At 65.3% G+C, this 56,021-nt stretch carries 54 protein-coding genes and 2 tRNA genes (1 of these 56 running past the window's edge); 37 read left to right on the forward strand and 19 right to left on the reverse strand.

The window, feature by feature from the left end:
* A partial coding sequence (locus tag B447_RS12385) for a hypothetical protein (RefSeq protein ID WP_002940476.1) occupies positions 1 to 1,493 on the reverse strand: 1,493 nt, incomplete at its 3' end.
* Between the two features lie 80 nt (positions 1,494 to 1,573).
* Between B447_RS12385 and B447_RS12390 the strand changes: the two genes are divergently transcribed.
* Positions 1,574 to 2,383 (forward strand): creatininase family protein, encoded by an 810-nt coding sequence (locus tag B447_RS12390; RefSeq protein ID WP_002940478.1) that lies wholly within the window; start codon positions 1,574 to 1,576, stop codon positions 2,381 to 2,383.
* 76 nt (positions 2,384 to 2,459) lie between these two features.
* Here B447_RS12390 and ribA read toward each other — a convergent pair whose 3' ends face one another.
* On the reverse strand, positions 2,460 to 3,617 hold the full coding sequence (gene ribA, locus B447_RS12395; RefSeq protein WP_002930102.1) for a GTP cyclohydrolase II: 1,158 nt from the start codon (positions 3,615 to 3,617) through the stop codon (positions 2,460 to 2,462).
* 98 nt (positions 3,618 to 3,715) lie between these two features.
* Here ribA and B447_RS12400 point away from each other — a divergent pair, with 98 nt between their 5' ends.
* A complete protein-coding gene (locus B447_RS12400) occupies positions 3,716 to 4,570 on the forward strand; it encodes a RibD family protein (RefSeq protein WP_157384672.1) in 855 nt (284 codons plus the stop codon).
* Here the strand turns inward: B447_RS12400 and B447_RS12405 are convergent.
* The 5 genes from B447_RS12405 to B447_RS12425 are packed head-to-tail and all read right to left on the reverse strand — an operon-like array spanning position 4,567 to position 9,081.
* Positions 4,567 to 5,598 carry a lysylphosphatidylglycerol synthase transmembrane domain-containing protein gene (locus B447_RS12405; protein ID WP_002940483.1) on the reverse strand — a complete coding sequence of 344 codons (1,032 nt, stop codon included), beginning with the start codon at positions 5,596 to 5,598 and terminating at the stop codon, positions 4,567 to 4,569. The genes B447_RS12400 and B447_RS12405 overlap by 4 nt on opposite strands.
* A 14-nt stretch (positions 5,599 to 5,612) precedes the next feature.
* Entirely contained in the window at positions 5,613 to 6,524 is a 912-nt protein-coding gene (locus tag B447_RS12410) for a class I SAM-dependent methyltransferase (protein ID WP_002940491.1), read from the reverse strand.
* Between the two features lie 40 nt (positions 6,525 to 6,564).
* Positions 6,565 to 7,644 carry a glycosyltransferase family 4 protein gene (locus B447_RS12415; protein WP_002940493.1) on the reverse strand — a complete coding sequence of 360 codons (1,080 nt, stop codon included), beginning with the start codon at positions 7,642 to 7,644 and terminating at the stop codon, positions 6,565 to 6,567.
* Positions 7,645 to 7,678: 34 nt separating this feature from the next.
* On the reverse strand, positions 7,679 to 8,077 hold the full coding sequence (locus tag B447_RS12420; RefSeq protein ID WP_002940494.1) for a 6-pyruvoyl trahydropterin synthase family protein: 399 nt from the start codon (positions 8,075 to 8,077) through the stop codon (positions 7,679 to 7,681).
* Between the two features lie 17 nt (positions 8,078 to 8,094).
* Complete coding sequence (locus tag B447_RS12425) at positions 8,095 to 9,081, reverse strand: zinc-dependent alcohol dehydrogenase (RefSeq protein ID WP_002940495.1); 987 nt, start codon at positions 9,079 to 9,081, stop codon at positions 8,095 to 8,097.
* Positions 9,082 to 9,269: 188 nt separating this feature from the next.
* Here B447_RS12425 and B447_RS12430 point away from each other — a divergent pair, with 188 nt between their 5' ends.
* Both B447_RS12430 and B447_RS12435 read left to right on the forward strand, forming a co-directional pair.
* Positions 9,270 to 9,995, forward strand: a complete 726-nt coding sequence (locus B447_RS12430; protein ID WP_037982775.1) for a CDP-alcohol phosphatidyltransferase family protein — start codon at positions 9,270 to 9,272, stop codon at positions 9,993 to 9,995.
* The gene (locus B447_RS12435; RefSeq protein WP_002940500.1) at positions 9,992 to 10,603 is read left to right on the forward strand and encodes a YceI family protein; all 612 of its coding nucleotides are present in this window, start codon (positions 9,992 to 9,994) and stop codon (positions 10,601 to 10,603) included. Before B447_RS12430 ends, B447_RS12435 begins: the two co-directional genes overlap by 4 nt.
* Before the next feature lie 28 nt (positions 10,604 to 10,631).
* On the opposite strand, the gene moaA is transcribed toward B447_RS12435, so the two are convergent.
* Positions 10,632 to 11,723 (reverse strand): GTP 3',8-cyclase MoaA, encoded by a 1,092-nt coding sequence (gene moaA / locus B447_RS12440; protein ID WP_002940502.1) that lies wholly within the window; start codon positions 11,721 to 11,723, stop codon positions 10,632 to 10,634.
* Positions 11,724 to 11,904: 181 nt separating this feature from the next.
* On the opposite strand from moaA, the gene B447_RS12445 reads away from it, so the two are divergent.
* Complete coding sequence (locus B447_RS12445; RefSeq protein ID WP_002930076.1) at positions 11,905 to 14,334, forward strand: Lon protease family protein; 2,430 nt, start codon at positions 11,905 to 11,907, stop codon at positions 14,332 to 14,334.
* Between the two features lie 185 nt (positions 14,335 to 14,519).
* On the opposite strand, the gene B447_RS12450 is transcribed toward B447_RS12445, so the two are convergent.
* The 3 genes from B447_RS12450 to B447_RS12460 form a co-directional block, all read right to left on the reverse strand.
* Positions 14,520 to 14,595: transfer RNA gene (locus tag B447_RS12450), tRNA-Asn, on the reverse strand.
* A 64-nt stretch (positions 14,596 to 14,659) separates the two neighbouring features.
* Positions 14,660 to 14,735: transfer RNA gene (locus B447_RS12455), tRNA-Asn, on the reverse strand.
* An 89-nt stretch (positions 14,736 to 14,824) separates the two neighbouring features.
* Entirely contained in the window at positions 14,825 to 16,033 is a 1,209-nt protein-coding gene (locus B447_RS12460) for an amino acid aminotransferase (RefSeq protein WP_002930075.1), read from the reverse strand.
* Between the two features lie 150 nt (positions 16,034 to 16,183).
* Between B447_RS12460 and uvrB the strand changes: the two genes are divergently transcribed.
* Both uvrB and B447_RS12470 read left to right on the forward strand, forming a co-directional pair.
* Positions 16,184 to 18,271, forward strand: a complete 2,088-nt coding sequence (gene uvrB / locus B447_RS12465) for an excinuclease ABC subunit UvrB (RefSeq protein ID WP_002930074.1) — start codon at positions 16,184 to 16,186, stop codon at positions 18,269 to 18,271.
* Between the two features lie 27 nt (positions 18,272 to 18,298).
* A complete protein-coding gene (locus B447_RS12470) occupies positions 18,299 to 18,772 on the forward strand; it encodes a low molecular weight protein-tyrosine-phosphatase (protein WP_002930073.1) in 474 nt (157 codons plus the stop codon).
* Positions 18,773 to 18,854: 82 nt separating this feature from the next.
* Here the strand turns inward: B447_RS12470 and B447_RS12475 are convergent, their stop codons facing one another.
* Positions 18,855 to 21,917 (reverse strand): Rne/Rng family ribonuclease, encoded by a 3,063-nt coding sequence (locus B447_RS12475; protein ID WP_002940504.1) that lies wholly within the window; start codon positions 21,915 to 21,917, stop codon positions 18,855 to 18,857.
* Positions 21,918 to 22,363: 446 nt separating this feature from the next.
* Between B447_RS12475 and B447_RS12485 the strand changes: the two genes are divergently transcribed.
* Positions 22,364 to 23,323, forward strand: coding sequence for an RluA family pseudouridine synthase (locus B447_RS12485; RefSeq protein ID WP_002940509.1), 960 nt, complete (start codon positions 22,364 to 22,366; stop codon positions 23,321 to 23,323).
* Positions 23,316 to 23,972, forward strand: coding sequence for an HAD-IA family hydrolase (locus B447_RS12490; RefSeq protein ID WP_002940511.1), 657 nt, complete (start codon positions 23,316 to 23,318; stop codon positions 23,970 to 23,972). The genes B447_RS12485 and B447_RS12490 overlap by 8 nt, the downstream gene beginning before the upstream one ends.
* Before the next feature lie 45 nt (positions 23,973 to 24,017).
* On the opposite strand, the gene B447_RS12495 is transcribed toward B447_RS12490, so the two are convergent.
* Positions 24,018 to 24,758: an SAM-dependent methyltransferase gene (locus B447_RS12495; protein ID WP_002940513.1), complete on the reverse strand. Its 741-nt coding sequence runs from the start codon at positions 24,756 to 24,758 to the stop codon at positions 24,018 to 24,020.
* Positions 24,755 to 25,330 carry a Maf family nucleotide pyrophosphatase gene (locus B447_RS12500; RefSeq protein WP_002940516.1) on the reverse strand — a complete coding sequence of 192 codons (576 nt, stop codon included), beginning with the start codon at positions 25,328 to 25,330 and terminating at the stop codon, positions 24,755 to 24,757. The genes B447_RS12495 and B447_RS12500 overlap by 4 nt, the downstream gene beginning before the upstream one ends.
* A gap of 46 nt (positions 25,331 to 25,376) precedes the next feature.
* Here B447_RS12500 and B447_RS12505 point away from each other — a divergent pair, with 46 nt between their 5' ends.
* From B447_RS12505 to B447_RS12545, 9 genes are all read left to right on the forward strand, one after another.
* Positions 25,377 to 25,901 carry a YceD family protein gene (locus tag B447_RS12505; RefSeq protein WP_002940518.1) on the forward strand — a complete coding sequence of 175 codons (525 nt, stop codon included), beginning with the start codon at positions 25,377 to 25,379 and terminating at the stop codon, positions 25,899 to 25,901.
* 30 nt (positions 25,902 to 25,931) lie between these two features.
* Entirely contained in the window at positions 25,932 to 26,111 is a 180-nt protein-coding gene (rpmF, locus tag B447_RS12510; RefSeq protein WP_002930052.1) for a 50S ribosomal protein L32, read from the forward strand.
* 101 nt (positions 26,112 to 26,212) lie between these two features.
* Complete coding sequence (plsX, locus tag B447_RS12515) at positions 26,213 to 27,229, forward strand: phosphate acyltransferase PlsX (protein WP_002930049.1); 1,017 nt, start codon at positions 26,213 to 26,215, stop codon at positions 27,227 to 27,229.
* Positions 27,226 to 28,191 (forward strand): beta-ketoacyl-ACP synthase III, encoded by a 966-nt coding sequence (locus B447_RS12520; protein ID WP_002930047.1) that lies wholly within the window; start codon positions 27,226 to 27,228, stop codon positions 28,189 to 28,191. Before plsX ends, B447_RS12520 begins: the two co-directional genes overlap by 4 nt.
* Positions 28,192 to 28,234: 43 nt before the next feature.
* On the forward strand, positions 28,235 to 29,164 hold the full coding sequence (gene fabD, locus B447_RS12525; protein WP_002930046.1) for an ACP S-malonyltransferase: 930 nt from the start codon (positions 28,235 to 28,237) through the stop codon (positions 29,162 to 29,164).
* Positions 29,165 to 29,167: 3 nt separating this feature from the next.
* Positions 29,168 to 29,917: a 3-oxoacyl-ACP reductase FabG gene (fabG, locus tag B447_RS12530; protein ID WP_002930043.1), complete on the forward strand. Its 750-nt coding sequence runs from the start codon at positions 29,168 to 29,170 to the stop codon at positions 29,915 to 29,917.
* Positions 29,918 to 30,008: 91 nt separating this feature from the next.
* Complete coding sequence (acpP, locus tag B447_RS12535; protein ID WP_002930040.1) at positions 30,009 to 30,248, forward strand: acyl carrier protein; 240 nt, start codon at positions 30,009 to 30,011, stop codon at positions 30,246 to 30,248.
* A gap of 105 nt (positions 30,249 to 30,353) precedes the next feature.
* Positions 30,354 to 31,589 carry a beta-ketoacyl-ACP synthase II gene (gene fabF, locus B447_RS12540; RefSeq protein ID WP_002930038.1) on the forward strand — a complete coding sequence of 412 codons (1,236 nt, stop codon included), beginning with the start codon at positions 30,354 to 30,356 and terminating at the stop codon, positions 31,587 to 31,589.
* Between the two features lie 21 nt (positions 31,590 to 31,610).
* Complete coding sequence (locus tag B447_RS12545; RefSeq protein ID WP_002940521.1) at positions 31,611 to 32,114, forward strand: hypothetical protein; 504 nt, start codon at positions 31,611 to 31,613, stop codon at positions 32,112 to 32,114.
* Positions 32,115 to 32,140: 26 nt separating this feature from the next.
* Here B447_RS12545 and nadB read toward each other — a convergent pair whose 3' ends face one another.
* Positions 32,141 to 33,742: an L-aspartate oxidase gene (nadB, locus tag B447_RS12550; protein WP_002940523.1), complete on the reverse strand. Its 1,602-nt coding sequence runs from the start codon at positions 33,740 to 33,742 to the stop codon at positions 32,141 to 32,143.
* 243 nt (positions 33,743 to 33,985) lie between these two features.
* Here nadB and rpoE point away from each other — a divergent pair, with 243 nt between their 5' ends.
* From rpoE to B447_RS12635, 17 genes are all read left to right on the forward strand, one after another.
* On the forward strand, positions 33,986 to 34,585 hold the full coding sequence (gene rpoE / locus B447_RS12555) for an RNA polymerase sigma factor RpoE (RefSeq protein WP_002930025.1): 600 nt from the start codon (positions 33,986 to 33,988) through the stop codon (positions 34,583 to 34,585).
* A gap of 9 nt (positions 34,586 to 34,594) precedes the next feature.
* On the forward strand, positions 34,595 to 35,140 hold the full coding sequence (locus tag B447_RS12560; protein ID WP_002930023.1) for a sigma-E factor negative regulatory protein: 546 nt from the start codon (positions 34,595 to 34,597) through the stop codon (positions 35,138 to 35,140).
* Positions 35,137 to 36,105, forward strand: a complete 969-nt coding sequence (locus tag B447_RS12565) for a MucB/RseB C-terminal domain-containing protein (RefSeq protein WP_002930020.1) — start codon at positions 35,137 to 35,139, stop codon at positions 36,103 to 36,105. The genes B447_RS12560 and B447_RS12565 overlap by 4 nt, the downstream gene beginning before the upstream one ends.
* Positions 36,105 to 36,569 (forward strand): SoxR reducing system RseC family protein, encoded by a 465-nt coding sequence (locus B447_RS12570; protein ID WP_083485764.1) that lies wholly within the window; start codon positions 36,105 to 36,107, stop codon positions 36,567 to 36,569. The genes B447_RS12565 and B447_RS12570 overlap by 1 nt, the downstream gene beginning before the upstream one ends.
* Positions 36,569 to 38,020, forward strand: coding sequence for a Do family serine endopeptidase (locus B447_RS12575; protein WP_002940524.1), 1,452 nt, complete (start codon positions 36,569 to 36,571; stop codon positions 38,018 to 38,020). Before B447_RS12570 ends, B447_RS12575 begins: the two co-directional genes overlap by 1 nt.
* Positions 38,021 to 38,025: 5 nt before the next feature.
* A complete protein-coding gene (locus B447_RS12580) occupies positions 38,026 to 38,292 on the forward strand; it encodes a glutaredoxin family protein (protein ID WP_002940525.1) in 267 nt (88 codons plus the stop codon).
* A gap of 52 nt (positions 38,293 to 38,344) precedes the next feature.
* A complete protein-coding gene (gene lepA / locus B447_RS12585; protein WP_002940526.1) occupies positions 38,345 to 40,141 on the forward strand; it encodes a translation elongation factor 4 in 1,797 nt (598 codons plus the stop codon).
* A 10-nt stretch (positions 40,142 to 40,151) separates the two neighbouring features.
* Positions 40,152 to 40,940 carry a signal peptidase I gene (gene lepB, locus B447_RS12590; protein ID WP_002940527.1) on the forward strand — a complete coding sequence of 263 codons (789 nt, stop codon included), beginning with the start codon at positions 40,152 to 40,154 and terminating at the stop codon, positions 40,938 to 40,940.
* A gap of 15 nt (positions 40,941 to 40,955) precedes the next feature.
* Entirely contained in the window at positions 40,956 to 41,318 is a 363-nt protein-coding gene (locus B447_RS12595) for a DUF4845 domain-containing protein (RefSeq protein ID WP_002930007.1), read from the forward strand.
* A gap of 4 nt (positions 41,319 to 41,322) precedes the next feature.
* Positions 41,323 to 41,994, forward strand: a complete 672-nt coding sequence (rnc, locus tag B447_RS12600) for a ribonuclease III (protein WP_002930005.1) — start codon at positions 41,323 to 41,325, stop codon at positions 41,992 to 41,994.
* Positions 41,991 to 42,917 (forward strand): GTPase Era, encoded by a 927-nt coding sequence (era, locus tag B447_RS12605; RefSeq protein WP_002930001.1) that lies wholly within the window; start codon positions 41,991 to 41,993, stop codon positions 42,915 to 42,917. The genes rnc and era overlap by 4 nt, the downstream gene beginning before the upstream one ends.
* Positions 42,918 to 42,932: 15 nt before the next feature.
* Complete coding sequence (recO, locus tag B447_RS12610; protein ID WP_002940528.1) at positions 42,933 to 43,685, forward strand: DNA repair protein RecO; 753 nt, start codon at positions 42,933 to 42,935, stop codon at positions 43,683 to 43,685.
* Entirely contained in the window at positions 43,685 to 44,437 is a 753-nt protein-coding gene (locus B447_RS12615) for a pyridoxine 5'-phosphate synthase (RefSeq protein ID WP_002940529.1), read from the forward strand. Before recO ends, B447_RS12615 begins: the two co-directional genes overlap by 1 nt.
* A 22-nt stretch (positions 44,438 to 44,459) precedes the next feature.
* Positions 44,460 to 44,837 carry a holo-ACP synthase gene (gene acpS / locus B447_RS12620; RefSeq protein WP_002940531.1) on the forward strand — a complete coding sequence of 126 codons (378 nt, stop codon included), beginning with the start codon at positions 44,460 to 44,462 and terminating at the stop codon, positions 44,835 to 44,837.
* 19 nt (positions 44,838 to 44,856) lie between these two features.
* Positions 44,857 to 46,002 (forward strand): beta-N-acetylhexosaminidase, encoded by a 1,146-nt coding sequence (nagZ, locus tag B447_RS12625; RefSeq protein ID WP_002940539.1) that lies wholly within the window; start codon positions 44,857 to 44,859, stop codon positions 46,000 to 46,002.
* 60 nt (positions 46,003 to 46,062) lie between these two features.
* Positions 46,063 to 47,889 (forward strand): excinuclease ABC subunit UvrC, encoded by a 1,827-nt coding sequence (gene uvrC, locus B447_RS12630; RefSeq protein ID WP_002940540.1) that lies wholly within the window; start codon positions 46,063 to 46,065, stop codon positions 47,887 to 47,889.
* Between the two features lie 92 nt (positions 47,890 to 47,981).
* Positions 47,982 to 48,956, forward strand: coding sequence for a TIGR01212 family radical SAM protein (locus tag B447_RS12635; protein WP_002940541.1), 975 nt, complete (start codon positions 47,982 to 47,984; stop codon positions 48,954 to 48,956).
* A gap of 43 nt (positions 48,957 to 48,999) precedes the next feature.
* Here the strand turns inward: B447_RS12635 and B447_RS12640 are convergent, their stop codons facing one another.
* The 3 genes from B447_RS12640 to B447_RS12650 all read right to left on the reverse strand — a co-directional run bounded on the left by B447_RS12640 (position 49,000) and on the right by B447_RS12650 (position 51,265).
* The gene (locus B447_RS12640; protein ID WP_002929989.1) at positions 49,000 to 49,437 is read right to left on the reverse strand and encodes a GatB/YqeY domain-containing protein; all 438 of its coding nucleotides are present in this window, start codon (positions 49,435 to 49,437) and stop codon (positions 49,000 to 49,002) included.
* A gap of 123 nt (positions 49,438 to 49,560) precedes the next feature.
* On the reverse strand, positions 49,561 to 49,899 hold the full coding sequence (locus B447_RS12645) for a hypothetical protein (protein ID WP_002940548.1): 339 nt from the start codon (positions 49,897 to 49,899) through the stop codon (positions 49,561 to 49,563).
* Positions 49,900 to 49,912: 13 nt separating this feature from the next.
* Complete coding sequence (locus B447_RS12650; protein WP_002940550.1) at positions 49,913 to 51,265, reverse strand: NAD(P)/FAD-dependent oxidoreductase; 1,353 nt, start codon at positions 51,263 to 51,265, stop codon at positions 49,913 to 49,915.
* Positions 51,266 to 51,472: 207 nt separating this feature from the next.
* Between B447_RS12650 and B447_RS12655 the strand changes: the two genes are divergently transcribed.
* Entirely contained in the window at positions 51,473 to 52,846 is a 1,374-nt protein-coding gene (locus B447_RS12655; protein ID WP_002940552.1) for a sigma-54 interaction domain-containing protein, read from the forward strand.
* Between the two features lie 315 nt (positions 52,847 to 53,161).
* Here the strand turns inward: B447_RS12655 and B447_RS12660 are convergent, their stop codons facing one another.
* Positions 53,162 to 53,623, reverse strand: coding sequence for a c-type cytochrome (locus tag B447_RS12660; RefSeq protein ID WP_002940555.1), 462 nt, complete (start codon positions 53,621 to 53,623; stop codon positions 53,162 to 53,164).
* A 172-nt stretch (positions 53,624 to 53,795) separates the two neighbouring features.
* Here B447_RS12660 and B447_RS12665 point away from each other — a divergent pair, with 172 nt between their 5' ends.
* A protein-coding gene (locus B447_RS12665) for a PEP/pyruvate-binding domain-containing protein (RefSeq protein WP_002940558.1) crosses the window boundary here: on the forward strand, positions 53,796 to 56,021 show its 5' portion. It continues 369 nt past the right edge of the window; only the first 2,226 of its 2,595 coding nucleotides appear in the window; its start codon is at positions 53,796 to 53,798; its stop codon lies off the right edge, out of view.

Consider the following 56,021-nt stretch of genomic DNA (forward strand, 5'->3'; position numbering starts at 1 on the left):
CGGGGGTAGCCCCCCAGCCAGTCGAACTGGTAGCGCATCGAGGCCAGGTAGGCTGGCGTGGGGTTGGACCATGCCACGGCTACGCCTTCGGCGGCATCGCGCTCGTCGATGGTATAGGCGTCCGCGCCCAGCAGGCGTGACCAGTCAGCGGTGAAGGGCGGCAGTGCGCGGAAGGGCGCGTGCGTGGTCACGGTGGGAAACACCACCAGACGCGGCTGCCGGTGGCGGGGGCCGGCTTCTTGTTGCGACGCCGGGAGCGCCGAGAAATCCTTGCCGAACTCCTGGTGGTGGATGAGCGCCATCGAGGCCTGGTCGGGAATGCGCCAGAAGCCGAAGTGTGGTCCCTCGTAGCCGATGCGCTCGGCGTCGGCATAGCGGTCGAAAGCGTAGAACGCGCCTTCCGGCCAGGCGCGCTGAATGCCAGGCAGCCAGCCTACGCTGCGGTAACCATTGGCGGCGAAGTGGCTCACAAGACTCGGCCGGCTGCTGGCGAGCAACTGTTGGTAGTTGCGCGGATCACGAGTATCCATACCCGCCAGCAGGCTGGCATGGGAAAGCCAGGACGCGCCGCCGAAGGTGGGCGCGACCAGCCGGGCGGACACGACATGGCGGTCGCCGGCGGCGATCGCAGCGGCGAGTTGTGCTCGTGACGGCGCCAGCGCTTCGGCAATGTCCGGCTTGTCGAACGTTATTGCGCCGTAGGCCTCGGCAAACACGATCAGCACGTCCGCTCCACCGAGCGCATCGACAGTGCCCGAGAAAACCGGCCCCGGGCCGAGGCCCCCGCCCTGGGCGTCGGCGGACAGCGCAAGCACAAGCAGGCGCGACTGTTCGGCGAGCAGGGCACTGACCGGTGGAGCGAGCAATGGGCGCAGCCGCTCGGGCTGCCATGGCTGGGCGACCGACAGCGCGCACACCGCGAGCCCGAGAAAGAGCAGCAGGCGCCGGGTGAGGTCGTGTTCCGCTGCGCGGACAAGTGGGAGCATGCACAGCCTCACGATCGCGTATAGCAGTGCCAACGCGAGTCCGGCGACGATCAGTGTGAGAGCAGTGGCGAAGGCCTTGTTCTCGACGCTCATCTTGATGACGGCCCATAGGTGCTGGCTGTCCCAGTAGGCGTTGAGTCGGCGGCCGAAGATCGACGGCACCGTGACGTTGATGTAGTGCATCACCACCCAGTTACTGCCGAGCGCTGCAAGCGCGCCAAGCATGCGCTGCCCGAGTGCGCCGCGCCAGCCGATCCAGATGGCGAGCGCCACCAGCAAGGCGGCAAGCTCGGTGGATAGCCGCCACTCGAGCCGCGGCCACAGGGTGGGCCACTCGTTGCCAAAGGTGAGCAGGAGGTTGAGCACGAACAGCGGCAGCACGACGAGGCCAAGCGCACGTGCACCAGCGGCGAACGCGGTTGCAGCTGCGGTGCGGACCGCGAGGTCTTCGTTGTCCCCCCGCCCGTACTCATCTTGCCGCGGCGCTTCATGCGATTGTCTGGTCATCACCGGTACCTGCTCACCGAGGCCGCCCCGATCCGGCTATGATCGGACGCAGCCGATCTCTTCGCCCCAACTTTGCCGACATGGACAAAATCGCTGCGGTTTCGAACTGGCTCGACCTTACCCCGCAACAGATCCGTTGCCTTGCAGCCGAGGATGCGGTGGCGGTGCTGCCGTTGGCAGCGGTCGAGCAGCATGGCGAGCATCTGCCTCTGTCGACCGATCTCGATATTGCCGAGGGCTTGCTGCGTGCAGCCCTGCCGCAGCTTGACCCGCAGCGGCGGGTCTGCGTACTGCCTGCCCTCGCCGTGGGCTTGAGCCTGGAGCACACTGCATTCGCGGGTACGCTGAGCCTGAGCCCGGAGTGTGCGCTGACCACCGTTTGTGAGCTGGGCGATAGCGTGGCGCGCGCGGGGCTGCGGCGATTGGTGTTGTTCAACACCCACGGCGGCAACAAGGCTGTTGTGGATATGGCTGCGCTCAAGCTGCGAGCTGCGCATGGCATGCTGGTTGTACGCGCAAACTACTTCCGCTTCGCGCCCCCGGAGGACGCGCTGCCAGCGGCCGAGTTGCGCCACGGCCTGCATGGCGGCGCGCTGGAAACCGCGATGATGCTTCACCTTGCACCGCACAAGGTCAGGTGCGAGGTGCTGGCGAACCATGCCTCGCTCGGCCAGGCCATGGACGCCAAAGGCAACCTGCTCGGGCCCGAGGGCGAGGCTGGCTTTGCCTGGATGGCGCAGGATCTCAACCCGCATGGGGTGACCGGCAACGCAGCGCTCGCCGATGCGGCGCTGGGGTCGCGCCTGGTCGAGCACTTTGCCGCTGCGCTCGTACGCGTCATCGAGGACGCCGCGGCCTTTGATCTCGAGTGCCTGAGCCGGGGCGGTTAAGGCCCGCGGCTGCGGCGGATGGGCGGCGTGCAGTCCCCGATTCACCGCGCCGCAACCCGCATACGAAAGATGTGCCTCAGGCGCCGCCAGCCGTGCCGGGCGCGGGCAGACGTTCGGGTTCGGCTGACGCCGGCTCGTCCTGCTCACTGAGCAGGTCGTGCAGCCAGTGACCGTGCCGATCTGCCTTGGTCTGCAGGTAGCGCTCGTTCTGGCGGGTGACGTCGCCGTAGATCGCCTGGCGCTCGACGACGTTGATGCCGGCGCGTTGCAGCGCCTCCACCTTGCTTGGGTTATTGGTCAGCAACATGACCTTGGCAATCCCGAGCTGATCGAGCATCTCGTGCGCGACTCGGAAATCGCGCTCGTCCTTGGAGAAGCCGATGACCTGGTCCGCATCGATCGTGTCCAGGCCCTCGTCCTGCAGGCCGTAGGCGCGCAGCTTGTTGGCGAGCCCGATACCACGCCCCTCCTGGGAGAGATAGAGCAGGACGCCGCCGCCCTGTTCGTTGATCGCGGCCACGCCGCGGCGCAGCTGTTCGCCACAGTCGCAGCGCAGGCTGCCGAAAAGGTCGCCGGTGAGGCAGGATGAATGCAGGCGTACGGGCACGGCCTGCGGCCACCGGCCCGGGTCACCGATGACGATTGCTACATGCTCATGCACCCCGTCGGCTTCGCGGAACAGCACGAAGCGGCTGTTCTCGGCCTCAGCGAGCGGAACGCGGGCTTCGCTGACTCGGGTCAGCAGGCCAGGCCCACTTCTGCACAGGCGCAGCGCCTCGTCGGCCTCTACCGCCAGCAACTGGCCGCCGGCCAGCTCGTGCTCGACCGCACTACGCGCAGCCTCCGGCACGGCAAAGGCCAGTGCGGCAGGGACAAGCTGGGCACGGGCAAGAAGACGCAGTGCCGCAAGATTGGTCTGGTCGGCGTCCACTAGCTGGACGCCGTGGGGCAGTGCCGCCCCGCGCGTCCACGCCAGGGCACGCAGCTCAACGTCCATAGGCTGCTGATCGAAGACGAGGCTCACCGCCTCGGCCGTGACGACATGGCCGAGGGCAGCCATGCGGTGGCGGCTCAGCACGAGTGCGGGTGAGACGCCCGTGAGTGTGCCGGCTGCAGAGAGCGTGGCGTCGCACAGGCCTTCGACCGCGAGCACGAGCGTCTGCGCGCCCTGGTGGCGCAACACGATGGGAAGTCCGCGTCGCAGGTCGAAAATGGCACGCTCGGCTTGGCGCATTCGGTGTTCTCCGTTCGGGTTATCGGGTTCATCATTGCGCAACTGCCGGACATGGCAACAGACTGTAGGCGCGAACCGCTTTGTTCAATGGATTCTGTATGGCGAGCTTACAACGCTCTCAAGATTGGGGCTGGTCCTGCATTCTTCAAGCGTGCACGCACGATTGGTCCGCGCAGCCCGAGACAAGTTTCCAGGCGGGCGGCGCCTGGCTCCGTGTGGTCGCGGGTGGTGGCTGGCGGTGCGACACCGTGGTCGATGCGGTGACGGAGGCCTTGCTCGACACCTTCCTGCCGCTGGTCGCCAGCTGCCGGCCGTGGACGGTCGCCCAGATCGGCCAGAGCCTGGATGGACGCATCGCCACTCAAAGCGGAGCCTCGCACTATATCAACGGAATCGAGGCCCGCACACACCTGCACCGCCTGCGCGCCGTGGCTGATGCGGTGGTGGTCGGTGTGGGCACGCTCAATGCGGATGACCCACTGCTTACGGTGCGCCATGTCAGCGGCCCACAGCCGCTGCGGGTAGTGCTCGATCCCAGCGGCCGCGCCGCGCCGCAGGCGCGCATGTTTGCCGATGGTAGCGGAGCCTGCCTGCTGATTCGGGGCGAAGGCGCGGGTGAGGTGAGGGCAGAGGGTCAAGTCCGTATGCTGCGTTTGCCGACCCGAGAGGGACGCTTTGCCCCGGCTGAAGTGGTGCAGGCGCTCCATGCCGAGGGATGCAGGCGTGTGCTGGTCGAGGGCGGCGGCTTGACGGTATCGGGCTTCCTGGAGGCAGGCGTGCTCGACCGCCTGCATGTGCTGGTGGCGCCGATGCTCATCGGCTCGGGCCGGCCAGGGCTCAGCCTGCCGGTCATCGATACGCTCGAAGGCGCCTTGCGGCCGCGCTGCCGCTACTTTGCCTGCGGCGATGACGTGCTGTTCGACCTCGACTTCGGCGACGAGCGCGGTATTTAGCGGCGCTGCCGGAACAGCACCAGCGCGCCTGGCAGGCTGGACAGCAGCACGACCACGCCATAGGCGATCGCAATCGCGACGCCCTGCGCGGGGTCCAGTCCGGCGGCCGACCATAGCAGGGCCGCAGCACCTTCACGCACGCCCCAGCCGGCAATCGACAGCGGCAGCGCCATCGCCAGCAACACCCAGGGGATCAGCGGCAGGGCCTCGCCGGGGTGGGTGGCTGAGCCAAGCATGAGCAGGCAGCACAGGTACACAGCCACATAGCTGACAACGATCAGGAGCGATGCGAGCAGCTGCTTGAGCAACACCTTGCGTGCAAACAGTGCTTGCCTGAGCGCGGTGGTCAGGCTCGCAAGCACGGCGGGGCGTCGTCGCCACAGCCAGCCGAGTGTGAATGCCATGAGTGCCGCAATGAGTGTCGTCATGGCGAACGTCGTCATCGAGCCCGCCGCGCTGCTGTCCGAGTCAAGCACGCGAGCCAGTGCGGCGCGCAGGCTCGGTGCGGTGAGGAGCGCCAGCAAGGCGACCAGAAGCAGCGCGAACTGACCGGAAACGCGCTCGATCAGCACCGCGTGCCAGGCCGAGGTGCCGCGCCCTGCTGTGCCGGTGGTCGTACGTGCGTGTCGCCACGCGCGGTTGGCATCGCCCATGACGCCTCCGGGCAGCAGCTGGTTGAGGAGGGTGGCCAGGTAGTACTCGGCGAGTGCCATCCTGAAACCGAGCGGCACGCCAAGCTGCTGTGCCGTCAGCTGCCAGCGCCAGGCCGACAGCGCAACCTGGGGCAGGCTCAGCGCCAGCGCCAGCGCCAGCCAGCCGGGGTGAGGGGCGGAAAGTGCAGCCAGCAGGGTAGAGGGCTTCAGCCACAGCACGAGCGCGACCAGGAGGCCGCAACTGAAGGCAACGCGCAGCGCAGGCAACAGGCGGGCGAGGCGGCGGTGCGTGGGCTTGGCAGCGCGTTCGTGTATCGGTAATCCGGGTAGTCCGCCGTCCGCCGCCGCGCCGGCGCCCCTTCGCTGCGTATCCATCGCCCTGGCCTGGCTCAAGTGCTTGACCGCGGCGGGCTTGCAAACAGGTCGACGTGGCCGACGACGAGGCGACCACTGTTTCCGGCACACCAGGCTTGGCGACGCGCATGCCAGCGCCGGATGCGCTCGGCCATGGCCGGCAACTGCGCACATGCGGCCTCACGCCAGCCATCGATGAGGGTGCGGGCCAGCTGTGACTGCCTTGAGTCATCGAGCTGCAGTTGCCAAGGGCTGGCTGCAAGCTCGACGTCAAAGCCGCGCGTGCGCAATGCGGTGGCGAGGCAGGCCGCAGCGTCCGGCCCGAGTGCGGCCCCGATGCCCTTGTTGCCACGCTGGTGCGCATTGAAGGCTTCGTTCACCACGGGGTCGTCCACGTCCGTGTCCGCCTCCCACACCGGCACGCCGGCTGCGCTGGACTCGGGGGCGCACAGGCGCTCGAAGCGCCAGCTGCCATCCACGCTCAGGGTGACGAACACCGCGCTGCCGTGAGCGTCGCAGGCGGCGGCAAGACGCTCGATCCAGGTTGCGTCGACCAGGTCGAGCAGCGCCGAGGCGCACACCAGGTCGGCCTCGCCGATCGTGAGTTCATCCAGCGCAGCGAGGTCCTGCAGCCGGGTGTGTACGCTCACCGGCTTGCCTTCGGCGTCACATAGTGAGGCGCAAGCATGTCGCGCATGTACGAGCAGTGCGTTGTCGCGGTCTACCAAGGTCCAGCGTTGGAGGCCAGGCAGTCGGGGGGCAAGGTGCGCAGGGTTGGCGCCGCTGCCGCTGCCCAGGTCCACGAGATGCAGCGCACGCGGGCTGCCGCCGCGGCGAGCGTCGAGCCAGGCGCGGGCGCGCGCTTCGAGCGCATGTGCGCGGGCGGCGGTATCGGCCGGGCGTCGCAGCGCAAGCCAGTCGATGCTGAAAACCGCATCGGTATGCATGCCCTCTTGTCCGTGGCGATCCCCGGCTTTGCCTTGGTCGCTATGCATGGCGTCCTTGCGCTAGGTGGTTCGTAGCTGCGTGGCGGTCGAGTGCGGTGGCGAACTCGAAGCCTGCACGCGTCCAGTCGCGCAGGCTGGAACGGGCGCGGCGGGCGCCATCGCGAAGTTGCAGCCTGTGCTCGCGGTTGCTCAGCAAGGCACGCAGCGCGCTGGCGAAGGCATCGACGTCATCGACCGGCAGCGCCAGCCCGGCTCCATGCGGCAGGGTTTCGCCCAGAGCGCCACCCGAAGTGGTCAGTACCGGCAGTCCGGCGGCGACTGCCTCGGTGATGACCATGCCGTAGCCCTCGTAACGCGAGGGCAACACGAAAAGGTCGGCTGCGGCGTAGGCTGCGCAGAGCGCATCATCCGTACATTCGCCGCTTAGCCGGACGCGCCCGTCGAGGCCGGCAGCGGCGATCTGAGCGGCGATCGTGCCCGCATGCACGGGGTCGCGTGCGAGGCTGCCGATGCAGTCGCACTGCCAGTCGAGGTCGGCAACACGCGCGAGTGCCGCCACCAGCAGCCCGTGGCCCTTGCGCGGGGTCAGGCTGGCTACGCACAGGAGCTTGGGTATGTCGGCATCAGCCGCGGCGAGGGGCAAGGCGCGTACCCCCGGCTCGACCACCTGCAGGCGATTGGGTCGCACGCCGAAATGCGCAAGCCGCCGTGCGGTGTGGCGGCTGGTAGTGATGACGGTACGGGCTGCGGCCAGGGCTGCGCGCTCCGAGGCCAGAAGGCAGCGTTGCAGCGTGGTGCATAGTCCGCCTTCGTCGGCCAGCGGGTGGTGGATGAGGGCGATGAGGTCCAGGCGACCGGCGTGGGCATGCGCAAGCTCAGGTAGCCCACCCAGAGCAAGTCCGTCGATGACCACCTGGCGGCCCGCAGGCAGCGCCGACAATGTGGCATCGAAGGCTTCGCGCGCTTGGGCATCGGCGTCGGGGAAGCGCCCGGGCAGGCCGTGCACGGTGACCGTCCAGCCCTGTGCGCGCAGCGAGGCGGCGATGTTTGCGTCGTACAGGTAGCCGCCGGTGAGCTGGGCGGGGTCGCCCGGGACGACGAGATCGACGCGGCGGCTCATGGAGATCGGTCCGATGTCAAGGCTGGCGTCTGGTTCAAAGCCCGCCCTCATAGGCTGCCCAGGCGATGTGCGATTCGTGCAGGGTGACCTTCAGCCGCTCGAGCCCGCGCGCGCCCTCGCCAAGGCGGCCGCTGCGGACGGCTGCGGCCATGCGCTCGAAGATCACCCGTGCCATGAACTCGGTGGTGGTGTTGCGGCCGCTGAAGGCCGGCTCATCGTCGAGATTGCGGTAATTGAGTTCGGCGAGCACCGCCTTGAGCGTATCGCTGGCGAGACCGATGTCGACCACCAGGCCATCGGCGTCGAGCTCGGGGCGCTGAAAGCATGCATCAACGACATAGGTGGCACCGTGGACGCGCTGGGCGGGGCCGAAAACCTCGCCCTGGAAACTGTGGGCGATCATGATGTGATCGCGGACGCTGAGGCTGTACATGCAGGTGCTCCGGTTGGTCAGTCATAGCGGATGCGCTCGCACAGGGCGCCAGCCGGCGTGTGCGCCAGGCGTGCCATGAGTGCGGGCAGGGCTGCGAAAGGGTGCTCGCCGCTGATCAGTGCATCGAGCCGATCGTCGACGAGCAGCGCGAGCGCGAGTTCCAGGCGGCGGCGGTAGTCCCAGCGCGGCGCGCGCGGCGCAGTGATATGGCCGACCTGGCTGGCGCGCAGGACGAGCCGGCGCGAATGAAAGGCGGCGCCGAGGGCGAGCGTGGCGTTGCGCTGGCCGTACCAGCTCACCTCGATGATGCTGGCCTCCTGGCCGGCGAGTTCGAGCGCTTGCGCGAGGCCGGCTGGATTGCCGCTGGCGTGAAAGACAAGGTCGCATTCCGGGCGCGCCGCCCCGGGTGCGCGATGGACGAGGCCGAGCGCCGTGGCGAGCGCCGCACGCTCGGCGTCGACATCGATCAGTTCTACCTCGGTGCCGGGGATGCGTGCACACAGCCAGGCGATCAAGGTGCCGACCACGCCGGCGCCGATCACCGCGATACGGTCGCCGACGGCTGGGCTGCCGTCCCAACAGGCGTTGATCGCCGTCTCCATGTTTGCGGCAAGTACCGCACGCGCGGGTGGCACTCCGGGGGGGAGCGCCAGCACGGCGCTGGCAGGGACGATGTAGCGCTGCTGATGGGGGTGCAGGCAGAAAACGGTCTGCCCCCGGAGCGCGGCGGCCTGGGAGCCGATGCCGTCCTCGACGATGCCGACACTGATGTAACCGTACTTGACTGGCCCGGGAAACTCGCCCTCCTGGAAAGGCGCACGCATGCGCTGGTATTCCGAGCGCGGAACCTCGCCACGGAACACCAGGCTTTCGGTGCCGCGGCTGATCGCGCTGTACAGCGCGCGCACCAGAACGTCGCCGTCGGCGAGCGGCGGCAGTGGCGCGGGGCGAAGCTCGCCCCGATCCGGTGGCAGGCTCCAGAACGCGAGGTTGGTAGCGGGCATGCGTAAATTGGTCGCGCGGGCGAACCCGATGCGTAATCTGGTGATCGAAAGCGGTATGTTAGCAGGCGGCTCGCGGGTCCTCGCGGGCCAGCGGGCGACGGTGTCGGGAGCGGTCAGTCGTGGCGACAAGTGGGAGGTGAAGCGTGCAGCGTGGTGGCCTCGGCGAGGTGTCGAGCGGGAGGGGGTACATGCCAAGGCTCTGGCAGGAGTTGGGGCTCGCACTGCTGATGTTGCTGGGCGGAGGCATCGTGGCTTGCGTCTTCGCTGCCATGCCGGTGCAAGCGCTGGTGGGTGCGACGGTGGCGCTCGCAGTCATCGTCCTGCTGCTCGCCCGCTTCTGGGGGGATCCCCAGCGCAGTATGGGGCCCGCCAATCAGGTCACGCTGGTGCGCGCAGTGCTGGTGTGCATGCTGGTCGGGGCGCTGTTCGCGCCTGCCTGGGGGGCACAATGGGCGTGGCTGCTGGCCGCCATCAGTATGCTGGCGCTGGTGCTGGATGGCGTCGACGGCTGGGTGGCACGACGCTGGCGCTGCGCCAGTGCGTACGGGGCACGCTTCGACATGGAACTCGATGCCCTGCTGATCCTCGTCCTTTGTGCGCACCTGTTGCAGATGGGCAAGGCCGGGTCCTGGGTGCTCGCGATCGGACTGATGCGTTACGGCTTCGTCGCCGCCATGCTGCGCTGGCCGTGGTTGGGCGCTCCCTTGCCCGACAGCGACAGGCGCAAGCTGGTGTGCGTCGTGCAGGTCGCGAGCCTGCTGCTATGCCTGCTGCCACTGGTCGACGCCTCGTTGGCGACGACCTTGCTGTTGCCCGCGCTGGCGTTGCTGGCGTGGTCCTTCGCGGTCGATGTGCACTGGCTGCACCGCGCAGTCCGGGGCGGGACCGCTGACAACCGGAGGAGAGAAGGATGAAGACCGAACCGATCCGCTGTGCCCGCAACGCCCTGATCGGCGCCGCGACGCTGCTCGCCGCGGCGTTAGCGAGCCCTGCATGGGCGCAGTCGCACAGTTACCGTATCGACCCCGACCACTTTGCGATCGCCTTCAAGGTCGATCACATCGGCTACGCCAAGGTGATAGGCCTGTTTCAGAAAGCCAGTGGCAACTTCGTCTACGACGAGCAAACCCGTGCGCTGAGTTCGGGGCGTGTCGTGGTGAGCGCCGATAGCGTGTTCAGCAACCACGGCGCACGCGATCGCCATGTTCGCGACAGCGATTTCCTCGACGCCAAGCGCTTCCCCGAGATCGTCTTCGAGGCGACCACGTTCGAGCCCAACGCCGACAACACCGGCAAGCTCAGCGGCAAGCTGACCCTGCTCGGCCAGACCCACCCGGTGACCCTCGAGGTGGCGCTGAACAAGGCGGCGGTGTATCCGTTCGGGCACCGCAAGCATACGTTGGGCATCTCGGCGCGCACCACGCTGCTGCGCAGCCAGTGGGGCATGACCTACGGCATCGAGCGCGGCATGGTCGGCGACGAGGTCGAACTGCTGTTCGAACTGGAGGCGATCCGCGAGTGAGCGGGCTTGGGCGGCGGACGGGGGCGTCTCAGCCGCCTATGTAGGACATCTCGATCTTGCGCAGGGCTGCGGTCTCGGCCGTGCGGATCTCCGAGTAGCGGTCGTCGCGCTGCTGCCACACCTGGGCGATCGCGGCATCGAGGCGGGCGTCGACGCTTGCCGCCTCGTCCGCGCTGCGCAACAGGGCGCGCAGGTCATGCCCCGCCTGCGCGAACAGGCAGGTGTAGAGCTTGCCCTCGGTCGACAGGCGGATGCGCGTACAGGTGGAGCAGAAGGCCTGGGTGACCGAGGAAATCACGCCGATCTCGCCCGCTCCATCCTTGTAGCGCCAGCGCTCGGCAACTTCGCCCTCGTAGTTGGGGTCGATCGGCTCGAGCGGATGGACGCGGTCGATGCGCGCGATCACGTCCCGCGAGGGCAGCACTTCGTCCATCTTCCAGCCGTTCGACGCGCCGACGTCCATGAACTCGATGAAGCGCAGGATGTGCCCACTGTGGCGGAAGTGGGTCGCCATTGCCTCGATGTCGCTGTCGTTGGTGCCGCGCTTGACCACCATGTTGACCTTGATCGGCCCGAGACCGGCCGTACGTGCAGCCTCGATGCCTTCGAGGACCTTCTCTACCGGGTAGTCGGCGTCGTTCATGCGTCGGAACAGCGTGTCGTCCAGTGCATCAAGGCTGACCGTGACCCTGTGCAGACCCGCGTTCCTGAGCCTTTGCGCCAGCTTGGGCAGCAGCACGCCGTTGGTAGTCAGTGTGATCTCGACGCCGTCGAGCCTGGCCAGCATGCCGATCAGACGGTCAATGTCCTTGCGCAGCAGCGGTTCGCCACCGGTGATGCGGATCTTGCGCACGCCACGGGCAACGAACAGCTGCGCCACGCGAACGATCTCCTCGAACGACAGCAAGTCTGCCCGTGGCAGAAAGGGGTAGTCATCACCGAACACCTCGCGCGGCATGCAGTACACGCAGCGGAAGTTGCAGCGATCGGTGACCGAGATGCGCAGATCACGCACATTGCGCCCGCGCCGGTCGAACAGGGCAAGACCGGGAGCGGGCCTGTTTGCAGGGTCGGCAGGCGAGGGCGCCGCCGCTGCGTGCTGGATCGGGATGACTTTCATGGTCGTTGCGCAGTGGTGTGACTGGATTATCGGCACGCTGGCGCGGGGGTGCAAGGCGGGTTGGGAGGGCTGGTGCCACATGCGACCTCCACGGGCAGCGGGCCGCGCTCAATGAGCCGGCAGAGCCAGGGTGTATCATGGCGCGCCGACGCGACTTGCGGCATCTGGAGAATACTCGAACATGGCCGACCTCGTGCCACTGCCGGCAACGGCACTGCGTAAGCACTGCACCCCCGATTCACTTGGTTTCGATACCACCGAGGCGCTCGCCGACCATGCCGGCGACCTTGGCCAGGAGCGCGCCGTGGAGGCGATTCGCTTCGGGCTGGCGATGGGACACACCGGATACCACGTGTTCGTGCTCGGCGAGGCGGGCAGTGGCAAGCATGCAACCACCTTTCGCCTGCTGCGCGAACGTGCGGCGAGCGAGCCGGTACCGCCCGACCTGTGCTATCTGCACAACTTCGACGAATCGCTCAAGCCGCGCCTGCTCACCCTGCCTGCCGGGCGGGGCGCAGCGCTGCGGGCGCACATGCAGACCTTCATTCGCGATCTCGGCCCGGCGCTTGCTGCAGCGCTGGACAGCGATGCGCACAGCGAGCGTGTCGAGGCCCTGCAGAACGCGCACAAGGCACGCGAGGAGGGGGCTCTGCGCGAGCTGGGGCAGGCCTGTGCCGCGGAGCAGATATCGTTGCTGCAGACCCCGGAAGGCTTTGTCTTCGCGCCGATCCGCGACGGCGAGGTGATGTCGCCAGAAGCCTTCGAGGCCTTGCCCGAGGCCGAGCGTGACCAGATCGAAGCGCGCGTGACGGCCTGGAGCGAGAAGCTCGAGGACCTGCTCAACGACTTCCCGGGCTGGCGCAAGGCGGTGCGCGAGTCGATCGAGCGCGCCGAGCACGAGGTCTTGGGGCCTGCCGTGTCCCACCTGCTGCGTGAGGTGCGCGAGGCGCATGCCGACTTGCCCGAGGTGCTGGCCTTCGTCGATGCCGTGCAGCACGATGTGCTCGACAGCGCGATCAAGGGCACCATGCTCGAAGAGGATGAGGACGATGTCTCCGAGCCGGAGGAGAACACGCGTTACCACCGCTACCAGGTCAAGCTGCTGGTCGATCATTCGGCCTCGCAAGGGGCGCCGGTGGTGTTCGAGAACAATCCTGGCTATGGCAACCTGATCGGCCGGATCGAGCATGTAGTGCAGCAGGGCAACCAGGTCAGCCACTTCAACCTGATCCGTGCCGGGGCGCTGCACCGCGCGAATGGCGGTTACCTGGTTCTCGACGCCGAGCGCCTGCTGTCGCAGCCATTCGCATGGGAGGGGCTCAAGCGCTGCCTGCGTGCGGGAGAGATCCGCATCGAGCCGCCTGCCGAGGCGCAAGGCTGGAGTGGTGCGTTGACCTTGGAGCCGCAGGCAGTGCCGAGCGCACTCAAGGTCGTGCTGATCGGCGATCGTGACGTGTATTACCTGCTCATGGAGCACGATCCCGAGTTTGCCGACCTGTTCAAGGTCGCAGCCGATTTCAACGACGACCTCCCGCGTACGCCGGAGAACGAGCGCGAGTATGCGCGCCTGATCGCGTTGCTCGTACGCAGCGCCGGCCTGCTGCCCTTCGACAGCAGCGGTGTCGCCCGCCTTGTCGAGGAGGCCTCTCGCCTCGCCGAAGATTCCGGCCGCCTGTCGCTGAACACCCGCTCGCTGTCGGATCTGATGCGCGAGGCCGACCACCATGCCCGGCTCAAGCGGCGAGACACGAGCACGCGCGTCGAGGTGGAGGATGCACTGGCTGCGCGCGTGCGTCGCTGCAGCCGTTATCCGACCCGGGTGCGCGAATCCATCCTCGACGGTACGACGCTGATTTCCACCGATGGCGAGCGTGCCGGCCAGATCAACGGATTGGTCGTTGTCGAACTCGCCGGCGAACGCTTCGGCCATCCGGTGCGCATCACTGCCACGGTGCGTATGGGCGAGGGCGACGTGGTCGATATTGAACGTGAGACCGAACTCGGCGGTGCCATCCACTCCAAGGGGGTGCTCATCCTGTCCGCCTTTCTCGCCGCACGTTACGCCCGTCACCAACCCTTGTCGCTGTCGGCGAGCCTGGTATTCGAGCAGTCCTACGCGCCGGTCGAGGGCGACTCTGCCTCGCTTGCCGAGTTGTGCGCGCTATTGTCGGCGCTGACGCAGATTCCGATCCAGCAGCGCTTCGCGATCACTGGCTCGGTGAACCAGTTTGGTGAGGTGCAGGTAATTGGTGGCGTCAACGAGAAGATCGAGGGCTTTTTCGACCTGTGCAGCGCCCGCGGCCTGGATGGCTCGCACGGGGTGGTGATCCCCGCGGCCAGCGTACGCCACCTGATGTTGCGCGAGGACGTCGTGCAGGCGGCCGCCGCAGGCCGGTTCCACATCCACGCCGTGTCAACGGTGGACGAGGCGATGACCGTACTGACCGGTGTCGAGGCGGGCGAGCCGGACGCAAAGGGCGTGATCCCCAAGGGTACCCTCAACCACAAGGTTGCGACGGTACTGGCCGAAATGACTGCGGCCCGCCATGCTTATGCAGACGGCGAGGGTTCCGCAGGTTCGCGCCAGCATCGGCGGCGACACGGGGTGTGATTGGAGGGGGGCTCGCTCCCCGACCGGGGCTCGTCGCGAGTCCCGTGAGCCTTACTCGGCTCACCCAGGCCCCGAGGCCCAGGCGTTCAGCTGGTCGGTGTTGTTGCCTCGAAGTCACTGACCTTCGGGGTTGGAAAAGCAAGCAAAAAAGCCAACCCCGAAGGATTGGCTTTTTTGCTTGATGCTGGCTCCCCGACCTGGGCTCGAACCAGGGACCTACGGATTAACAGTCCGGCGCTCTACCGACTGAGCTATCGGGGAATTACCTTTTGCAGCCTACTGCTGCGACCTGCTGTTCCTTGGAGAAACACCAAGTCCTTAAACTTGGCTCCCCGACCTGGGCTCGAACCAGGGACCTACGGATTAACAGTCCGGCGCTCTACCGACTGAGCTATCGGGGAACAGAGGCGCGCATTTTAGGCATAGGGCGCGCCTTCGTCAAGGCGAAGAAGCGTTTTTTTGCTGCTCCGTCGCCTTGGTGCGATTGGGCTCAGCCCTTGACCACCTGTGCGATCGCCTTGGCGACGTAGCCGATGTTCTTCGAGTTGAGCGCGGCCAGGCAGATGCGGCCGGTCGATACGGCGTAGATACCGAAGTCGGCCTTGAGCGTCTCGACCTGCGCTGCAGTCAGGCCAGTGTACGAGAACATGCCGCGCTGCTTGATCACGAACGAGAAGTCCTGCGCCACGCCTTCGGCCTTGAGTTGGTCGACGAGGCCGGTGCGCATCGCGCGGATGCGCTCGCGCATGCCGCCGAGCTCGTCTTCCCACATCTGGCGCAGCTCGGGCGAGGACAGCACCGCGGCGACGATGGCGCCACCATGGATCGGCGGGTTGGAGTAGTTGGTGCGGATCACGCGCTTGACCTGCGACAGCACGCGGCCCGCTTCTTCCTTGCTGGCGGTGACGATGGAGAGCGCGCCAACGCGCTCGCCGTAGAGCGAGAAGCTCTTCGAGAACGAGCTCGACACGAAGAACTGCAGGCCGCTGGACGACAGGGCGCGCACGGCCACGGCGTCGGCGTCGATGCCTTCGGCGAAGCCCTGGTAGGCCATGTCGAGGAAGGGAATCAGGCCGCGCTCACGACATACGGCCACGACTTCGTCCCACTGCGCGTCCGACAGGTCGGCGCCGGTCGGGTTGTGGCAGCAGGCGTGCAGCACGATGACCGAGCCGGGCTGCAGGCTGTCGAGCTTGGCCTTCATGGCGGCGAAGTTCACGCCACGGGAGGCGGCGTCGTAGTAGGGGTAGTTCTCGACCGGGAAGCCGGCGGATTCGAACAGTGCGCGGTGGTTTTCCCAGCTTGGGTCGGAGATATAGACGGTGGCGCCGGGCACCAGACGCTTGAGGTAGTCGGCACCAACCTTGAGGGCGCCAGTGCCGCCCAGGGCTTCGATGGTGACGGTCTGGCCGCTGGTGGCGAGCTGCGAGTCCTTGCCGAACAGCAGGCCTTGCACCGCGTTGTTGTAGGCGGCAGGGCCTTCGATCGGCTGATAGCCGCGCGGCGGCATGGCTTCGAGGCGGGCCTTCTCGGCAGCGCGCACGGCGGCGAGCAGCGGGATCTTGCCGTTGTCGTCGTAGTACACGCCAACGCCGAGGTTGACCTTCTCGGCGCGGGTGTCGGCGGCGAAGGCCTCGTTCAGGCCAAGGATCGGGTCACGGGGCGCCATCTCGACGGCGGCGAAGATCGAAGCGGACATGAGGACTCCAGTCGTTCCAGTAGGGCAGCGGTGGGTGCGCGTGGCGGGAACGGCGCCGGGCCGTGCCTTGTCACGCGATTTGGGAAATAATCGGTGTTTTAGTCCGGTCCCGCCGGGTGGCGATGCACCGGAATGGAGCGGGATTTTAGCATGACGAGTCAAGGCAATAGCGCCGGAAACGATGCGCCGCAGCAAGGCGGCAAGGTGATCGGTTTCGAGGGTAGCCCCTTCCGCCTGCATCAGCCTTTTCCGCCCGCGGGTGACCAGCCCGAGGCGATCCGCCTGTTGTGCGAAGGGGTGGAAGACGGCCTCATGTACCAGACCTTGCTGGGCGTGACCGGCTCGGGCAAGACCTACACCATGGCCAACGTCATTGCCCGCATGGGGCGCCCGGCGCTGGTGCTGGCGCCCAACAAGACGCTGGCGGCGCAGTTGTACGCCGAGTTCAAGGAGTTCCTGCCCGAGAACGCGGTCGAGTACTTCGTGAGCTACTACGATTACTATCAGCCGGAGGCCTATGTGCCTTCGCGCGACCTCTTCATCGAGAAGGATTCGTCGATCAACGAGCACATCGAGCAGATGCGCCTGTCGGCGACGAAGAGCCTGATGGAGCGGCGCGACGTGGTCATCGTCGCTACCGTGTCATGCATTTACGGCATTGGCGACCCGGTCGACTACCACGCCATGATCCTGCATCTGCGCGAGGGTGAGCGCATGGCGCACCGCGACCTCATCCAGCGCCTGGTGGCGATGCAATACACCCGTGCCGATATCGACTTCCGCCGCGGCACCTTCCGCGTGCGTGGCGACGTCATTGATGTGTTCCCGGCAGAGAACGCCGAACTGGCGGTGCGTATCGAGATGTTCGATGACGAGATCGAGCACCTGACCCTGTTCGACCCGCTTACCGGGCACCTCAAGCACAAGCTGGCGCGCTTCACGGTGTATCCGTCGAGCCACTACGTGACGCCACGCGCCACCGTGCTGCAGGCGATCGAGGCGATCAAGGATGAATTGCGCGAGCGTATCGAGACCTTTCAGCGCGAGGGCAAGCTGGTGGAGGCGCAGCGCATCGAGCAGCGCACCCGCTTCGATCTCGAGATGTTGAACGAGATGGGCTTCTGCAAGGGCATCGAGAACTATTCGCGCCACCTCTCCGGCCGAGGCCCCGGCGAGCCGCCGCCCACCCTGATCGACTACCTGCCGCAGGACGCACTGCTCTTCATCGACGAGTCGCACGTTGCCATCGGCCAGGTGGGCGGCATGTACAAGGGCGACCGCTCGCGCAAGGAGAACCTGGTCGGCTACGGCTTTCGCCTGCCCTCGGCGCTGGACAACCGCCCGCTCAAGTTCGACGAGTTCGAGCGCCTGATGCCGCAGACCGTCTTTGTCTCTGCAACGCCGGCGAAGTACGAGGCCGAGCACCAGGGGCAGGTTGTGGAACAGGTGGTGCGCCCGACCGGGCTGGTCGATCCGGTGGTTGAGGTGCGTCCGGCGATGACACAAGTGGACGACCTGCTCGGCGAAATCAAGAAGCGCCTGGCGGTGAATGAGCGGGTGCTGGTCACCGTGCTCACCAAGCGCATGGCCGAGGACCTGACTGACTACCTCGCCGACAACGCGATCCGTGTGCGTTACCTGCACTCGGACATCGACACCGTGGAGCGGGTGGAGATCATCCGTGACCTGCGCCTGGGAGAGTTCGACGTACTGGTGGGCATCAACCTGCTGCGCGAGGGTCTGGACATCCCGGAGGTGTCGCTGGTGACGATCCTCGATGCGGACAAGGAGGGATTCCTGCGCTCGGAGCGCTCGCTGATCCAGACCATTGGCCGCGCGGCGCGCCATCTCCATGGTACGGCCATTCTCTATGCGGACCGCATGACCGATTCGATGAAGGCAGCCATCGGTGAGACCGAGCGCCGTCGCCAGAAGCAGATCGCCTTCAACGAGGCCAACGGCATTGTGCCCAAGTCGGTGAGCAAGCGTATCAAGGACATCATCGATGGGGTCTATGATTCGGATGGCGCCAAGCGCGATGCCGCACGCGTGGCGGAAAAGGACGCAGACTATGCGGTGATGGACGAGAAGGCGCTGGCGCGGGCGATCAAGCGCCTGGAGAAGGAGATGCAGGAGCATGCCCGCAATCTGGAGTTCGAGAAGGCGGCGGCGGCGCGTGACGAGCTGTTCAAGCTTCGCCAGCGCGCGTTCGGTGCCGACCAGCATGGCAGTGTTTGAATAACAAAAATGAGAGGAGGGGATGACATGACCAGGATCCTGTTCGTGTGCACCGGCAACATCTGTCGTTCGCCGACAGCCGAGGGCGTGGCGCGCCATTTCATCGAGACCGCCGGCTTGAGCGAGCTCGTCGAGGTCGATTCGGCTGGGACCCATGGCTATCACGCCGGCGAGGCGCCGGATCCGCGCACTCAGAAGGCAGCGAAGCTGCGCGGCTACGACTTGTCCGCGCTGCGCGCGCGCAAGCTCGAGGCGCGCGATTTCCAGGAGTTCGACCTGCTGCTGGCGATGGACCGTGGCCACCTCGAGATCATGCAGCGTCAGTGTCCCGAGGTGTATCGTCCGCGGCTCGGGTTGTTCATGCCTTACGCAGGTCCCGAACGGCTCGATGATGAGGTGCCTGATCCGTACTACGGTGGGCCGCGTGGCTTCGATGTCGTGCTCGACATGTGCGAACACGGCGTGAGGGGGCTGCTCGAGGCCGTCGTGGCCAGGGCCTGAGCAGTCTTCGGAAACGACAAGGCCATCCCGTGGGATGGCCTTGTCGCTCAAGCCCGCTTTGCTCGGGCGGGTGCGCGTGCGCTTACTTGCGCGTTTCCACCTGCTGCAGCGGCTCCTGTGCGACGAACGCGGCTGCACGAGGCTTGCGGCCCAGGCGAACCGGGGCTTCCACAGCGCCGGTGCCGAACTGGGCGCGCTTGGCCGGATCGGTTTCGATCTTGATCAGGCCGCCTTCAGCCGTGGCTGCAGGTAGCGTGATCGGGGCCGTTTCCGCCGGCGTTGCAGGGGCTTGCGCTTGAGCCGTGGCAGTTTGCACGACTTCCGGCTCAGCGGCTTCGACAGCGGATGCGACTGACTCTGGCTGCCCCTCGACGGCTGCCGCAGGCGCTTCCGCCCGATGCGGCTCGTTGGTCGCAACAGGCTCGGCCTGCTCGCTCACCACCAAGGTCGGTACATCAGGGTCGATCTCAGTCCTTGCTGCGGAGTCGGCCTGAGCTGCAGCCTGCGGTTCGGCCTGAGCTGCAGCCTCAGGGGCCGTCTCGGTGGCCGGCGCGGCTGGTTCGGCGGCTGCGACTTCAGCCTCTGCTTCGGCCTGCATCGCTACCCTGACAGGCAAGGGGGCTGCTGCGTTTTCCGCGAAGCGATCCTGAGCCTGCGGCTCGATGGTCTCCGGTTCGGAAACGGCAACCGGGAGTTCGGCCGGAGTCGCATCCGCAGCGGACGCAGCCGACTCAGCTGCAGCGCTGACGGGCGTCATGGCCTGCGCTTCGGTGGTCTCGCTTGCCACGCTCTCGACGGTCTCCCCCACGGCTGCAGGCGTAGCGGTTGCAGGTTCGTCGGTGGTGCCGGAAGCGAGCTGAGCAGCGTCTGCGCTGGACTCGCCGGCTTCGCTGGTTTCGACTCCGCCCTGCAGGTCGGCGGCTTGGCCTTCGCCCGAGCGGCGGCCGCGACCGCGGCCACGGCGGCGACGCTTCTCGCTGGGGGCGCCGTCCTCGCCGGCAGGCGTGTCTGCGACCACCGTGCCGGCTGCTTCGGCAACCTGTACGCGCTCTTCGCTCACCACTGCAGCGGCAAGGCCAGCCGCGAGCTTCAGCTTGTCGTCGTCGGGTGCGCCCGTGCGCTGATCTACAGCCTTATCAGTACGTTCGGCTGCGTCCTCCGTCCGTTGGCCGCGCCCACGTCCGCGGCCACGGCCACTGTCGCTACGCTCGGACTTCTCTGCGGGCGCCGTGCTGCGCTGCGGCTTGTCGCTTTCGCTGCGTTCGCTGCGGCTGTTGCGGCCGTTCTGGCTTTCGCCGTCACGCTCGCTACGACGGCCGCGACTGCCGTTGCTACGACGGCCGTCACCACCATTGCTGCGCTCGCCGCGCGGGCGCGGCTCGCGCTTCGCAGGTGCTTCAGCTGCAGCCACGGGCTCGGCGGCCGGTGCCGGCTTGCTGCCGGTAAACCAGCCGAGGATGCGGGCGATGAGGCCCTTGCTCTCGACCGCGGCCGGGGCTGTGGGGGCCTCGGCGGCAACCGGTGCCACCGGCGCCGGCTGCGCAGGAGCGATACCCTTCACGGCCGCTTCGGGACGTGCCGGGCGGTCGTTTGCCTTCGAGGGCAGGCGCTCGTCGTCCTCGCTGGGCTTCTGCACCATCTGGTAGCTCGCCAAGGCGATGTCCTCGGCGTTGAGCTGGTCGTGACGCAGGCGGATGATCTCGTGCGCCGGCGTTTCGAGGTGGCGGTTCGGCACGATGATGAGCTGCACCTTGTGGCGCATCTCGATGCGGGCGATATCCACGCGCTTCTCGTTGAGAAGGAAGGTGGCCACGTCGACGGGCACCTGCAGGTGCACCGCGCCGGTGTTTTCCTTCATCGCTTCCTCTTCGAGGATGCGGACGATATGCAGCGCCGACGATTCGGTGCTGCGGATATGGCCAGTGCCGTTACAGCGCGGGCAGGTGATGTAGCTGGTCTCGGCCAGTGCCGGACGCAGGCGCTGGCGCGACAGTTCGAGCAGGCCGAAGCGGCTGATCTTGCCGGTTTGCACGCGCGCGCGGTCGTGGCGCAGGGCGTCACGCAGGCGGTTTTCGACCTCGCGCTGGTTCTTCGCCGACTCCATGTCGATGAAGTCGATGACGATGAGGCCGCCCAGGTCGCGCAGGCGCAGCTGGCGGGCGATCTCGTCGGCGGCCTCGCAGTTGGTACGGAAGGCGGTTTCCTCGATGTCCGAACCCTTGGTGGCACGGCCGGAGTTGACGTCGATCGATACCAGGGCTTCGGTGTGGTCGATGACCACTGCGCCGCCCGAGGGCAGATTGACCTGGCGAGAGTAGGCCGACTCGATCTGATGTTCGATCTGGAAGCGCGAGAACAGCGGCACGTCGTCGCTGTAGCGCTTCACGCGGGCGACATTGCCCGGCATCACATGGGCCATGAACTGCGTGGCCTGTTCGTAGATGTCATCGGTGTCGATCAGGATCTCGCCGATGTCGGGCTGGAAGTAGTCGCGGATGGCGCGGATGACGAGGCTGCCTTCCTGATAGATCAGGAAAGCGCCGGCCTGGCCCTGGGCCGCACCCTCGATGGCGCGCCACAGTTGCAGCAGGTAGTTGAGGTCCCACTGCAGCTCTTCGGCACTACGGCCGATGGCTGCGGTGCGAGCGATCAGGCTCATGCCGCCGGGCACTTCCAGCTGGTCCATGTTCTCGCGCAGTTCGGCTCGCTCGTCGCCCTCGACGCGACGCGACACGCCGCCGCCGCGCGGGTTGTTGGGCATGAGCACCAGATAGCGGCCGGCCAGCGAGATGTAGGTGGTCAGCGCTGCGCCCTTGTTGCCGCGCTCGTCCTTCTCGACCTGGACGATGAGTTCCTGGCCTTCGCGCAGGGCTTCACGGATGGTGGCCTTGCTCGCGTCCACGCCGGGCTGGAAGTAGGCGCGCGAGATTTCCTTGAAGGGCAGGAAGCCATGGCGCTCGGCGCCATAGTCTACGAAGGCCGCCTCGAGGCTAGGCTCGATGCGGGTGATCACCGCCTTGTAGATGTTGCTCTTGCGTTCTTCTTTTGCGGCCGATTCGATATCGAGGTCGATCAGTTTCTGACCGTCTACGATCGCGACGCGCAGTTCTTCGGCCTGCGTCGCATTGAAAAGCATGCGTTTCATTGGGATCGTTCTCCCGCGCAATTCACACGGGCAGGACGAACGGCGCGCACCATCGCGCTTTCCGGGATCAGGAGCGATTCTTGAGGACTGCTGCTTTCATCCGGTGTGTGTTCAGGGCTGTGATGGGTCGGCTGGTCGATATTCTCTTGACCCCGCCCGCCAGGCCGTTGAGGCCAGGCGGGCGGATCATTTGATCCTGCGTGTGCGTCTTGCACGTCAAAATCCAACCCGTGGGCTGGATGGGTATGTCGAAGTGGGTCTGTTGCGTTACCATCGGCGCCTTTTGGGCCTTGGATGGCTTGCAACGGTCAAGCCGGGAGCGCTCTTCAGGGCTCATTGCCAGCAGTCTGCGCGCATCGCCGGTGCAGATGTTTCGACCTGCTTTTGACGTCGACGCGCCGCACTTGGGTGGCAGCGACCGGGTTAACCGTGCAGAAGTATATTTCATGACGATGATTGATGGCAAAGCGATCGCAGTCCGGCACGAACGCATCGACGATGCGGCGGCTGGCCAGCGGATCGATAACTACCTGATGCGGATAGCGAAGGGCGTGCCAAAGAGCCACGTCTATCGGATCTTGCGCAGTGGTGAGGTCAGGGTCAATGGCCGCCGGGTGCAACAGACCTACCGCCTGGCCGAGGGTGACGAGGTGCGCATTCCGCCGCTGCGTGTCGCTCAGGCCGAGCGCAGCGCACCGGCGCCTGCCGGCAAGCCGCTTCCGGTCGTCTACGAGGACGATGCGCTGCTGGTGATCGACAAGCCGTCGGGCAAGGCGGTACATGGCGGCAGCGGGGTGAGCTATGGCGTGATCGAGCAGCTACGCGTGCAGCGTCCGGAGTTGCGTATGCTCGAACTGGCGCACAGGCTGGATCGCGAGACCTCGGGGCTGCTCATCGTTGCGAAGAAGCGCTCTGCACTTACCGCACTGCACGACATGATGCGCGAGGGTAGGGTGGAGAAGCGTTACCTGACGCTGGTGCCCGGGCGCTGGGCTAACGCGTTACAACATGTGAAGGCTCCATTGCACAAGTACCTCACCGCCGAGGGTGAGCGCAGGGTGCGCGTCAGCGAGGACGGCAAGCCGGCGCACAGTGTCATGCGTCTGGTGCGACGCTGGCGTGATTACAGTCTGCTCGAGGTCGAACTCAAGACCGGGCGGACGCATCAGATCCGCGTTCATCTTGCTCATCTCGGTTTCCCGCTGTGTGGAGACGACAAATACGGCGATTTCGCTCTCAACAAGCGTCTCGAGGCCGAAGGGTTGAAGCGCATGTTCCTGCATGCGGCAATGCTGAGCTTCGCGCATCCGCTTACGGGCGAGGTGCTGTCCTTCGAGGCGGCGCTGCCTGCGGAGCTACAGGCGTTTCTGACGCATCTCGACATTCAGGAGAGGGGGCATGGCTGAGCGCTTCGATCTCATTGTCTTTGACTGGGACGGAACCCTGATGGACTCTGCCGGGGCGATCGTGCGCGCAATGCAGGCCGCTGCGCGTGACCTCGGTCTGCCTGAGCCGGCGGAGGATCGGGCGCGCTACGTGATCGGGCTCGGGCTGGTCGATGCGCTACAGCATGCCGTGCCGGAGTTGGCGCCGGAAGACTATGCGCGCATGGTCGAGCGTTACCGTCACCATTACCTGTCGCGGGATCATGAACTGGTACTTTTCGACGGGGTTGGCGACGTTCTGGGGGCGCTTTCTGAGCGCGGACACCTGCTCGGAGTGGCGACCGGCAAGAGCCGCCTGGGTCTCGACCGCGTCCTTGGGCGGACCGGGCTGGGGGCGTATTTCCATAGCACCCGCTGTGCGGACGAGTGTTTCTCCAAGCCGCATCCTGCCATGCTCGAGGAGATCATGAGCGAGCTCGGTGTACTGCCCGAGCGGACCCTGATGGTGGGCGATACCACGCATGATCTGCAGATGGCGAGGAATGCTGGCACGGCGGCGCTCGCCGTGAGTTTCGGTGCGCATCCGCGCGCGGCACTGCAGGCCGAGACGCCGCTGTCGTGCCTTGATTCCCCCCGCGAGCTGGTCGATTGGTTGCTTCGTGAGACGTGAGACGTGAGATTTGAGGCTTGGGGCGTGAGGCTGGCGCCCCGTCATTCAGCCGAGTAGAAGGTAGATCGCAGGCCGGCGGGCGATTGCCGGGCGCGCGGTCTTGCGCCAGTCCCGGATGCTGTGGGTGAGCAGCCAGGCTTCCGGCGTGCCGAGGTCGCAGCCGATGCACAGGCGGGTGTCTGGCTTGAGCAGCTTGAGCAAAGCATCAAAGATGCGCTCATTGCGGTAGGGGGTTTCGATGAAGATCTGCGTGCGCCCGCAGCGGCGGGATTCGTCTTCGAGGTTGCGTAGCGCGCTGTCGCGCTCCTGCTCGCCGACCGGCAGGTAGCCATGGAAGCAGAAACTCTGTCCATTGAGTCCCGAGCCCATGAGTCCGAGCAGGATCGATGAGGGGCCAATCAATGGCATCACCTGAATGCCAAGCGCATGTGCGCGCGCGACCAATCTGGCTCCGGGGTCGGCGACGGCCGGACAGCCGGCGTCGGACATCAGGCCGACATCGTTGCCGGCGAGTGCGGGGGCGAGCAGCGCATCTAGGGTTGCGTTGGTGGTCTGCGGCTCGGTCGGCAGTTCGCGAACGTCGGTGTCCCGTAGCGGGTGCGGGTAGTCGAGCTGCTTCAGGTGCGCTCGTGCGGTGCGAGCCGTTTCGACGACGAAGTGACGTAGCCCGGCGGTGATCCGCTGCGCCTGTTGGGGCAGGAAGTCGGTCCATGGGGTTGTTTCGCCAAGGCTGACCGGGACCAGGTAAAGGGTGCCGTGCCGGGGGTCTGGAGTGGGTGCATTCACGGCAGTTGGAGGCCTTCGGCACGGAGCATGCGGGACAGTGCGATGAGCGGCAGCCCAATCAGTGCGGTGGGATCGTCGCCCGGCATCGCATCGAGCAGGGTGATGCCCAGTCCCTCGGATTTGGCGCTGCCGGCGCAGTCCAGTGGGCGCTCCCTGGCGACATAGCGCTCGATTTCAGCATCGCTCAAATCGCGAAAGCGGACTTGGGTCGGGACGCCTTCGACCTGCAGCGTACCAGTGCGCGTATTGAGGAGCGCGAGGGCGGTGTGAAAGGTGACGATGCGACCGCGCATGCGCTGAAGTTGTGCGATTGCACGCGCCTCCGTGCCCGGTTTGCCGAACACCTCGTCGCCCATGTAAGCGACTTGGTCGCTGCCGATGACGAGTGCGTCCGGCCAGCGCGCGGCCACGGCACGCGCCTTTGCAACTGCAAGGCGCTCTGCAGTAGCGGGCGGCGCTTCGCCCTCGAGTGGCGTCTCGTCCGTTTCCGGGCGGTCGGTCTCGAACGGAATGTGAAGGCGTTCGAGGAGCGTGCGGCGATAGGCCGATGTGGAGGCGAGGACGAGCGTCATGGTGGTCTTTACAGAAGCGTCGAAAAAATAATATCATGCACGGCTTATGTCGCAACAAGGCATCCCTTCCCGGACGATTCCGGATCCCTTCAGGTTTGCTGCAGACGGCCGCTCCTTGGTGGGCGAGGTCGCTGTCGCGGACCTGTTGCGCCTGTCGGATGTGCTTGCGTCGCTCGAGGGCGCGCTCGCATGGCGGCTGGAAGGCTCCATGGTTCAAGGAGTCGTGGGGCTCGAGCCCAGGCTACGGTTGGTTGTCGAGGGGGAGCTTTCCCTCAGCTGCCAGCGCTGCCTCGGTGGGCTGTCGTGGGGCTTGAAGGTCGATAATGTCCTTCAGCCCGTACGGCCGGGGCAGGCGATTCCCGAGGGGGAGCTGGAAGACGACGAAGTGGATGCGATCGAGGTCGCTGCAGAGCTCGATGTCCTGGCATTGGTAGAGGATGAGATCCTGCTGGCCTTGCCGATTGCGCCACGGCATGAAAACTGCGAGTCGCCCCGAAGCATGGCTGGCTCGAACAAAGAATCGCCTTTCGCTGCGCTTGCGTCGCTGCGAGGCAGTCCCAGCGCGGAATAGGCGCGATATTTAGCTTTAGGAGCATTACTCATGGCCGTTCAACAGAACAAGAAGTCCCCCTCGAAGCGTGGCATGCATCGCGCACACGATTTCCTCACCGGCCCGGCGCTCGCCGTCGAGCCGACCTCGGGTGAAGTCCATCTGCGTCACCACATCAGCCCCAACGGCTTCTACCGCGGCAAGAAGGTCGTCAAGGTCAAGGGCGAGTAAGTTCAAGCCCCAGGTATCGAGGGCGGCGCATGGCGCTTGGCGCCTGCGCCGCCTTTTTTCCGACTCCAGTCTTCAAACAATAAATAGCACGCGAGATGCCGATGGGTGTCACCATTGCGATCGACTGCATGGGTGGCGATCATGGTCCGGTCGTGACCGTGCCTGCCGCACTTGCCTTCCTGCGCCGTCACCGGGACGCGAAGGTCATCCTGGTGGGGCTCGAGGAGGCGATCCGGCCCCTGCTCGTCAGCACTGCAAGCGAGTTCGGCGAACGAATCAGGGTACGACATGCCACCGAGGTGGTGGCGATGGACGATCCGCCGGCGATCGCGATGCGCACGAAGAAGGATTCTTCGATGCGCGTTGTCATGGATCTCGTCAAGGCGGGTGAAGCGAACGCCGCGGTTTCCGCCGGCAATACCGGTGCGCTGATGGCGATCTCGCGCTTCGTCCTCAAGACTTTGCCGGGTATCGATCGGCCTGCGATTGCGACTGTCCTGCCGTCAATGCATGGTCACACGTATGTGCTCGACCTCGGCGCCAATGTTGACTGCACGGCGGAGCATCTGCTTCAGTTTGGCGTCATGGGGGCGATGCTCGTAGCAGCGATCGAGCACAAGGAGCGCCCGACCGTGGGCTTGCTCAACATTGGCGAAGAGGTGATCAAGGGCAACGACGTCGTCAAGGAAGCGGGCGAGCTGCTGCGCAACAGCGGCTTGAATTTCCAGGGCAATGTCGAAGGCAACGATATCTACGAAGGTACGGTGGACGTCGTCGTTTGCGATGGCTTTGTTGGCAATGTCGCGCTCAAGACCTCTGAAGGCCTCGCGCAGATGATCGGCGCTTTCCTCAAGCAGGAGTTCAAGCGCTCGCTGCTGACCAAGCTGATGGCAGTTGTGGCGCTTCCCGTTCTGAAGCGGTTCAAGCAGCGTGTCGATCACCGTCTCTACAACGGTGCGCCCTTGCTTGGGTTGCGCGGTGTCGTCCTGAAGAGCCATGGCTCGGCCGATGCGGTTGCCTTCGAGAATGCGTTGGGGCGAGCTGCCGAGGCGGCATCGAACCGGCTGATCGAGCGCATCACGGAGCGCATGGCGAGCATGAACGAGGTAAACGCATGATTTACGCACGCATCGCGGGAACGGGCAGTTACTTGCCGGGCGATCCGGTCACCAATGACGATCTGGTCGCGCGTGGAATCGATACCTCCAATGACTGGATCGTGAGTCGCTCGGGCATCCATAGCCGACACCTCGCCGCCGCCGACGTGGGGGCAAGCGATCTCGCCAAGCTCGCCGCCGAGCGAGCACTCGATGCTGCGGGCTGCGAAGCCGACGACATTGACCTGATCATCGTCGCCACATCCACGCCTGATTTCATCTTCCCGAGTACCGCCGCTCTGGTGCAGTCCAAGCTTGGTATCCGCAACGGCGGCGCTGCGTTTGACGTGCAGGCGGTGTGCAGCGGTTTCGTGTACGCGTTGAGCGTGGCCGAGAAGTTCATTCGTTCCGGTAGTCATACGCGTGCGCTAGTCATCGGTGCCGAGGTCTTCTCCCGCATTCTTGACTGGTCCGATCGGTCAACCTGTGTGTTGTTCGGTGATGGCGCCGGTGCGGTCGTGCTCGAAGCGTCGACGAGTCCCGGCATTCGCATGTCTGCCCTGCATGCCGACGGCAGTCATCATCCCATTCTCTGTGTGCCCGGTGGTGTGGCCTCCGGTCAGGTGATCGGCGATCCTTTTCTGCGCATGGACGGGCAGGCCGTGTTCAAGTTTGCCGTGAAGGTGCTTGGCGACGTCGCGCACGAGGTGCTCGAGCGCGCCGGGGAGTCCGCACAGAGCGTCGATTGGTTGATCCCGCATCAAGCCAATATCCGCATCATCCAGGCTACGGCCAAACGCCTCGGCCTGCCGATGGACAAGGTGGTGACCACCCTCGATCACCATGGCAATACATCGGCCGCCTCCATTCCGCTCGCGCTCGATGAGGCTGTGCGCTCGGGGCAGATCCGCCCCGGGCATCGACTCATTCTCGAGGGGGTCGGCGGTGGTTTCACCTGGGGTGCAGCCCTGGTCGATTTCTGAATCGCTTCCTGCTTTCACTTTTTTCTGATTGGTGGAGAACAGCATGGCATTTGCGCTGGTTTTTCCCGGCCAGGGTTCGCAGTCGGTCGGCATGATGGCCGCCTACGGCGAGTCGGCCGTCGTTCGTGACACGTTTGCCGAGGCTTCCGATGCCCTGGGCGAGGACTTGTGGGCCATGGTCTGCGACGGGCCGGCCGAGCGCCTGTCGCTGACGGTGAATACCCAGCCCCTGATGCTTACCGCAGGGGTGGCGACTTACCGCGCATGGATCGCGGCAGGTGGGCCCGCGCCCGCCCTGGTCGCCGGACACAGCCTGGGTGAGTATTCCGCGCTGGTTGCCGCTGGTGCGCTGGCCTTTGCCGATGCCGTTCCGCTGGTGCGCTTCCGCGCCCAGGCGATGCAGGAGGCGGTGCCGGCCGGCGAAGGTGCAATGGCTGCGGTGATGGGGCTCGAGGCTGAAGCGGTGCGAGAAGCCTGCGCCGAGGCGGCCCAGGGCCAGGTGGTCGAAGCTGCGAATCTCAATGCGCCTGGGCAGATCGTCATCGCGGGTGCGAAGGCGGCTGTCGAGCGTGCAAGCGAGATCGCCAAGGCAAAGGGTGCCAAGCGCGCCGTGCTGCTTCCGGTGTCGGCGCCGTTTCATTGTGCGCTGATGCGCCCGGCCGCGGAGCGTCTTGCCGAGCGCCTGGCAACGGTTGCTGTCTCCACACCCACGATCGGTGTCATCAACAACGTTGACGTGGCCGTCTATGATGAGCCTGAGAAGATTCGCGATGCACTCGTTCGCCAGGCCTATTCTCCGGTGCGCTGGATCGAACTGGTGCAGGAGATGGCACGCCGTGGAATGAGCCATGTGATCGAATGCGGTCCGGGCAAGGTGCTGGCAGGCATGACCAAGCGCATCGCCAAGGAAGTCGAAGGAGGCTCGGCACACGATGCGGCCAGCCTCGAACAATCCATCGCCGCAGTGAGGTAACGCATGAGCTTTTCGCTTGAAGGGCAGGTCGCACTCGTTACTGGCGCCTCCCGCGGCATCGGCCGCGCGGTAGCGCTCGAGTTGGCGCGGCTTGGTGCCATCGTTGTGGGTACGGCAACCTCCGCCTCCGGCGCTGCCGACATTGCGGCTGCGCTTGCCGAGTTGGGCGCCAAGGGGACAGGGCTGGCGCTGAATGTGACCGATGCCAACGCCTGTGAGGCGCTGATCGGCGACATCGAGAAGCAGTTCGGTGCGGTTACCATCCTGGTCAACAATGCTGGCATCACTCGCGACAACCTTGCGATGCGCATGAAGGATGAGGAGTGGGATGCGGTTATCGACACCAATCTGCGCGCTGTGTTTCGCATGAGCAAGCTCGTCATGCGCGGCATGATGAAGGCGCGCAATGGTCGCATCATCAACATCACTTCGGTGGTGGCGAGTGCCGGCAATCCCGGACAGGCCAACTACGCAGCGGCCAAGGCCGGTGTGGCCGGCATGACGCGCGCACTGGCGCGCGAGTTGGGCAGCCGCAACATCACGGTCAATTGCGTGGCGCCTGGCTTCATCGACACCGACATGACGCGTGCGCTGCCCGAGGCGGCACGCGATGCGCTGCTAGGCAACATTGCTCTTGGCCGTCTGGGTCGTCCCGAGGAGATCGCCGCTGCGGTCGCCTTCCTGGCCTCTCCTGCCGCCGCCTATGTGACCGGAACCACGCTGCACGTCAATGGTGGTATGTACATGTCCTGATAACGGATCGGGATAGCGGTTCCCCGGCGTTTTGGTAGAATACGCCGGCTTTTTTTCAATACACCTGTCACCCTCAGGAAGGAGTTGGTTCATGGAGAACATCGAACAGCGCGTCAAGAAGATCGTCGCTGAGCAACTTGGCGTGAACGAATCGGAGATCAAGACCGAATCTTCGTTCGTCGATGATCTGGGCGCGGATTCGCTGGACACCGTGGAACTCGTCATGGCGCTGGAAGAAGAGTTCGAGTGCGAGATTCCGGACGAAGAGGCCGAGAAGATCACCACCGTCCAGCAGGCGATCGACTACGTCAACGCCCACCTCAAGAAGTAAGCAGCATCAGCGCTTTCAAGGCGTAGCCTGTCCGGTTGCTGCGTTTGCGCGTGGCCCCGGGCAGGTCAGTTTTACCCTTTTCATCGTTTCATATCGGAGTTGCCTGTGTCGCGTCGCAGAGTCGTCGTCACCGGTCTGGGCGTCATTTCGCCGGTCGGAAATACCGTCCAGGAAGCCTGGGCAAATATTCTTGCCGGCAAGAGTGGTATCGGCCCCATCACGCGCTTTGATGCCAGCGGATTCGCAGCACGCATCGCAGGCGAGGTGAAGGGCTTCGACGTTTCGGCCTACCTGTCGCCCAAAGAGGCGCGCCGCATGGATGTCTTCATCCACTACGGCATGGCGGCGGGCATCCAGGCAATCCGCGATTCCGGCATCGAGGTCAATGAGACCAATGCCGACCGGATTGGCGTGAACATCGGATCGGGCATTGGCGGCCTGCCGATGATTGAAGACACGCACAACGACTACCTCAACGGTGGTCCGCGCAAGATCTCGCCCTTCTTCATTCCGGGCACCATCATCAACATGATCTCGGGCAACCTCTCGATCATGCATGGCATGAAGGGGCCCAACCTGTCCGTCGTGACTGCGTGTACGACCGGCCTGCACGCCATCGGCATGAGTGCGCGCATGATCGAGTACGGTGACGCCGACGTGATGGTATGCGGCGGCGCCGAATCGACTGTCACGCATCTCGCGATCGGTGGCTTCGGTTCGGCAAAGGCATTGTCGACCCGCAATGACGATCCCGCCACGGCCAGCCGCCCCTGGGACAAGGATCGTGATGGCTTCGTGCTTGGCGAGGGGGCGGGCGTCCTGGTCATCGAAGAGTACGAGCATGCGGTCAAGCGCGGTGCGAAGATCTATGCCGAGCTTGCGGGCTTCGGCATGAGCGGTGACGCCTACCACATGACGGCGCCCGATACCGATGGGCCGCGGCGCAGTATGGTCAATGCGATGAGGAACGCCGGCGTCAATGCCGACGAGGTGCACTATCTCAACGCACACGGCACCTCGACGCCGCTCGGTGACAAGAACGAGACCGAGGCGATCAAGCTTGCCTTTGGTGTCGATGCGGCGCGCAAGCTCGTCGTGAACTCCACCAAGTCGATGACCGGGCATCTGCTCGGTGGGGCCGGTGGTCTGGAGTCGGTTTTGACGGTGCTTGCCGTGCATCATCAGGTCTCGCCGCCCACCATCAATATCTTCGAGCAGGATCCGGAGTGCGATCTCGACTACTGCGCCAATGTGGCGCGGCCGATGAAGATCGATGTCGCCCTCAAGAACAACTTCGGCTTTGGCGGTACAAACGGCACCCTGGTTTTCCGCCGGATTTGATGGCGATATGCATGGCCTCCCATGCATGAGCCGCTGATCATTGCATTGCGCCCCTCCCCGGGGGTGATGGCGTCAGTGTCGGTCGCGCATGTCGCGGCTGCACTGGCGCTTTTTCATGTCCCTGCGTTTGGACTCGAGGCGCTGCTCGGCGGGCAGGGTGTGATGCAGGCGGTCATCGCCGGTGGCGCTGGCTGCGTGCTGTTCGCCTCGCTGATCAGGGCGTTGGTCCAGGAGTGGCGCAAAAGGAGGCTGCACCTGGCACTGAACGAGGCGGGTGAGATTTCACTTCTGCAGCCAGCCGCTCCGCCATTGCGGGGAAGGGTGGCGCCGCATTCGATCGTGGTGTTCGAATGGGCCGTGTGGTTTCAGTCGTGCCCGGAGTTCGAGGGCCGTATGCGTCCAGGCCGCTCGCGGCGCTTCATGATCGTGGCTGCAAATCTCGATGCGCAACAATGGCGCGGGCTGCGCATCTGGCTGCGTCATGAGGCCGTGCGTGCCGATGCTCCCGATGGGCGTGCCGCCTGACCCGGCACAGGGTGTGCCGGGCGCTGTCAGTCTTGTGCAGAGCGCCTGGCCTTTGGCGGGCGAAGGATGGTGTCCCGCGGGCGGGCGAGCGTCTCAGGGAAGTCGTTGGAGTAATGAAGTCCACGGCTTTCCTTGCGCTTGAGGGCGCAGCGCACGATGAGGTCGGCAGTGACCACGAGGTTGCGCAGTTCGATCAGGTCGTTGCTTACGCGGAAATGGCTGTAGAACTCGTGGATCTCGCTGGCGAGCAGGCGAATCCGGTGCTGGGCGCGGAGGAGGCGCTTGGTGGTGCGCACAATGCCGACGTAGTCCCACATCGCGCGCCTCAGCTCAGCCCAGTTGTGGGTGATGACCACTTCTTCGTCGGCGTCGGTGACCCGGCTCTCGTCCCAGTCGGGCAGTACGGGCGGTTGCGTGGGCGGCTTGGACAAGATGTCCTCGGCGGCCGCTTCGCCAAATACCAGGCACTCCAGTAGCGAGTTGCTGGCGAGGCGGTTGGCGCCATGAAGTCCGGTGAACGCCGACTCGCCAACGGCGTACAACCCCGGTACGTCGGTCCGTGCAGCGAGGTCGGTAACGATGCCACCGCAGGAATAGTGCGCAGCCGGTACGACCGGAATCGGTTCGCGGGTGATGTCTATCCCAAGCTCGAGGCAGCGCCGGTAAATGTTCGGAAAGTGACCGCGAAGCCACTCTGCCGGCTTGTGGCTGATGTCGAGGTAGACGCAGTCCAGGCCGCGCTTCTTCATTTCGAAGTCGATCGCCCGCGCAACCACATCGCGCGGCGCAAGCTCTTCGCGAGGGTCGTGGTCAGGCATGAAGCGCGTGCCGTCGGGTAGCTTTAGAAGTCCGCCCTCTCCGCGTACGGCCTCCGATATCAGGAACGATTTTGCATGAGGGTGGTAGAGGCAGGTCGGATGGAACTGGATGAACTCCATGTTCCCGACTCGGCAGCCTGCTCGCCACGCCATCGCTACGCCGTCACCGGTGGCGACGTCCGGGTTCGTCGTGTACAGATAGACCTTGCCGGTGCCGCCCGTGGCCAGCACTGTGTTGCGCGCCGCAAACGTCACCACGCGATCGGCATCGATATCCAGCACGTAGGCGCCGAGGCAGCCTGCCCCGGGCTGGCCCACCTTGTCGCCGATCACGAGATCGACCGCGATGTGATGCTCGAAGACGTCGATGTTCGGATGCGCGCTCACCTGCGCGCCGAGCGTCGATTGCACCGCGGCGCCAGTGGCATCGGCGGCATGGATGATGCGCCGGTGGGAGTGTCCGCCTTCGCGTGTTAGGTGGTAGCCGAGCCTGGAGTCCGCCTCGCGCGTGAAGGGTACGCCGCGGTCGATGAGCCAGTCGATCGCACGCTTGCCGTTCTCGACGACCAGTCGTGTGGAGCGCGGATTGCACAGCTCGGCGCCGGCGACGAAGGTGTCGCGCACATGCGCTTCGACGCTGTCTGCAGTATCGAGTACGGCGGCAATGCCGCCCTGCGCCCAGTTGCTCGCGCTGTCCGAAAGCTCGCGCTTGGTCACGAGGGCGACGCGCATGCTGTCGGCGAGGCGCAGTGCCATCGACTGCCCGGCGGTGCCGCTGCCAAGGATGAGTACGTCGTACTGTTTCAGCAAGATGTCGCTCTGGCTCGTGGGAAGGGGCGAAATATAGCATGTCGCGGCGCCTTGCCGCGTGGCCAGGCCCGGTGGAGCGTACGGGCAGGGGGCCGGTAAGTCCTGATCGAATGACCCTGTCGGGGGCTGAACTATTTTAACGGCCGCCTGTCTTGAACCATGTCTTCGATTGCTGCTGATTGCCCACTCGGTCGCTTATAATCCGGACGCTTCATATTCTGAATATCCGGAAGAACTTATTACATGAGCGATCGTGAGCTCGATCAGCAACTCGTCGAGCGCGTACAGCGCGGCGACAAGCAGGCATTCGGCTTGCTGGTATCCAAGTACCAGCGCAAGCTGAATCGTTTGTTGTCGCGTCTGATCCGCGATCCCGCCGAAGTCGAGGACGTTGCGCAGGAGACTTTCATCAAGGCCTACCGGGCGTTGGGTTCTTTCCGCGGAGACAGTGCTTTTTACACATGGCTTTACCGGATCGGAGTCAATACGGCGAAGAACTACCTGGTATCTCAGGGCAGAAGGGCGCCGACATCGACCAGCTTCGACTCGGAAGAGGCCGAGACCTTCGAGGATGGAGACCAGTTGCGGGACATCAACACGCCCGAGCGTTTGTTGATGACGCGCCAGATCGGCGAGGCCGTCGAGGGGGCAATGGGCGATCTGCCCGAGGAGTTGAGGACGGCGATCATGCTGCGGGAGTTCGAGGGTCTGAGCTACGAAGAGATCGCCAGCATCATGGAGTGCCCCATAGGCACGGTGCGCTCGCGGATCTTCCGCGCGCGTGAAGCGATTGCAGAGCGTCTGCGGCCGTTGCTCGACACGGCGCCGGACAAACGTTGGTAGGTGGCAGACATGAAGGACAAGGTATCGGCGTTGCTTGATGGAGATCTCGACGAGCAGGCCACGCGTTCGGTCATCGAGCGCATGGGGGTCGATTCGGGACTGCAGCGGCAGTGGGATGCATATTGTTTGATCGGCGATGCGATCCGCGGCGATCGCTTCGGCTCGAGTGATTTCGTCGATCGCGTGATGGCCCGGCTCGACGACGAGCCGACCGTTCTTGCTCCCCGGCCTGCTGCCGGCGACAGCGTCAGGCGGTCGGTCTGGCAGTCCTTGTTGCCGATCGCTGCGTCGGTGATGGGTGTGGCCGCGGTGGGACTCGTGGCTGCAACGCTCTACTCCCAGGACGATCGCGCACCTGCGAAGCTGGCGAGCGAGGCTGCCAAGGTTCAGGTGGTGGCTGCGCCGGCCGTGCGTGCGTCGGTCCAGCCGGTGGGCCTGGACCCGCATCGCGAATATGTGTTTGCGCATCAGGGCCTGAGCGGCGTCGGTCCGCTGCCTGCTGGCGTGCAGTACGTGAGGACTGTTTCCGATCAGCGCCAGGGAACGGGTCGATGAGGTTCAGCGCAGCCGTACTGACCGCCTGCGCCTTGCTGCTGCAAACGCCTGCTCACGCCGAAGGCCCCTCGGACCCGTTGTCCTGGCTCGGCAGGATCCAGTCCGCAGGGCAGCGCCTCAATTACGTTGGAACGTTCGTTTATCAGTCGGGTGGGCATGTCGAGACATCTCGCGTTGCTCACCGTGTCGATGCGGCAGGTGCCCTCGAGCGGCTAGAGGTGCTCGATGGCAGTCCGCGGGAGATCATCCGCCGTGGCAATGAAGTGCACTGCGTTCTTCCCGATGAGCGCACCGTCATCATCGACCAGGCCAGCGGCAGGCGCGCCTTTCCAGCCCGTCTGCCGGCAAGTCTGACCGACCTCGCGGAGTACTACCGGATCCGCAAGGGTGAGTTGAGCAGGGTCGCGGGCTACGAGGCTCAGGCCATCGTGCTCGATCCGCGTGACGACCTCCGCTACGGCCACACGCTGTGGGCCGAAGTGCAGAGCGGGCTGTTGCTCAAATCGCGCATGGTGGACGAGCATGGCTTGCTCATAGAGCAGTTCAGTTTCAGCGACATCCGCATTGGCGGCGATGTCGATGCGGCCTTGCTCGAGTCCCGCTTCACGCCCGATGGCGACTGGAAGGTTGTCAACGCGCGCGGTGACGACATGCCCAAGACAGAAGCCGGGTGGGTACTGACCGAGCCGCTGCCGGGTTATTTGCTCACTTCGGTCATGAAACGGCCCTTGGGGCGTGACCGCGGGCAGGCGGTGCACATGGTGTTCAGTGACGGACTGGCGGCCATTTCGGTCTTCATCGAACCGGTTGGCGATGGGTCCGAGATCGGTTTGGGGCCGGTGTCGACCGGGGCCATCAACATCTACAAGCGCGCCCAGGATGGCCATCTGGTAACGGCGCTCGGCGAGGCGCCCGAGCGCGCGGTGCGCCATGTGGGTGACCACATTCGTCCGGTGTCGCGGTGATGCAGGCTCGGGCGCGGGTGCTGAGGGTCGAGCGTGGCAAGGCTTGGGTGAAGCTGAGCGACAAGGCGGGTGGTTGCGGGCGTTGCGACGAACCTGGTGGCTGCCGGTCAATGCAGATCACGCAGGCGCTCGGTGCAGGCAAGGATGAGTTTGCGCTGCCGCTGGTTCCCGGCATCGGTCCGGGCGACGACGTCGTGATCAGTATCCCCGACGGCGCGGCGCTGCGCGCGGCGCTTGCCAGTTATGGCCTGGCGACCGTGCTGCTGGTTTCGGGCGCAGGTCTTGGTGGTCTATTCGCTGATGGGCGTTCGGGCGATACGTATGCGCTCGCGGGGGGGCTTGCCGGCTTGCTGCTGGCGTGGGCGACGAACAGGGTGCTCGCGCGCAGCAGGAACTGGCGTCTGGGCCTGCGCATGGACCTGGCGCCGGCCTCTGCGTGTGTGCAGGGCGGCCCGCAGCGGTGATGGCGCGGATGCCCGCAGTTTCCGGCGTGGGGGCGCTCCTGCGCTTGCTGGTTCTGTTCGCGTGCCTCAGTGCTTTCGGTGCGCCGACGTGGGCGGCCAGTGTCGCCTTGCCAGACTTCACCCGTCTGGTGGAGAAGCAGGGTGCGGCTGTGGTCAATGTCAGCACCAGGCAGGCGCGCAAGGCGGCCAGCCGCCTGCCGTTCCAGATTCCCGAGCTCAACGAGTCGGACCCGATGTTCGACTTTTTCCGCAAGTTCATTCCGCGCACCCCGGAGGCACCGGGTGGTGACCCTGACAACCAGTCGCTCGGTTCAGGGTTCATCATCAGTGCCGATGGCTACATCCTGACCAACGCACATGTGATCGAGGAGGCCGAGGAGATTCTCGTTCGCCTCGCTGACAAGCGTGAGTACAGCGCCGAGGTCATCGGCGCCGATGCACGCAGTGACGTCGCATTGATCCGCATCGACGCAAGCGATCTGCCTCACGTCGTGTTCGGGAATCCCGATGCGCTGAAGGTTGGCGAGTGGGTGCTCGCGATCGGTTCGCCCTTCGGCTTCGAACAGTCGGTTACCGCAGGCATCGTGAGTGCAAAGGGGCGTAGCCTGCCGGATGAGAACTTCGTGCCCTTCATCCAGACCGACGTCGCGATCAATCCTGGCAACTCGGGCGGTCCATTGTTCAATCTGCGGGGTGAGGTCGTCGGTATCAACTCGCAGATCTACAGCCGTACGGGTGGGTTCATGGGCTTGTCGTTTGCGATCCCGATCGATCTGGCGATGGATATCCAGCAGCAACTGCGCGCCTCGGGCAGGGTGCAACGCGGTCGCATCGGGGTGTCGATCCAGGAGGTCACGCGCGCACTTGCCGACAGCTTTGGGCTGATGCGTGCCGCAGGGGCATTGGTAAGTGCCGTCGAGCCCGAAGGGCCTGCCGCGCGCGGCGGTGTCGAGCAGGGCGACATCATTGTCCGCTTCAATGGCCGCCCGGTGGAAAACTCGGCCGATCTGCCGCGTATCGTGGCAGCGGCACGTCCGGGGCAGGAGGTCGACGTCGACATCCATCGCGCTGGTGCGGCACGCGCGTTGAAGATTACGGTTGGCGAGTGGGAGGATCCTGAGGCGGAAGAGGCCGAGGAGCTCAGCGGCGACCCCGGTGGGGCAGCCAATGCACTCGGCCTGGATCTGGTGGTGCCGACACCTGCGCAGCGCCGCGAGGGCAAGGTCGACCAGGGGTTATTGGTGCAGCGCGTACAGGGTGCCGCAGCGCGGGCCGAGATCGTTCCTGGCGACGTTGCACTCGCAATGGTGGTTGCCGGCCGTCATGTAAAGCTCGACACCCTGGATGCGTACAATCATGTGTTGGGTGAGTTGCGCCCCGGTCAGCAGGTGAGTGTGCTCATCCGGCGAGCCGACTTTGTTTCCTACGTGAGCTTGAGAGTGGAGAAATGACGGGAATGGCCGGGGGCAAGGTATTTACCGTGCTGAGTCGGGAGTGGTGCCACCTCTGTCACGACCTTGTCGCTGCGCTCGAGCCCATCGCGGCTGAGCATGGCTGGCGGATCGAGGTGGTCGACGTGGACCAGGATGCGGTCCTTGAGGCACGCTGGGATGAACTTGTCCCTGTATTGCTTCACGGCGAGCACGAACTCTGCCACTACCACCTCGATGAGCCTGCGGTGCGCGCTTATTGCAGCCGTTTTCCGCTAGAATCACGGGCTTGACAAGGCCAACCATTCCGAAAACGGGTGCTGCAAGGCACCCTTTTCGTTTCGCATGAACCACATCCGCAACTTCTCCATCATCGCTCATATCGACCACGGCAAATCGACCCTGGCCGATCGACTCATCCACTTCTGCGGCGGCTTGTCCGAGCGCGAGATGGAAGCCCAGGTGCTCGACTCGATGGATATCGAGCGTGAGCGCGGCATCACCATCAAGGCGCAGACAGCAGCCCTGCACTACAAGGCCAAGGACGGGCAGGTATACAACCTGAACCTGATCGATACCCCGGGCCATGTGGATTTTTCCTACGAGGTCAGTCGTTCGCTGGCCGCCTGCGAAGGCGCGCTGTTGGTCGTGGATGCCTCGCAAGGGGTTGAGGCGCAGACGGTGGCGAACTGCTACACCGCGCTCGATCTCGATGTCGAGGTGGTCCCGGTGCTCAACAAGATCGACCTGCCGGCGGCTGACCCGGACAACGCCCGTCAGGAGATCGAGGACGTGATCGGCGTCGATGCTTCGGAGGCCATCCTGTGCTCGGCCAAGACCGGCCTGGGCGTGGAGGACGTGCTCGAGGCAATCGTCGCCCGCATCCCTTCCCCCAAGGGCAAGGCTGATGGCCCGCTCAAGGCGCTGATCATCGACTCCTGGTTCGACAACTATGTCGGCGTGGTGATGCTGGTGCGCGTGGTCGACGGCGAGCTGAAGCCTAAGGACCGCATCCTGCTGATGTCCAACGGCGCACAGTACCCCTGCGACCAGGTGGGTGTGTTCACGCCGCGCTCGGTGAGCCGGGATGCACTGCGCGCAGGCGAGGTCGGCTTCGTGATCGCCGGCATCAAGGAGATCGAGGCGGCCAAGGTCGGCGACACCATCACGCTCGCCAACAAGCCCGCGAGCGAGCCGCTGCCCGGCTTCAAGGAGATCAAGCCGCAGGTGTTCGCCGGCCTGTATCCGGTGGAGTCCTCCGAGTACGACCAGCTGCGCGATTCGCTCGAAAAGCTGCGCCTCAACGATGCTTCGTTGCAGTTCGAACCCGAGGTTTCGCAGGCATTGGGCTTTGGTTTCCGTTGCGGCTTCCTCGGCCTGCTGCACATGGACATCGTGCAGGAGCGCCTGGAGCGCGAATTCGACATGGACCTGATCACCACCGCGCCGACGGTGGTGTACGAGGTCGTGCTCAACGACGGCAGCGTCATCCGTATCGAGAACCCGGCCAAGCTGCCCGAACCCGGCAAGTACCAGGAGATCCGTGAGCCCATCATCACCGCCACCATCTTCCTGCCGCAGGACTACGTCGGCCCGGTGATCACGCTGTGCAACCAGAAGCGTGGCAACCAGGTCGACATGCGTTACCACGGTCGCCAGGTGCAGCTGATCTACGAACTGCCGATGAACGAAGTAGTGATGGACTTCTTCGACAAGCTCAAGTCGGTGTCGCGCGGCTACGCGTCACTGGACTATGACTTCAAGGAATACCGCACGGCCGATCTGGTCAAGCTCGACCTGATGGTCGGCGGCGAGAAGGTCGATGCGCTGTCGGTGATCGTGCACCGTGCCAGCGCGCAGTACCGCGGCCGCGAGCTGGCGAGCAAGCTGCGTGGCCTGATTCCGCGCCAGATGTTCGACGTGCCGGTACAGGCTGCGATCGGCGCCCACATCATCGCCCGCGAGACGATCAAGGCCTTGCGCAAGAATGTGCTCGCCAAGTGCTACGGCGGCGACATCAGCCGCAAGAAGAAGCTGCTCGAGAAGCAGAAGGAGGGCAAGAAGCGCATGAAGCAGGTTGGTAACGTCGAGATCCCGCAAGAAGCCTTCCTCGCCGTGCTGCGCACCGACGAAGGCAAGTGACGGATAGCGCATGAATTTTGCACTCATCCTCTTCCTGCTGCTTGTCGCCACCGGTGCGCTCTGGTTCCTGGATCGCTTCCATGCGCGCAAGCTGCGCGCGGCAGGCGCGCCGAACCCTTGGTGGGTGGAATATGGCGCGAGCTTCTTCCCGGTGATTCTGATCGTGTTCGGCTTGCGCTCCTTTATCGTCGAGCCGTTCAAGATCCCCTCCGGATCGATGATCCCGACCCTGCTGGTTGGCGACTTCATCCTCGTCAACAAGTGGACCTATGGCATCCGGCTGCCGGTGATCAACCAGAAGGTCATCGATATCAATGCCCCCGAGCGCGGTGACGTGATGGTGTTCCGCTATCCGGCCGACCCTTCGCTGGACTACATCAAGCGCGTGGTCGGGCTGCCGGGCGACCGCGTCGAATACGTGAACAAGCGTCTCAGCATCAACGGCCAGCCGGTGCCGATCGAGGAGGTCGGCGCCTACCTGCATCCGGACAGGTTGTACTATTCGCCTCAGTTCACCGAGCGCCTTGGCGCAGTCGAGCACTCGGTCCTGATCGAGCGCGACGCTCCGGCCTTCATCCCGCAGGTGATGAATTTCCCCGGGCGTGAGAACTGCACCTATACCAGCGCCGGCGTCAGTTGTACCGTGCCTCAGGGGCACTACTTCGTACTCGGCGATAACCGCGATGCGAGCAGCGACAGCCGTGTGTGGGGCTTCGTGCCGGAGCAGAACATCGTCGGCAAGGCTTTCTTCATCTGGTTCAACTTCAACGACATGAAGCGCATTGGCGGCTTCCACTGATCGAGGGGTATCAGCATGCGCATGAAGTCACAGCGCGGCGTCACGCTGACCGGGGTTCTCGTGGTCGGCACACTGGCTGCGTTCCTGTTGATCCTCGGTTTTCGCACGGTGCCGGTGTTTAACGAATACCTCGCCATCAAACGTATCCTCGTAGTGCTTGCAGACGAGGGCGACAAAGGGGCAACGGTGGCGGATCTTCGCCGAGGCTTCGACACGCGACGCCAGATCGACGACGTGAAGAGTATCCGTGGCGCGGACCTCAAGATCGACAAGACCGCGTCGCGCACGCAGATCTCCGCACGCTACTCGCGAACGGTGCCACTCATTGCCAATGTCAGCCTGCTGTTCGACTTCGAGCCGAACAGCGAGGCGCGCTGACCCCATGGCGCCCGATCAGTTGCAGTCGCGCCTGGGCCACGTATTCGGTGATCCCCGGCTGCTGCGCGAGGCCCTGACCCACCGCAGCTTCGGCCAGCCCAACAACGAGCGCTTCGAGTTCCTGGGCGACAGCATCCTCAACTGCGTGATCTCGATTGCGCTGTTCGAGCGTTTCGGTGGTTTGCGCGAAGGTGACCTGTCGCGCGTCCGTGCCTCTCTCGTACGCCAGGACGCGCTCTATCGCATTGCCCTGGAGCTAGAGCTGGGTGCGTTCCTGCACCTTGGCGAAGGCGAGTTGAAGTCGGGTGGCAGCAAGCGGCCATCGATACTGGCCGATGCGCTCGAGGCCGTTTTTGCGGCGGTCTTTCTCGACGGTGGTTTCGACGCTGCAAAGCAGGTCATCGACCGCCTTTATGCGCCACTGCTCTCCGAAGTCGATCCGCGGCGGCCGAGCAAGGATGCCAAGACGGCCTTGCAGGAGTGGCTGCAGGCGCGCAGGATCGCGGTGCCGACCTATTCGATGGTGCAGGCGCTTGGCGAGGCCCATGCGCAGGAATTCGAGGTGGCCTGCGAAGTGCCCAAGCTTGGCGTGCGTACGCTGGGCCGCGGCCCGAGCCGCCGTATCGCCGAACAACAGTCAGCCGAACTCGCCCTCGCGGCACTCAGGAAGCAATGAACGAACATACTCTCGACAGCCCGGCCGACGGCAACTCGGACGGCGCCTTCCGCGCCGGCTTTGTCGCCATTGTCGGCCGCCCCAACGTCGGCAAGTCGACCCTGCTCAATCGCCTGATCGGGCAGAAGATCAGTATCGTCTCCAGCAAGGCGCAGACCACCCGCCATCGCGTCACCGGCATTCTCACCGAAGCCGATGCGCAGTTCGTGTTTGTCGACACGCCGGGCTTCCAGACGCATCACCGCAACGCCCTCAACCGGTCGATGAATCGCACCGTGTCGCAGGTGCTGGCCGATGTGGACCTGGTCTTCTTCGTCATCGAGGCTGGCCGCTTCACCGACGATGACCGCAAGGTGCTGTCGGTGATCCCGGAGACGTCCAAGGTCATTCTGGTGATCAACAAGGTCGATCAGTTGAAGGACAAGGCCCGTCTGCTGCCCTTCATCGACCAGGTGCGCCAGGCACGCGAGTTCATCGAGATCGTGCCGCTGTCTGCGGAGAAGGGGCGCAACGTCGACACCCTGGTCAAGGCGGCGACGCCGCTCTTGCCCGTGGCTACGCCGATGTTCGAGGAGGACGAGATCACCGACCGCAGCGAACGCTTCCTGGCCTCCGAATTCCTGCGCGAGAAGCTGTTCCGCCTGCTCGGCGACGAGCTGCCCTACGGCATCGCGGTGGAGATCGAGAAGTTCGAGGTCGAGGGCAACCTGCGTCGCATCCACGCTGCAGTGATCGTCGACAAGCCAGGCCACAAGGCGATGGTGATCGGCAAGGGCGGCGAGAAGCTCAAGCGCATCTCCAGCGAGGCGCGCGTCGAGCTCGAGAAGCTGTTCGACGGCAAGGTGTTTCTCGAGGTCTGGGTCAAGATCAAGAGCGGCTGGGCCGACGACGAGCGCGCGCTGAAGAGCCTCGGTTACGAGTGATCCGGGCGCAGGGCAATGGCGGCAGCCAAGCAGCGCGTCGAGCAGCAACCGGCCTGGGTGCTGCACACCTATCCCTGGCGTGAGACGAGCCTGATCGTAGAGGTGTTCGCGCGCGATCATGGCCGCGTTGCGCTCGTCGCCAAGGGGGCGCGCCGGCCGCATTCGCAGCTGCGTGGGGTGCTGATGGCCTTTCAGCCATTGTCGATGGACTGGTCGGGCGGCGGCGAGGTCAAGACGCTCGTGCGCGCCGAGTGGCAGGGCGGACAGCCACTGCTCACTGGTCGTGCGCTGATTTGTGGCTACTACCTCAACGAGTTGCTGGTGCGCCTGACCGCCCGAGAAGATCCCCACCCGGAGCTCTTCATCGCCTACGCCAAGGCCGTGCGTGCCCTTGGTCGCGGCGAATCCGAGCCACCGATCCTGCGCCGCTTCGAGCTTGCCTTGCTGCAGGACCTTGGCTATGAGGCTGGACTCGCGAACGAGGCCGACGGTGGCGGTGCCGTGCGCCCCGAAGGGCGCTACATTTACATTATCGAACGCGGCCCGCTGCGCCTGGAAACCCTTGAAGGGGAGGGTGTCGACCCTGCTGCGCTCGGTGACCAGGCGCTGCTGTCCGGGCAGACCCTGCTCGACATGGCCGCCGACGATTTCTCGCGCGCGGAAACGCTGGCCCAGTCCAAGCAGTTGCTGCGCATGCTCATCAACCACACCCTGGGCGGCCAGCCGCTGCAATCGCGCCGGGTGCTCAAGGAACTGCAGGAACTCTGATGATCGAACTCGGCGTCAATATCGACCACGTTGCCACCTTGCGCCAGGCGCGCCGCACCTGGGAGCCTGACCCGGTGTGGGCCGCGGTCGAGGCCCATCTGGGCGGTGCGGACGGCATCACCATCCACCTGCGTGAGGACCGCCGCCACATCAACGACGACGACGTGCGCCGCCTCGCCGAACTCACCCAGGTCAAGCTCAACCTCGAGATGGCCGCCACCGACGAGATGGTCGACATCGCCTGCCGCACCAAACCGCAGATGGCCATGCTGGTCCCCGAGGGACGCCACGAGGTCACCACCGAGGGCGGGCTGGATGTGCTGGCGCAGGAGACGCGCCTGCGTGACGTGATCGCCCGCCTGGCCGACACCGGCATCGTCACCAGCGTGTTCATCGATGCCGAGCTCGAGCAGATCGAGGCAGCTGCGCGCATCGGCGCGCGCGTGTGCGAGATCCACACCGGCCCCTACGCCCACGCCTTCCATGCCGCCGGCCGTGATGCCGAGGCGCCGGCGGTGGTCGACGAGCTCGACAAGATCCGCATCGCCGGCGAAGCAGTGCGCCGGCTCGGCATGCGCTTCAACGCCGGCCATGCGCTGAACTACTACAACGTCCAGCCGGTTGCCCGCCTGCCTGGCATCCGCGAGTTGCACATCGGCCATTCGATCGTCAGCCGTTCGGTCTTCGTCGGCCTGCGCGAAGCGGTGGCCGAGATGAAGCGGCTGCTGCGCGAAGCCGCGCTCACGGCCTGATGCTGCTCGCGGAGGGCTGCGCGTGATACACGGTATCGGCACCGACATCGTGCGCGTGCAGCGCATGCGCGCCGCGCTCGAGCGCCACGGCGAGCGTTTTGCCTTGCGCATCCTCGCCGCCAGCGAGGTGGCGGATTGGCGCGCCCATCGCGACCCGGGGCGGTTTCTCGCCAAGCGCTTCGCGGCCAAGGAGGCCTTTGGCAAGGCGCTTGGCACCGGCGTTGCCGTGCCTGCCACGTTGCACGCGGTCGCCGTGGGCCACGACGCGCTCGGCAAGCCTGGTTACCTCTATGATGACCGCCTTGCTGCCCACATGAGCGAGCACGGATTGCGCGCGCACCTGAGCATCAGCGATGAGGACGACAACGTCGTTGCATTTGCGCTTATTGAGCGCGCCTGAGCGCAACGGAGCCGACAGCATGACCCAGCCCATCCACCGCCCGCGCGGCCCCGTCATGATCGACGTTGCCGGCACTGCATTGACCGATGAGGAGCGTGAACGCCTGCTCGACCCGCTGGTCGGCGGTGTCATCCTGTTTGCGCGCAACTACATCGGTTCCGACCAACTGCGCGCCCTCACCGCCGAGATCCGCGCGCTGCGCGATCCGGCGCTGATCATCGCGGTCGACCACGAAGGTGGCAGGGTGCAGCGCTTTCGCAGTGACGGCTTCACCCGCCTGCCGGCCATGCGCAGCCTCGGTGCCTTGTGGGAGCGGGACCACCTCGCCGCGCTCGATGCCGCCCGCGCCACCGGATTCGTGCTTGCCGCGGAGCTGCTGGCGCATGGCGTCGATCTCAGCTTTACGCCGGTGCTCGACCTCGACTACGGCTGCTGCAGCGCCATCGGCAACCGCGCCTTCCACCGCGACCCGCGGGCCGTCGCCGCACTTGCGCAGGCACTGTGCGCTGGGATGGCCGAAGCCGGCATGGGCTGCGTGGGCAAGCACTTTCCCGGACACGGATTCGTCGAGGCCGACTCGCACCACGACGTACCGGTCGACGAACGCGACTTCGATACCCTCTGGGCCGAGGACATCGCCCCCTACCGCCATCGTCTCGGCCGCCAGCTTGCCGGTGTGATGCCCGCCCACGTCATCTATCCCAATGCCGACCCCAGCACCGAACCCCATCCGGCGGGCTTCTCGTCGTTCTGGCTCAGGGACGTGTTGCGCGAGCGTCTGGGCTTCAAGGGCGTGATCTTCAGCGATGACCTCAACATGGAGGGCGCCCGTGTCGCCGGCGACATCGTCGGCCGCGCCAGGGCCGCATATGGCGCCGGCTGCGACATGCTCCTGGTGTGCAATCGACCGGACCTCGCCGCCGAACTGCTCGACCGCTGGGCCCCGGTCGCCGACGCCGACAGCCTTGCCCGCCTGGCCGCAATCGGGCCGGGTACGACCCGCCCCGCCTGGCTTGTCGACCCTTTCGCACTCGAACTGCACGCCCCCTATGTCCAGGCCCGCGGGCTTCTCGCGTCCATTCCCGAAGACATGAGCGCAACCGCGGCGATGACAGCAGCCACCATCGGCCAGCAACGTACCGAAGTCCTGCGCCAGGACGGATAATTCCCATAGGCAGCGGCTTTTCATCACCAACGCCGCTGGCGCCAGAAGCAGCCGACGAGTATGCGCATGTCCGACCCGAAGAACGAAACAGCCGCCTTCGACCCAAAGCCCTTCCTGCGCACCCTCACCGAGGAGCCCGGCGTCTACCGCATGATCGGCGCCGACGACAAGGTGCTCTACGTCGGCAAGGCCAAGAACCTCAAGCGCCGCGTCTCCAGCTACTTCCAGAAGACCGTTTCCAGCCCGCGCATCGCCATGATGGTTGCCCAGGTGCTGCGCGTGGACATCACCGCCACACGCTCCGAGGCCGAGGCCCTGATCCTCGAGAACAACCTCATCAAGAGCTTGGCGCCGCGCTACAACATCCTCTTCCGCGACGACAAGACCTACCCCTACATCGAGCTCTCGGCTGACGAGTTTCCGCGTCTGGCCTACCACCGCGGCGCCTTCACCAAGGGCGCGCGCTACTTCGGCCCCTTCCCGAACGCCTGGGCGGTGCGCGAGAGCATCCACCTGTTGCAGAAGACCTTTCAGCTGCGCACCTGCGAGAACACCGTCTACGCGAACCGCTCGCGGCCCTGCCTGCTGCACCAGATCAAGCGCTGTACTGCGCCCTGCGTCGGCCTTGTCGAAGCCGAGGCCTATGCGGCCGACGTCCGGCTAGCAACGCGCTTTCTCGACGGCCAGGCGAGCGAGGTGATCGATGACCTGACGAACCGCATGCAGGCTGCCGCCGAGCGCCTCGCCTTCGAGGAGGCCGCCGCCTGTCGCGACCAGGTACGTGTGCTGCAGGCGGTGCTGCACAAGCAGTTCGTAGACAGCCGCAAGGATGAGGATGTCGACGTGCTTGCTGCAATCGAGGAGGACGGCATGACCTGCGTGAACATCGCCATGGTACGCGGCGGCCGCCACCTCGGCGACCGGCCGCAGTTTCCCAGCGGTGCGGCGGTGTCAGGCGCTGCGGACAGCCTGCTCGCCTTCGTCGAGCAGCACTACAGCCAGCACCCCATCCCTGCGCGCATTTTGGTGAATCTCCCGCCTGAGGCGGTCAAGGAAACGCTGGCCGAGATCACCGACCGCCCGCCCGGCGTGGTGTCGCCGCGCTTCGCCGCCGAGAAAGCCTGGATGGAGATGGCAGAGAAGAACGCTCGCCTCGCCATTCAGGCTCGTGCGCGCGACACCGGCCGCATCGAGCAGCGCCTTGAAGCCCTGCGCGAGGTGCTGGGCATGGACGAGGCGCCGCAGCGCATCGAATGCTTCGACATCAGCCACACCATGGGCGAGGCTACGGTAGCGTCGTGCGTGGTGTGCGAGGCGGGCGCCATGAAGCGCGCCGAGTACCGCCGCTACAACATCACCGGCATTACCCCGGGCGATGACTTCGCCGCGATGCGTCAGGCGCTGGAGCGCCGCTACGGCAAGGTCGCGGCGGGTGAGGGAGTGTGTCCCGACCTGATCCTGATCGACGGCGGCAAGGGCCAGGTCAGCGCCGCGCGCGCCATTCTCGCCGAGGTCGGCCTCGAGTCGGTGGCGATGGTCGGTGTGGCCAAGGGCGAGGGTCGCAAGGCCGGGCTGGAAACGCTGATCTTCCCGGACGGTCGCGAGGGGCTGGCACTTGGCGGCGAATCGGCCGCGCTGCACCTGATCGTGGAAATCCGCGACGAGGCCCACCGTTTCGCCATCACCGGCCACCGCGCCAAGCGCGGCAAGGCGCGCGTAGGCTCCAAACTCGAGGACATCCCTGGCGTCGGCCCGTCACGCCGGCGCAACCTGCTCGCCGCATTCGGCGGCCTCGACGGTGTGCGCGACGCCACGGTGGAGGATCTGTGCCGCGTCGATGGCGTCAGCCGCAAGCTGGCCGAACAGATCCACGCCGCTTTGCATTGAAGTCGGGGAGCGATTTGCGCCTGGTCAAGGGCGGCGGCCGGGGCCGGGCGCATACTGCGCCGCCTCCGATCTGCCCCGCCCAGGCCGTACCCATGCACCTCGCCGCCGCATCCGTCGCTACCGAGATCAGCTCGCCCTTCGGTGGGCGCCGCTACAACGCCTGGAATGACCATGTGAAGCGGCGCTACGGCGGGCGCGTGCAGAAGGTGTCGGTGACCGCCGGCTTCACCTGCCCGAACCGCGACGGCACCCTGGGGCAGGGCGGCTGCACCTTTTGCAACAATGCCGGATTCACCCCCGGCTATCTCGATCGCCGCGATTCGATCCATGCGCAGATCGACACCGGGCTGCGCTTTCTGGACCGGCGCTATCCCAACAGCGTGCGTTTCATCGCCTATTTCCAGAGCTACACCAACACCTATGGTGAATTCGAACGCTTGAAAGCGGTATATGACGAGGCGCTCGCGCATCCGCGCATCAGCGGACTGGCGATCGGCACGCGGCCGGATTGCCTGCCGGAGGCGGTGCTCGACTACCTGGCTGAACTTGCGCGCGAGCATATCGTGGAGCTGGAGATCGGTGTCGAGTCTTGCGACGACGAGGCGCTTCGGCGGGTCAACCGCGGTCACGACTTCGCCTGCAGCGAGGACGCCATCCGCCGCGCCGCTGCGCGCGGCCTGGAGAGCACCGCCCACCTGATCCTCGGCCTGCCCGGAGAAACCCGCACGGGCATGCTCGATGCGGCGCGGCGGCTCTCCGTGCTGCCGCTGGCAGCCTTGAAACTGCACCAACTGCAGCTGGTGCGCGGCACGGCGATGGCACGCGACTGGCAGCGGGATCCCGCCTCCGTACCCCTGCTGGACGAGGAGGCGTACATCGAGCTGCTGGCCGATTTCGTGGAGCGGTTGGCGCCGCACATCATGTTGCAGCGCCTGGGTAGCGAGGTACCGCCTGCGCTCAAGCTTGCCCCGCAGTGGAACATGCGGCTGGCCGAACTGGCGCCGCGGCTCAGCGCCGAGCTGGCGCGGCGGGGAAGCTGGCAGGGGCGCCTATACGAGGCAGCCTGATCGCAGGCTGCGGCCCCGGCGGCAGCGCCGGCCGGGAGCGGCGTCAGCCGAGTGCGGCCTTCACCCAGGCGTTGGCTTGCTTGGCGTCGAAGCCGCTGCCGTACTTTGCCTTCAGCGCGCCCATCACCACGCCCATCTGCTTGGGGCTGCGCTCGGCCAGACCGGCGACGGTGTCGGCGATGAAGGCCTTCACCTCCTCTTCGGTTGCCATCGGCGGCAGATAGGCGGTGAGGATGGCGGACTCCTGCTCGAGCACTGCGCGGCGGCCCGCATCCTTGATCACGCCCAGTGCTTCCTGGTTGTTCTTGAGGAACTTGCGGATCGTCTGCTGGACTTCGTCGTCGCTGCTTTCGCGGTTTCCGGCGTTCTTGCCGACCATTTCGGCTTCGCCGATGAGAGTGCTCAGCAGGGTGGCGCGCACGCCGTCGGCGGCCTTGCGTGCGAGCAGGGAATCCTTCTTGAGTTGGGCCAGAAGGCTCATTCGTTTCTCCGTGATGTTGTTCAGCCGGGGCGCCGCATCGGGGCGCCCCGCGAGCGCACGGAGTTTAGCGCAGTCGCGCCCTCGGTGCCGGGCCCAGCCTGCGTTCGGTGCCGTGCGGCTGGGTCAGGCCTGCCGGCACATCGTCGCCGCCAGCGGCCAGGCAAGTGCCGCACCGACGGCGCCGAAGGAAGCGGCATAAAGCAGCAGGTTACCCCAGTCCACCCAGTAGCTCACGTTGGCAAAGGAGGATTGCGTCAGCCCGGGAGTGATCGCAAACGTGATTGCGGTGACAGCGAGGCCGACCACGATCGCGGGCTTGATGGCCTTGCACCAGGCCGGCTGGCCGCGGCGGGCGGCGACCACCATGAGCACCAGCCACAGTGCGGCGGTGCCCACCACCACCGGCAGGTACATCAGCCCGAGTTCGAACAGGATATTCAGCGTCAACCAGATTTCGTACATGTCTCGTCTCCCTTCAGACCCGGCCCTTGGCGACCGCCATGTAGGCGGGCTTGAGCAGGCGGTATTTCATGACCCAGGCGAAGTAGCTTTCCTGCATCGGGTCGATCATCGGTAGCGATGGGGTGAGCTTGCCGTCGTAGTCGAACTCGATGAGCATCGCCGAGCCCTCGCGCAGGATCATCGGGCACGAGGTGTAGCCGTCGAACAGCTGCGAGGGCTCGCGACCGGCGATGACGTCGATCAGGTTCTGGGTGACCATCGGCACGCTCTTCTTGACGGTGGCGGCGGTCTTGCCGCGCGGCGTGCCGTTGATGTCGCCGAGGCCGAAGACGTTCGGGTAGCGCCGATGGCGCAGGGTCTGGCGGTCGACCTCAAGCCAGCCGCCAGCGGCGAAGTTGCCCTCCTGCCAGGCGAGCGGACTGTTCTTGACCGCGTCCGGCGCACGCATGGGCGGCACGACGTGAATGAAGTCGTAGTCTTCCTCGACGCGCTGGCCATCCGGCGTGACCAGGGTGGCGCGGCGGGCGGCGATGTCGACGCCGACGAGCTTGCTGTTGAAGACCACTTCGACGTTCTGTGCAGCCCAGTCCGCCAGCACCTTGTCGTTGATCTTGGGCACGCTGAAGACGACGCCAAGGGCTGAATGGAAGGACACCTCGGACGACGCCAGCGTACCTGCCTGGCGCAGGCGGTCGACCAGCATGAAGGTCGTCTTGAGCGGCGCCCCGGCGCACTTGATCGGGGTGGCAGGCAAGGTCATCAAGGCCTTGCCGCCCTTGCGCCTGAATTCGTCCATCGCCTTCCAGGTCGCCACGGCAGCGTCCGAGCTCGGATAAACGCTGGTCAGGCCGTTGCGGCCGATCGCGTCTACGTCCATGCCCTCGATCTGGCTGTAGTCGAGGTGGACGCCGGTGGCGACGATGAGGTAATCGTAGCCGATGCGGCGGCCGCTGTCGGTGACCACGGCATTGGCGTCGGGGTCGAACTCGGCGACCATCTCCTTCACCCACTCGATGCCACGGGGCTGGAGATCGCTGTTGCGGTCGATGACTTTGTCAACCGGCCATACGCCAGTGGCGACCAAGGTGTAGCCAGGCTGGTAGTTGTGAACTTCCTTGCGGTCGACAATGGTGATGCTGGCGCCGTCCAGTTCGCGGGCGAGGCGGTTCGCCACGGCGATGCCGGCCAAGCCGCTGCCGGCGATCACGACGCGTGCGCTGGTCTTGATGCTCGCACCCGCTTTACCTGCGGGGACGGTCAAGCCCAAGCCTGCCGCAACCGGCAGGGCAGAGGCGCCGAATAGCAGCCGACGCCGTGTGCTGTCGCAAGGCCGCTCGTCGGGCTTGTCAGATGCCGTTTGTCTCATGTGTTCCTCCTTCATCTCCGTGGGGTCCAGGGACTCGAATAGTTCTAAACATGACTATATAAGGAAATACTTACTATTAGAAGGGGTATCTGTGTCGCAGCGGGGAGGGGGGACGTGCATGAGCTTGCGTGCCTTCGATCGTGATCATTGACCGTCAGGGCTCGCAGCCGGCAGACTTTCGGCAGACATCTGCCATTGGTGACAGCCATGCCACACGACTCGCGCCCGCTGCCTGAGCTGGTCTCATTTCTGGAGACGCTGCCTGAACCGCACATTCTGTGCGACCGTGATTACCGCATCATTGCCGCCAACGAGGCTTACCGGCGTTCATGCGCGGATGGTGCCAGCGTCGTGGGGCGGACCTGCTACGAGGTTTCTCACCGCTACAGCGTACCCTGTGACCGTGCTGGCGAGTCCTGCCCGCTGGCGCGCAGTCTGAGTTCTGGGCAGCGCGAGCGCGTGTTGCACCTTCATCACACGCCGCGCGGAGAGGAGTACGTCAACATTGAACTTTCGCCGGTGCGCGACGCCGATGGTGAGATTGCCTGGTTCATCGAGAAGATGGAGCCAATGCATGTTGCGCGCGGCGTTTCGGATCATCGCGGCCTGATCGGCCGCTCGCCCGCATTCCAACGCATGCTGGAGCTCATTGCGCGGGTTGCGCCTTCTGACGCCAGTGTGCTGCTGCAGGGCGAGTCGGGTACGGGCAAGGAGCTCCTTGCCAGCGCGGTTCATGAGGCGAGTCGGCGCGCCGACCGTCCCTTCGTGGTGGTCGATTGTTCCGGCCTGCCAGAGACCTTGTTCGAGAGTGAGGTCTTCGGCCACGAACGCGGGGCGTTCACCGGCGCCAGCGCACGCAAGCCCGGCCTGGTTGAGGCGGCGAGTGGTGGGACACTTTTCCTGGACGAGGTCGGCGACATTCCCCTCGGCATGCAGGTCAAGCTGCTACGCCTGCTCGAGACCGGCACCTATCGTCGTGTCGGCTCCACCGAATTGCGCCGGGCCGATATTCGCTTGGTGTCGGCAACGCACAGGCCGCTCAAGCGCATGATCGTGGAGGGCGGCTTCCGTCAGGATCTGTATTTCCGTATCAACACGTTCCCGATTCGGGTTCCGGCGCTGCGCGAGCGCGAAGGGGATCTGCCGCTGCTGATCGCGTCATTGCTCGAGCGCGTGGCACCTAACCGCCGTCTGGCGCTCTCCGCGGCCGCGTTGCAGGCACTTGCGCGCTACCCCTTTCCGGGCAACGTGCGAGAACTGCGCAACGTGCTCGAGCGGGCCAGCCTGATGTGCGACGGCGAAACCATCGGGCTCGAGCACCTGGCAGAGGATCTACTGTATCCGGAGGCGGACCTGGATCTGACTGAGGCAGGGGCCTCGGATCGCGAATCCGCTATCGAGCCTACGGCGCCCGTGCTGGATCTGCTCGAAGTTCAGCGCCAGGCGCTACTGCGGGCGGTGCGCAGCCACCGCGGCAGCCGTCGTGAGCTTGCAGCACGCCTCGGAATAAGCGAGCGCACCCTGTATCGACGGCTCAAGGACCTGGGTCTGGTTGATCATGGAGCAGCCACGCTCGCGTGAGGCGCGCAGGACGTTGCCGCTGCCAGGTGCTGCCGCCTCTGTCATTGGTGGCGGTATGTCTGCAGATTTAGGCAGTGCTGTGTCAGCTCAAACGAGCCGGTCGATCGTGCAAGTGTTTGAATCGAAAGAGTTCAAAGTTTTGGCATGGTGCTTGCTTTTAAGTGAACTGCGAAGCGGGGCCGCATCGTGAAAACTGTACGATCGTCCCCCTCAGCGATCCACCCCCGGCAGTGTCGCCACGACTGAATCCGCGGGCCCGCTTCGCCTTTTCCCTCGCGCTCGCTTCGCCGTTGCAGCCTTCGTGCGCTGGTTGTATCAGCGGCGGAAGTCGTTGTGGCAGGCCTTGCAGCTGTTCTGAACCGCCTCGTATGCGCTGCGGGCGTCGGCCTGGGTGCGGCGCTCGGCCGCTGCCAGCAAGGCATCCGTTGCTTCAAAGAAACGCACTCGCTTGGCTTCGAACTCGTCTGGCTTCTGCCACACGGCGGCTTTGGCCTTGGTTGGCGGGTAGTTCGTGTCCGCACCGAAGTGTGCCCAGGGCTGGTCGCGCAGGGTGTTCAACTGCTGCGCGAGGCGCGCGAATGCGTCGGCGTCGAAGCGCTCGGTACGCAGCATCGTGCCCATCGGCTCGAAGGTCCGCAGCATGGCCTTGAAGGCTTCCTGGCGCTTGGTAACGGGCTGGTCCGGGTGGGTATCCTCGACCTTCTGCGAACACGCCGTCAGGCTCAGCGCAAACAGGGCAGTCAGGGCAACGCGGGCGGTCGGTTTCATACGGTGCATCGGTTCGATCCTTAGTGGGGCGCGCAGTATACGCGCTTGTCTGGGCTAGTCCGGCTGGAGGTGTCTGCAGCCATGGGCTGGACAAAGGAATACCATCGGGTCTGGGTCTGTCCACGCCGGAGGAAGTTCCCTTCTTCGCGCCGGCTTCTCTTCCTCGCTGCCGGGGGTCCTCATGACGCCGCACCCTGCTTCCCAGTCCGCCGAGTTCGCTCCCACCACCGGCCTGAGCTCACTCGATGCTGTCATCAGCGGGGTGGCGCGCGGTGACAACATCGTCTGGCAGGTCCAGTCGCTCGACGACTACCAGGCGCTGGTGACGCCCTATGCGCATGCCGCGCGGGCGCAGTGTCGGCGTCTGGTCTATTTCCGCTTCGCGTCCCATCGCGCCTTGCTCGATGCAGGGAGCGGGGCGGAGATTCACTATCCGCAGCCCGCGGCGGGTTTCGACGCCTTCGTCGATCAGGTGCACTCGGTGATCGAGGCGGCCGGACCCGAGACGATGTACATCTTCGATTGCCTGTCGGAACTGGCAGATGCCTGGCAGTCGGATCGCATGATGGGCAACTTCTTCAGGCTTACCTGCCCGCGCCTGTTCGATCTGGATACGGTGACCTACTTCGCCGTGCTGCGGCACCGCCATGCACGCGCGGGCATGGGCATGATCACCGAAACCACGCAGTACCTGCTCGACGTCTTCCGTTGCCGCGACCGGCTCTATGTTCGGCCGATCAAGGTGCAGCACCGTTCCGCGGCGGTGATGAACCTGATCCACGCCTGGGACGCGGGCGACCATTTCCGTCCAGTAGCCGACAGCGGCACCGTCGCTGAGATCCTCGCCGGGTCGGGCTGGCCGGGGCTCGAGGACGAGCAGATCCGAAGCCACTGGCAGCATTTGTTCGACGCTGCACGCACGCTCGTCGCCCTGCGCGAGGCCGGTGTGCCGGACACCACCGCGGAGGCCGAAGCGTTCGCACGTCTTGCGTGCATGCTGTTTCCCGATGAACCAGGTCTGCAGGGGCTGATCGCGCGCTACCTTGGCCTCGAGGATCTGATCGCCGTCCGCGCGCGCATGATTGGTATCGGTACGATCGGCGGCAAGGCCGCGGGCATGCTGGTTGCGCGCGCGGTGCTGCGCCGCGATGCCCCCGCGCTGCACGCGCGAATGGAGGCGCACGACTCCTTCTATGTCGGCACCGAGGTGTTCGACACCTTCTTCGTCAGCAATGGGCTGTGGTGGGTGCGGCGGCGCCAGCGCGAGGATGCGGGCTTCCTGCAGGGGCTGGACGGCGAGCAGGGTGCGCGCCAGCGCATCCTGAAGGGGACTTTCCCGGATAGCACCTTGCGCCAGTTCGAGGCCATGCTGGACTACTTCCGCGAGTGGCCTTTCATCGTGCGCTCCAGCTCGCGCCTTGAAGACCGCTATGGCAATGCCTTCGCGGGACAGTACGACAGCGTGTTCTGCGTCAATCAGGGTACGCGCGAACGGCGGCTCGCCGATCTGCTCGACGCGGTGAGGGCTGTCTATGCGAGCAGCCTGTCCGAGCAGGCACTGCGCTACCGCAAGCGCCGCGGCCTGCTCGACGAACACGAGCAGATGGCCTTGCTGATCATGCGCGTCTCGGGAACGGCCGGCGGCCGTTACTTCCATCCGCATGCGGCAGGGGTGGGGCTGTCGGTCAATCCCTATCCATGGAACCCGCAGATCGACATGAGGGCAGGCGTGGTAAGGCTGGTTGCAGGCTTGGGTACGCGTGCAGTGGATCGCTCGGATGACGACTATACCCGGCTGGTGGCGCTGAACGCGCCGGAGCTCCGCCCGGAGACAAACTTCGGCGCGATCGCCCGCCATGCCCAAAGGCGCATGGATACGCTCGATCTCGAGCGCAATGCCGTCGTCTCGGGTGTCTTTGCCGACCTGGTCAGGGGCCAGGAAGGGTTCCCCTTCGATCTGTTCACAACCCGCGAGGAACCGGGGCGTCCGCCTTTCCTGACTTTCGATGGTCTGATTGCACGCACGCCCTTTGTCGCTGATCTGCGAGCGCTGCTGGCAACGCTGCATGCCGCTTATGCGCATCCCGTGGAGACAGAGTTTGCCCTCAATGTGCTCGCCGATGGCAGCTACCGTGTCAACCTGCTCCAGTGCCGGCCGATGCAGGTCCGCAGTGTAGAAGGAGTGGCCGATGCGGAGCCTCCCGCGGAGGCAGAGCAACTTGTGTGCGCCCGTGGTGCGGTGATCGGTCCGAGTCGAGTCATCCAGCCGGATTGGGTCATCCACGTCAGGCCCGCCGCGTTCGGGGTACTCAACCAGTCGCAGCGCCTTGCCGTCACGCGGGTGATCGGCCGGCTCAATGGGCTTGCAGCAGGACGCTGCGTACTGATGCTGGGCCCCGGGCGCTGG

This window comes from Thauera sp. 27 (genome assembly GCF_000310125.2).
GTDB lineage: Bacteria > Pseudomonadota > Gammaproteobacteria > Burkholderiales > Rhodocyclaceae > Thauera > Thauera mechernichensis.

Coding starts and splice junctions, on each gene's coding strand:
- B447_RS12390 (WP_002940478.1), top strand. CDS start 1,574: ATGGACAAAATCGCTGCGGTTTCGAACTGGCTCGACCTTACCCCGCAA.
- ribA (WP_002930102.1), bottom strand. CDS start 3,617: ATGCGCCAAGCCGAGCGTGCCATTTTCGACCTGCGACGCGGACTTCCC.
- B447_RS12400 (WP_157384672.1), top strand. CDS start 3,716: ATGGCGAGCTTACAACGCTCTCAAGATTGGGGCTGGTCCTGCATTCTT.
- B447_RS12405 (WP_002940483.1), bottom strand. CDS start 5,598: ATGGATACGCAGCGAAGGGGCGCCGGCGCGGCGGCGGACGGCGGACTA.
- B447_RS12410 (WP_002940491.1), bottom strand. CDS start 6,524: ATGCATACCGATGCGGTTTTCAGCATCGACTGGCTTGCGCTGCGACGC.
- B447_RS12415 (WP_002940493.1), bottom strand. CDS start 7,644: ATGAGCCGCCGCGTCGATCTCGTCGTCCCGGGCGACCCCGCCCAGCTC.
- B447_RS12420 (WP_002940494.1), bottom strand. CDS start 8,077: ATGTACAGCCTCAGCGTCCGCGATCACATCATGATCGCCCACAGTTTC.
- B447_RS12425 (WP_002940495.1), bottom strand. CDS start 9,081: ATGCCCGCTACCAACCTCGCGTTCTGGAGCCTGCCACCGGATCGGGGC.
- B447_RS12430 (WP_037982775.1), top strand. CDS start 9,270: ATGCCAAGGCTCTGGCAGGAGTTGGGGCTCGCACTGCTGATGTTGCTG.
- B447_RS12435 (WP_002940500.1), top strand. CDS start 9,992: ATGAAGACCGAACCGATCCGCTGTGCCCGCAACGCCCTGATCGGCGCC.
- moaA (WP_002940502.1), bottom strand. CDS start 11,723: ATGAAAGTCATCCCGATCCAGCACGCAGCGGCGGCGCCCTCGCCTGCC.
- B447_RS12445 (WP_002930076.1), top strand. CDS start 11,905: ATGGCCGACCTCGTGCCACTGCCGGCAACGGCACTGCGTAAGCACTGC.
- B447_RS12460 (WP_002930075.1), bottom strand. CDS start 16,033: ATGTCCGCTTCGATCTTCGCCGCCGTCGAGATGGCGCCCCGTGACCCG.
- uvrB (WP_002930074.1), top strand. CDS start 16,184: ATGACGAGTCAAGGCAATAGCGCCGGAAACGATGCGCCGCAGCAAGGC.
- B447_RS12470 (WP_002930073.1), top strand. CDS start 18,299: ATGACCAGGATCCTGTTCGTGTGCACCGGCAACATCTGTCGTTCGCCG.
- B447_RS12475 (WP_002940504.1), bottom strand. CDS start 21,917: ATGAAACGCATGCTTTTCAATGCGACGCAGGCCGAAGAACTGCGCGTC.
- B447_RS12485 (WP_002940509.1), top strand. CDS start 22,364: ATGACGATGATTGATGGCAAAGCGATCGCAGTCCGGCACGAACGCATC.
- B447_RS12490 (WP_002940511.1), top strand. CDS start 23,316: ATGGCTGAGCGCTTCGATCTCATTGTCTTTGACTGGGACGGAACCCTG.
- B447_RS12500 (WP_002940516.1), bottom strand. CDS start 25,330: ATGACGCTCGTCCTCGCCTCCACATCGGCCTATCGCCGCACGCTCCTC.
- B447_RS12505 (WP_002940518.1), top strand. CDS start 25,377: ATGTCGCAACAAGGCATCCCTTCCCGGACGATTCCGGATCCCTTCAGG.
- rpmF (WP_002930052.1), top strand. CDS start 25,932: ATGGCCGTTCAACAGAACAAGAAGTCCCCCTCGAAGCGTGGCATGCAT.
- plsX (WP_002930049.1), top strand. CDS start 26,213: ATGGGTGTCACCATTGCGATCGACTGCATGGGTGGCGATCATGGTCCG.
- B447_RS12520 (WP_002930047.1), top strand. CDS start 27,226: ATGATTTACGCACGCATCGCGGGAACGGGCAGTTACTTGCCGGGCGAT.
- fabD (WP_002930046.1), top strand. CDS start 28,235: ATGGCATTTGCGCTGGTTTTTCCCGGCCAGGGTTCGCAGTCGGTCGGC.
- fabG (WP_002930043.1), top strand. CDS start 29,168: ATGAGCTTTTCGCTTGAAGGGCAGGTCGCACTCGTTACTGGCGCCTCC.
- acpP (WP_002930040.1), top strand. CDS start 30,009: ATGGAGAACATCGAACAGCGCGTCAAGAAGATCGTCGCTGAGCAACTT.
- B447_RS12545 (WP_002940521.1), top strand. CDS start 31,611: ATGCATGAGCCGCTGATCATTGCATTGCGCCCCTCCCCGGGGGTGATG.
- rpoE (WP_002930025.1), top strand. CDS start 33,986: ATGAGCGATCGTGAGCTCGATCAGCAACTCGTCGAGCGCGTACAGCGC.
- B447_RS12560 (WP_002930023.1), top strand. CDS start 34,595: ATGAAGGACAAGGTATCGGCGTTGCTTGATGGAGATCTCGACGAGCAG.
- B447_RS12565 (WP_002930020.1), top strand. CDS start 35,137: ATGAGGTTCAGCGCAGCCGTACTGACCGCCTGCGCCTTGCTGCTGCAA.
- B447_RS12570 (WP_083485764.1), top strand. CDS start 36,105: ATGCAGGCTCGGGCGCGGGTGCTGAGGGTCGAGCGTGGCAAGGCTTGG.
- B447_RS12575 (WP_002940524.1), top strand. CDS start 36,569: ATGGCGCGGATGCCCGCAGTTTCCGGCGTGGGGGCGCTCCTGCGCTTG.
- B447_RS12580 (WP_002940525.1), top strand. CDS start 38,026: ATGGCCGGGGGCAAGGTATTTACCGTGCTGAGTCGGGAGTGGTGCCAC.
- lepA (WP_002940526.1), top strand. CDS start 38,345: ATGAACCACATCCGCAACTTCTCCATCATCGCTCATATCGACCACGGC.
- lepB (WP_002940527.1), top strand. CDS start 40,152: ATGAATTTTGCACTCATCCTCTTCCTGCTGCTTGTCGCCACCGGTGCG.
- B447_RS12595 (WP_002930007.1), top strand. CDS start 40,956: ATGCGCATGAAGTCACAGCGCGGCGTCACGCTGACCGGGGTTCTCGTG.
- rnc (WP_002930005.1), top strand. CDS start 41,323: ATGGCGCCCGATCAGTTGCAGTCGCGCCTGGGCCACGTATTCGGTGAT.
- era (WP_002930001.1), top strand. CDS start 41,991: ATGAACGAACATACTCTCGACAGCCCGGCCGACGGCAACTCGGACGGC.
- recO (WP_002940528.1), top strand. CDS start 42,933: ATGGCGGCAGCCAAGCAGCGCGTCGAGCAGCAACCGGCCTGGGTGCTG.
- B447_RS12615 (WP_002940529.1), top strand. CDS start 43,685: ATGATCGAACTCGGCGTCAATATCGACCACGTTGCCACCTTGCGCCAG.
- nagZ (WP_002940539.1), top strand. CDS start 44,857: ATGACCCAGCCCATCCACCGCCCGCGCGGCCCCGTCATGATCGACGTT.
- uvrC (WP_002940540.1), top strand. CDS start 46,063: ATGCGCATGTCCGACCCGAAGAACGAAACAGCCGCCTTCGACCCAAAG.
- B447_RS12635 (WP_002940541.1), top strand. CDS start 47,982: ATGCACCTCGCCGCCGCATCCGTCGCTACCGAGATCAGCTCGCCCTTC.
- B447_RS12640 (WP_002929989.1), bottom strand. CDS start 49,437: ATGAGCCTTCTGGCCCAACTCAAGAAGGATTCCCTGCTCGCACGCAAG.
- B447_RS12645 (WP_002940548.1), bottom strand. CDS start 49,899: ATGTACGAAATCTGGTTGACGCTGAATATCCTGTTCGAACTCGGGCTG.
- B447_RS12650 (WP_002940550.1), bottom strand. CDS start 51,265: ATGAGACAAACGGCATCTGACAAGCCCGACGAGCGGCCTTGCGACAGC.
- B447_RS12655 (WP_002940552.1), top strand. CDS start 51,473: ATGCCACACGACTCGCGCCCGCTGCCTGAGCTGGTCTCATTTCTGGAG.
- B447_RS12660 (WP_002940555.1), bottom strand. CDS start 53,623: ATGCACCGTATGAAACCGACCGCCCGCGTTGCCCTGACTGCCCTGTTT.